A 57671-nucleotide genomic window follows, 5' to 3' on the forward strand; every position below is an offset into this window, starting at 1 on the left:
GGGGTACCAAGGGATTGCTCGCTATCATACCAACTGCTTTATTCCTAAGAAAAAGCCCAAGAAGGGCGATCTATCTGAGGCAGACCGAGACTTCAATCGAACGCTCAGTCGTGAGCGCATCTGTATTGAGCATGTCAATCGTCGCCTCAAGATTTTCAAGCTGCTAGCTCAGCGCTATCGCAACCGACGACGACGCTATGGGCTGCGATTCAATTTGATAGCGGCACTCTACAATTATGAACTCAACCTTGCCGAAGACTGGCAGCAAAATACAGCAATTTAGCACATAATCATTTTTGCAAGAGGTCTATTGAGGCGACCATCGTACTGTTGCCGCAGTCTTTCTGCCAGTGGCAAGGCATAGACAAAACAGCCAAGGCAATTGACTTGAAAGACTCGCAAGGGATTGAGCCGTTATACTTGAAAATCTCCCTGTAGTCCTTGGCCACGCCAAAAGCCGGGAGAATCCATGTACGATGGTCTAAATACCAGGATTCTTGGTAGCTAAGGTCCAGGTCAATAGCTTATTGGTAGGCCCGTTGGGCGGGGCTGCGAGTCCAGCAACTTTGACAACAAACTATCCTTACTCGAAGCTGCTGGCCTCGCCCCAAAGAACCCTGGAAAGTATGAACAGCACCGATTGGGGCTTTAGTCATAGCGAATGCCATTGTGCTCTAGCCAGCCATCCTCGTGCCAATCCCTAGGATCATCATGGGTCCAGTGCAGAATGCCACCGCGCTCATTCCATTCATATTCCCCCCGAAAACGGACCTCATCGCCTTCCCTCAACCCACTAATCCGTTGAGATACATCACTATCAATATTGTGACTCACCAGCAACGACTGCCCCGACCCTAGGCGCAGAATAAACTTCTGATGGCGGGACCCTTCCAAATCGTCCGGTAGCAGCTTCTCCACTCGACCCACCCCTTCCACAATCAAGTCTGACTCCCTATTGCGATAGGCCTGCATCAACGCATCATCATCTTTCGCCTCAGCTCGTCGAGCATCGTTATGGTGGGGGGCAGCATCCGCCATGGGCATAGACCAAGGAAACAACACAGACACTTTCATCACTGGCATAAGCAGTATAAAACCAGCTAGAAGAGGCATGACTAAAAAACTTTGAAATGCCTTCAGGACAGAGCTTTTGACCATATCAGTGGAGAACCGTATACGGTAATGTCGGTGTAATTTTACCCTATCCCATGGGGGCATTCACCACCTGCGCCCATTCTCGTTGTTTGCGATTATGAATTTGTCGGACAAGAGAGACACCCCATGAAAACATCTGCACAACAATCCATTATCGAAGGTCTACGCAACTGGTATCGCAACGCTATCCGCAATTCTAAATATCGTTGGATCGTTGTTTTTGGTAGCCTCCTCTATCTCGTTAGCCCGTTCGATATTTCACCTGATGTTTTGCCGATTATTGGCTGGCTCGATGATGGCATCATTGCCACCCTGCTAGTGACTGAGGTGTCCCAACTCCTCTTTGAACAGGTCAATGCCTCTAAGAAAAAGGCGAATAAAGAGACCACTCAAAAGGCCGACGCCACTGCTAATACCGCCACTGCAACCGAGCAGGTGGTTGATGTACAGGCGGTATCCGTAAGCTAATTCAATCTTCCCAGCAGGTTTGTTGCTTACATCTTTTGTTCAACGTTCAATTCAACATTCAACTCATTCAATAAGGTACAGAATCATGACTTATAACAACACCCAAGCCGTTAACGAAAACTTTGAGTCCATCAAGGCAGAAGGCGGTCGTCGCACCCAAAAGATTGCTCACATTCTCAAGTCTGCCTTTTCTGAGGCGGTCAATGAGGTGAAAGATGGTGCTAGCACTGTCAGCCCTCTGGCCAAAGATTTAGCGGGCAATGCGGTTCAAGTGGTCAAGCAAAAGGGCCAAGAAGCCTATGTGAATGCCAAGCAAGCAGCCAAGGAAACAGCCACCGATGAGCAGGACATCATCACCCAGTTTAAGCTGAAGCTCCAGGCTATTGTGGATGCTGTTAAGGCCACTCTGTTTGGCCGGGCAGCTGCAGAGGAGTCAGACGTGGTTGCCCTAATCAAAACAGAAACTGAGGTCCATACGCCTGAGGTCCAAGCCACAGAGGTCCATACCGTAGTGACGGTTGATGCCACTGCTGACGTTGCCTAGGTTGCCCTAGGGTTCTATTCCTTGATTGTTAGGTACGCTATGAACGCTGGTTTCCTGAGGAAACTGGCGTTTTTTTGTAGGTATGAGCTGAGGATTTGATCAATGGAGGAAAACGTTAAGAAAGCTACCCAACTGGACACTCCTATGCATTTTTCAGGGTATCTAGACAGGTTTTATCGGATCGTAGAGTTATGTAACCTAAGCACTTTGGGTTTTCGGAACAACACTGATATACTTCCAGCAATTCACTTTGAAGGATGAAAAAGTGTGTGTCTGCATACACTTTTTCCCAATGCTGGTGTAGCCAAGTCATATTGCCTACTCAGCTGAGCTTCAATGTGGAATTACCGACATCCAGGATTCTCTTTGTTAAGGACACCCATTATTATGGTTAGTAAACAAGCACGCTCCCAAGCAGTAAACTCTGCAGGCAGCTTCATGACTGATTTTCGTGACTTTCTGTTACGCGGTAATGTCGTTGATTTGGCCGTAGCCGTGATCATCGGTGGTGCCTTCGGTGCCGTGATCACCTCATTCATCGGTGACATAATTACCCCTCTGTTGCTGACCCCGGCGCTCAATGCAGCCGGCGTTGCAGACATTGCACAACTATCTGCCAATGGCATTAAGTACGGTCTTTTCTTATCCGCAATAATTAACTTTGTGGTGATTTCCTTTGTTATGTTCATGATCATTCGTTCATTTGAGCGGCTGAAGCGCACCGAAGAGGTAGATGCAGGCCCCACCACTGAAGAGAAGCTCAACGATACCCTAGGTCGTCTGACGGGTTTCCTAGAGCAGCGCATGTAAGCGCTTGAGTCCATAGCCTGTGGTTCTACGATTCCATAACATGGGTTGAACCGATACCCTGAATAATCAAACGGCAAGCTGGGATCATTTCCTAGCTTGTCGTTTTTGAATGTGACTGACCCACACCATGAAAGCCGATCTGGCAGTGACCTCCCCCATGACCTTATCTGGAACCTTACCCACTGCAACCCTGCTAATTTCATGTCCTGATCAGCAGGGGTTGGTAGCTAAAATTGCCAACTTTATCTATGCCAATGGGGGCAATGTTGTCCATGCCGACCAGCACCGAGATGAACCATCAGAGCTATTTTTGTCTCGTATTGAATGGCAGTTAAAGGGATTTAACCTGAAGCGAGAGCTGATTGGACCAGCCTTTGACTCCATTGCCAAACCCCTGGGTGCTAGTTGGCAGCTCCACTTCTCAGACGAGGTGACCCGCATGGCCATTTGGGTGAGTCAGCAAAACCACTGTCTACTGGATTTGCTGTGGCGGCACCAGGCGGGGGAGCTCGCGGCAGAGATTCCTCTGATTATGAGCAACCACGAAACCCTACGGCCCATTGCAGAGCAGTTTAATATTGCCTTTCATCATATTCCCATCACCAAGGCCACTAAACCAGAGCAGGAAGCTAAGCAGCTGGCTCTGCTCAAGGAGCATGCCATTGATTTGGTGGTGCTGGCAAAGTACATGCAAATTCTGAGCCCTGATTTTCTAGGTCAGTTTTCCCAGGTGATTAATATCCATCATTCATTTTTACCGGCGTTTGTGGGGGCCAACCCCTACCATCGGGCCTATGAGCGGGGGGTGAAAATCATCGGGGCCACGGGACATTATGTGACGTCAGACCTGGATGCTGGTCCGATCATTGAGCAAGATGTGGTGCATGTCAGCCATCGAGATCAGGTGAGTGATTTGATCCGTAAGGGTAAGGATGTGGAACGTTTAGTCCTTTCTCGGGCGGTAAGGCTGCATTTGCAAAACCGCGTATTGGTTTACGGCAATCGCACGGTGGTGTTTGCTTAGGGGGCGTTATTCAATCGTAAAGCGGTTATCGAGCAAGTCAGGGATACCCCGATTTGGTGTCCTAAAAAACAAGAATTTTATAAAATCCACAACTTAATCGCCCACTCTGCGAGAAGAACAAAGCTCTACATCCCCTAACCCCTTCTCTCAATCCTGAGAGAAGGGGGATCGGAGTCTGGCGCCCTGGCTGAGGTGAAGGCCTTCGAGAGCTAGAAAATGGGCAAATTATTTAATTTTCATTCCTAAGGGAAGTGGCCAAAGCTATTTGCCAGCGGCTGGGCCACCCCCTGTAACCCTATACTCCTGGGCGTTCAACAATTTCAAAATATAGCCATGGGATGCAGTTAGGTGCGACCGACGACACATGGGATTACCGTGCGATCGCAAAAGGCATCACTTTTTTTCAACACAGTCCAGTCACAATCCCAAAGGCTCAGCACTGCTCAATCTTTGACGTCCTGACCGATGCTTCAACAGCCTCTCACCATGGTTGCCATGCTCCTTGATTACTCCCTGAACAGATAGATCGGAGTTTGGCACCCCTTGTCTGACAAAGGTTTTAGGCTTATTATTGGCACCAAAGGTGGATCAAAATGGTCTTGATTTTGGACTTATCGCCAAAACTCAGCAACCGGTCACTTTTTTAGATCTGGATGAGGACTCAAACCGTTGACTTATATAGAGCACCAAATTTAGATCTATCTGCCCTGAAGGAGACTGATCCCCTGCAGCTTTACCAAATTTAATAGTGCGCCAACACAAATTGATTTAGGCTGAAGCTTCTAATGGTCAGCAGATCCAGCTCTCTGTGAAATACCAAATCATTCTACGAACCCAAGTTGGAGTTTTTGAGATTTTCGATAACAATTTAAGGTGGGCATGAATAGCAATCTAATTCTATCTAATCTTCTCAATCCTGCTATTCTCTTTTTCTTCCTTGGGATGTTGGCAGTTTTAGTACAATCCGATCTAGAAATACCTGCTCCTATCCCCAAACTATTTTCGCTCTATTTACTATTAGCCATTGGATTTAAAGGAGGTGTTGAACTATCGAAGAGCGGTTTAAATTCGGAAGTCCTGCTAACCATAATCGCCGCCATGACGATGGCTTGTCTGGTTCCTATTTACTGCTTTTTTATTCTGCGGTGGGGGCTTGACAACGATTATGATGCGGCTGCGATCGCAGCCACCTACGGTTCGATTAGCGCAGTCACGTTTATTACTGCCAGTTCTTTTTTACACGATCTAGGTATAGAGTTTCATGGATTTATGATCGCAGATCTAGCCCTCATGGAATCTCCTGCCATTATTGTGGGTTTGATTTTGGTCAATTTGTTTGCAGCTAATCGCGATCGCAAAGTATCTTGGCCAGAAGTTTTGAAAGAAGCCTTCTTAAATAGCTCTGTATTCCTACTGGTAGGCAGCTTGGCCATCGGCGTCTTGACAGGAGAGCATGGGGCTGAAATTCTTTCCCCCTTTACTGAAAAACTGTTTTACGGGGTGCTGACCTTTTTCCTCCTTGATATGGGCATAGTCGCAGCCAAGCGGATTAAGGATCTACAAAAAACAGGGGTATTCCTGATCGCCTTTTCGATCCTCGTTCCCTTATTTAATGCAGGCCTCGGGATTGCCTTAGCGCGGCTGATTGGTCTAGAAACGGGGGATGCCCTTCTATTTTCAGTGCTTTGCGCCAGTGCGTCGTATATCGCTGTCCCGGCCGCCATGCGGATGACAGTACCCGAGGCCAACCCCAGCCTCTATGTTTCGACAGCCTTAGCGGTCACATTCCCGTTCAATATAATTGTGGGAATTCCCCTCTATCTCTATGGAATTGAGTTGTTATGGAGTTGAACTCATGCATGAGGTAAAACGCATCGAAATTGTCGCCAACTCGTTTGAGTTAGGGAAATTACTACAAGCCCTAGAAAAATCCGGAGTTCACAGCCATAGTGTGATCCGTAATGTAGCAGGGAAACAATTTCATGCTGGCAAAGAAGATTTGGATATGACGATGCTAGACAATGTCTACATTGTTGCCTTCTTTGCGCCTGAGCTGCTTCAACCTGTGGTAGAGGCTATTCAACCATTACTCAATCGCTTTGGGGGCAATTGTCACATCACCGATGTCCTGGAAGTAAGCTCCATAAAAGGTGCTGATAAATTACAGTAGGAGGCAACGTGTTATGAAGACTGAGATCGATCGTCGTCAACTCTTACACCTGGGGATAATGAGTTCAATAGGACTCTTGTCGCAAGGGTTAATCAGGCCAACTTCTGCTGAAGCAGCAACCCTGACATCTGAGGATTTGCTGACGGATCCGGATACTGCCCTACAAGCCTTAATGGCAGGCAATCAACGTTTTTCGCAACATCATCCGACGTTTCCCCATCAGGCTCAGAGCCGGCTTCAGGAGGTTTCCCAAGCTCAACATCCGTTTGCAACGATCTTAAGCTGTGCAGATTCTCGGGTGCCGGTGGAGATTTTATTCGATCAAGGTGTTGGCGATATTTTTGACGTGCGTGTGGCCGGCAATATTGTCACACCGGAGGTCATGGGGAGCTTGGAATATGCCATCGAGTTACTAGAGACTCCGATACTCATGGTATTGGGCCATGAACGTTGTGGCGCTGTCACTGCTGCTGTACAAAATAAACCTTTGCCGGGGGATATAGGGACATTTGTTCAGGCGATTTTACCCGCAGTCGCGGCCTCTAAAGGGCAAGCTGGAGATCCGGTTGAAAATGCTGTGCAGCAAAATATTAAATATCAGTTAGAGCAACTTAAACGGTCGGAGCTAATTACTCATCGGCTGGAAGCTGGCACCTTAAAGCTTGTCGGTTCTCGCTATGATCTAGATACTGGAAAAGTTTCAATCATCACATAGGGAATCTTAGCGCTCTCACCCACACCCTTTAAGCTGAATAACTATGGGGCTGAAACGCTCCATGCAAGCTTGGTTGATTTTTTACAGCAGCATACTTGACTTTGAAATCGGTCAATTTTAAAGCGGCTCTTAAAGTGGGAAATTTCCCCAGAGTTAGCATTCAGGAGTCAGCATCCAGGCCCTTTCTAACTGCTGAACTCTGAGGGTATCAAACTTAAGCCGAAAAATCCTGGCTAGGTGGGGAATCAGGGGCCAGTGAAGCCCTGATTCCTGGCTCCTGACTTCTGAATACTATCCCTGGGAAAACGTCTCGCTTTGAGTTGGCACCCAACTCTGAATGCTTACCCAGTCTAGATTTCACCGCTTAAGTTGAATACCTCTATCCCTAGTTCAACAATTTCAAAATATGGGCCGTCACGGCCAAACTCTCTTCAAATAGGACATCTTCACCCCAGCGCTGTAGTTGCTGTTCTAGCAACAGATCAGACCGCTGGTCAGAAATTGCCGTCACCTCTTGGATATAACAGGACTGGGCACCACCGCCAGATTCCATGCGCATACAGCCTGCGGTTTCTGAACAGAGAATGGTGCAGCAGTTGGCCTCCGAATTTGTGGACGACATGCGTAACCCAGTCAAATCACCCAGGACTTCGCCCACATCCGCCACCGGAATAGCCGCTAGCTCAACATCAATCGATCGGCCCTCTTTGGCTTTTAGAGTGATGCGTCGCAGGTCATAGTCCCCCCCTTCCGACTTGTAGTCCTGAGGCTCCCAGCCTAGGCGACTCGCCAACCAGCCCAGATACAGCAAGGCCTGGGCGGCGTTGCCCTTTTCATAATCAATGCCCAGTTGGTCTAACTCCAAGAGGGCGATGCGTCGTTCCGGTGGGTCAAAGGATGCCGCAGATAGCTCCTGCCAGGGGGCCAGACGATACCAGTTGAGATCGGCCACTGGGGTGCCGCTTTCCACCAGTTGCTGAATTTTTAGCAGCTCTGACTCAGGATTGCCGTAGTAGCTAGAATCCAAAATGATGCAGTTGCTAATCTTGGCCATGGATTGAAACAAGAGCTGCTCAGGGTTGGGAGTGGCTTTCCACCAGACAAACTTGGGCAGATCGGCAATCACCAGGGACTGGACTAGGCCATCCACCCGATCTAATGCTTTCTTAGTCCCACGTAGGGTAATGTACTCGCAGCAGACTAGGCGGCTACTGTTGTTTTTTTGAATGGGGCAGTAGGCCGAAACCTGGGCGGTAACGCCGGTATCTTCATCGTCGAAGGTGGGACATAGGGTAATGACTCGACAAGGGTTTTGGGCGGCTAGGGCTTCGTTGAGACTAAACCCCCGCAGGTCAGCATTGTTATAGCGTCGCTGCTCCGGGGACAGGGCATGAAACTCCGTTCGCAGTCGTTGGAGAGTGGCTTGATCCACGCGACTGGTAACCCGCAGTCCGTAGGTTTGCTGGGCGGTTGCGATCGCACCTCTTGTCGCCTCCCCATGCTCCCCATCAATCGGGTTGGGATAAAACCCTAATGCCGCCAACAGCTGTTGAATCTCTTCTGGCTCATAGATAATTACACTAAATGTGGTCGCCCGCGTCGCCATGCCACCAGCGCCATCGCTGGCATAGTTATGCCAGATCTCCCTTAGCTCTGTTTCAATGTCGTCAACTGAAATATCCTTGGGCTTTTGTAGCGTAACGAGAGAAGTGACCATGGTTTTAACCGCGCAATTGGATAGAAAGGTTTATCAAAAAGGAAATTGAATTTAGAGTCTGCGCCAACGCCGACCGACTTTGTTCAGCAAAAACTCAGCTTCCACCGGTTCCCAAGTACCTGCCTCATACAGGGGAATCTGGGCCGGATCCGCCGGACTATCCCAGGCTTCTAACACCGGCGTCAGCACCCGCCAGGACTCTTCTACCTCATCCCCACGAGTAAACAGGGTTTGATCCCCCAGCATGGCATCCACCAACAAGCGAGCATAGGCATCGGTGCTGGGCTGGCCAAAGGCGGCATCATAGCGAAAGTCCATGTCCACGGAACGGGTACGCAGGGAGCTACCCGGTGTTTTGACCTCAAACCGCATGGAAATCCCCTCATCGGGCTGAATGCGCAGGGCCAAAATATTATCATTCATCTGCTGGGCCGCCGACTGGAACATTAGGTGGGGAACCTGCTTGAAGTGTATCGAGATTTCAGACACTTTCTTGGGCATCCGTTTACCCGTACGGAGATAAAACGGCACCCCCTGCCAGCGCCAGTTGTCCACCCGCATTTCAATGGCGGCAAAGGTATGGGTGGTGGAATCCGGCGGCGCACCTTCCTCTTCTCGATAACCAGGAACGGGCTTTCCTTTCATCCAGCCCTTGGTATATTGACCGCGAATGGCACAGCGATCCAAATTCAGGGGATCCGCCAGCCGCGTGGCCTGTAGCACCTTAACTTTCTCATCCCGCACACTGGAGGCCGCCAGAGAATTGGGCGGTTCCATCGCCGTTAGGCAAAACAGCTGCATCAGGTGGTTTTGCACCATGTCCCGCAGGGCTCCGGCGGACTCGTAGTAGCCAGCCCGACCTTCCAGACCTACGGTTTCAGCCACCGTAATCTGCACATGGTCCACAAATTGCCGGTTCCACAAGGGTTCAAAAATGGCATTGGCAAACCGAAAGACCAGCAGGTTTTGGACGGTTTCCTTACCTAAATAGTGGTCAATTCGGTAAACCTGTGACTCAGAGACCGCCCCCCTCACCTTTTTGTTCAAGGACTGGGCCGATCCTAAATCCCGACCAAAGGGTTTTTCGATAATAATGCGCTGCTTAGCTAGGTCCTCTAGCATGTTAGCGGCCCCCAGCTGCTGGGTGGCCTCGGCAAAAAAGCGAGGTGCCACGGACAGGTAAAACAATCGATTACCTCGAGTGCCCCGTTGTTCATCCAGTTCAGCTAAAAAGGCCTTGAGCTTTTGATAGCTTTCCGGCTCGTCAATATTACCGGAGCAGTAATACAGCCCAGCGGAAAAATTCTCCCACAGCATTTGGTTGTGGATGCCGCCACCGTAGTCCTCAATGCCTTTTTTCAAATGCTCTCGGAAAAATTCATGGCTCCACTCCCGACGGGCCACACCGACAATGGTCAGCTCCGGGGGCAGCCGCCGCTCTTGGCGCATTTTATAGAGGGAGGGTACCAGCTTTCGTTGGGTGAGATCCCCCGATGCGCCAAAGATCACGAGAATTTGAGGCTCTGGAATACGATCTTGCTGGAGACCAATGCGGAGGGGATTTTCTAGAAGAGAAACCATTTGAAGATAAGGGGGAAATGGAAAACGTTAGAGGCCCCTCTGATGGGGCCCCTGAGGGAGTAAGGAAGGGAGATGGGGGCCCCTCTGATGGGGGCCCTGGACAGGGAGCAAGGTAAGGTGGGGCAACCATAGTACAAGCATAGCGATGCCCCAACCGGGTTCTACAGAATGTTTTAGGCGGGGGACAGTTGCTTAACCTTGGTCACCAAGGAATCCATCAGCTTCTCAAAGGGCTGGATGAACTTATCGATGCCTTCGGTGAGGAGTTCGTCCATCACGGAATCCAGGTCCAGGCCAACGGTGGGCAGGGCGTTGATCACCGCATAGGCTTGGTCCACGTCGGTTTCGATCCGGCTACTGACATCGCAGTGATCGGCGCAGGCTTCAATGGTGTCGGGAGGGAGGGTGTTCACGGTGTCGGGACCGATCAGCTCATCCACATACATGACATCGCTGTAGGCGGGGTTTTTGGTGCTGGTGCTGGCCCACAGTAGGCGCTGTACCTTGGCCCCATTGGCCACCAATGTCTGCCAGCGCTCGCTTTGGATGATTTTTTTGTATTCTTGGTAAGCCAGCTTGGCGTTTGCGATCGCAACCTTACCCTTCAACCCAGCAATCTGCTCACGCTTACTAGCATCCGCTGCCGCCAGCTGGTCCAGGGCATCGTCCACCTTGCTATCGATGCGGCTGAGAAAGAAGCTCGCCACCGATGCCATTGCACTAATGTCATGCCCATCGGCCAGACGCCCTTCCAGGCCCCGAATATAGGCCCAAGCCGTATCGATGTAGCTTTGGATCGAGAACAGCAGGGTAACATTCACGTTGATCCCGTCCCGAATCGTCTGCTCCACCGCCTGCAGCCCCTCCGGTGTACCGGGGATCTTGATCATCAGGTTTGGTCGGTCAATAGCCGCCGCATAACGACGGGCCTCAGCCAAGGTGGTCTCAGCATCGTGGGCTAGATCGGGAGGGACTTCCAGACTTACATAGCCATCCAATTTATCAGACGCATCATAAATCGGTCTGAGCAGATCACAGGCCTGCCGAATGTCATCAAACACTAGGGACTCATAGATTTGCTCAACGGACTGGCCAGCGCGCACCCCCGCTTCAATATCTTGATCGTAGATTTCGTTACCTGCGATCGCCTTTTCAAAGATGGCTGGATTAGAGGTGATCCCATGGACATCACGGCTGTCAATCAGCTGGACCAACTCGCCAGAGACTAGCAAATCGCGACTAAGATTATCCATCCAAACACTCTGGCCGTAATCTTTTAGATGCAAAATTGGACTGTCAATTATCGTAGTCATGGGTGAGCTATCCTTTGTAGAACTTATCTGGTTTTGGGGTCTGGTTTTGGGGTCTGGTTTTCGAGATTTAAGGCTTTGCCGGGTTTGCCCAGCTGGAGCCACCTTCAGTTTGTGGAAGTCATTGGAAATCAGTGGGAGTCAGTCTCAACCCACAATTGTCATGGCCGCTTCACGCTCTCGAAATCGGTCTTGAATAAACGATTCCACTAACGCCACATCCTCCGTACTACCCAGAATCAAAGGTGTCCGCATGTGTAATCGATCGGGGATCACATCGACAATGTTCTGGCTACCCGTGGTGGCTCGTCCCCCCGCTTGCTCGGCCAAAAAAGCCAAGGGAGCCGACTCATAGAGCAAGCGCAATTTACCATCCGGTTTTTCCACGGTGCCTGGATATAAAAACACCCCGCCCTGGGTCAAAATGCGATGGAAGTCCCCCACTAAGGCACCGCTATAGCGGGCCGAATAGCCCTCATGGCGGTGGACATAGCGGATATAGTCCCGGATGGAATCATCCCACTGCCAAAAGTTACCTTCATTTACACTGTAAACAGGCCCATGACGAGGAATCGTAATGTTCTCTTCAGACAGGATAAATTCTCCTAGGCTGGGATCCAAGGTAAAGGCATGCACCCCCGTGCCGATGGTATAGACCAGTACCGTACTCGGGCCATAGAGAATATAGCCCGCCGCTAACTGCTCTCGTCCTGACTGGAGTAAGTCTTTACCCGTTTGACCTTCGTCATTTCCCTGCTGTTGGCGAATAGCAAAAATCGAACCCACATTCAGGTTAATATCCACATTGGACGAACCATCAATGGGATCGTAAAGCAGCGTATAACGACCAATGGGGCAGTTCTCTGGAATATAGAACGGCTCTTCCATCTCTTCAGACGCTAGGCGGCAGACTAAACCACTTTGCTTAAAAACAGAAATAAAGACGTCATTGGCATAGACGTCCATTTTCTTCACCGATTCCCCTTGAACATTTTCGCGCCCGGTAAATCCGAGGGCATCTTCCACTAAACCAGCCCGTGATAGACGTCGCGCAATCAGCTTCCCCGCCAGGGCAATGCGGCTCATTAAAGCGCTCAAATCTTGGGCATCTGGGCCAAAACTTTGCAACTGCTGCAATACATGGCGCGACAGCGTCATTGAGTCACGATCTAACGTGGCTTCGTGGGATGGTTGATAGGTTTCAACCATAGGATCCTCCATTACCTCTATTCGTTGAGGTGGGTGAGTGATAGAAGCATCGATCAGACACTTCTATATGCCATGTTAGAAACCCGATCTAAGAAATGAAATAAACTTTTAGATCAGCTATAGAAACAGCCTCAAATCCTGGGACCAGCAGAACTCACTAGATAAACATTAGATTAAGGACAGATAAATATTGGCTAAACTCAATGCCAGCTTTTAAGAGACGGTGATTGGTCGAATCCCTGGATTCCCTCTTGACACCTTCACCATCAGTATCACGAGTGCTGCGTTTACCTAGAACAAGGGTAAATCCTGTCGGCGGCATCCGCATTTTCACGGTCCCTTAATTTAGACCCATATCTGGCAAAAACCCGTGTCATTGGGGTTACGTTTCCTCCATTAGTTAGCTGTGATTAGAAAAGGGATGTTGTGATAATTGCAACGTACCTTTTATCGATCATTAGCAATCCATCATTATTCATACTATGGGGCATCTAGGTTGGCATCAGTTCAACAACCGTGTCCTGGCGTTAGTCAGCTGGCTGAGTGTTTTTACCCTCGGTGGTTTTCCGGCTTGGGGACAGATAACGTCTACGGAGAGCACCACCATTATCCAAAACGGTGAACAGTTGGAAATCACCGGTGGTGTCCAATCAGTGGATGGCATTAATCTCTTTCATCAGTTTGATTTGTTTAATGTAGCTCCGGGTGAAACCGTTACGTTTATTGCCCCAGACTCCATTGAAAATATCCTAGGGCGAGTCGGTGGTGGTCAGGCATCTATCATCGATGGTGGTTTAGCCGTATCTAATGACGCGAACCTATGGCTGATAAATCCAGCGGGCTTATTGTTTGGCCCCAATGTTCAGCTCAACTTGCAGGGAGATTTTAGCGCCGCCACAGCGGATGCCATCGGCTTTAATCAAGGCTGGTTTACGGAGGGCACCGACTATTACACATTGACCGGTGCCCCCAGCAGTTTTGCCTTTATATCTAGCCCTGGATATCTGGTTAACCTGGGGGATTTAGGGGTGGCCCCTGGCCAAAATCTTCGGTTGTTGGGGGGCAGCGTGCTGAATGTGGGCTCCTTAGTTGCCCCCGAAGGAACAATCACCGTGGCGGCGGTGACCGACGATAGTCGAGTGAATATTAGCCAAGCGGGGCAGCTCCTAACCCTAGAAACTGACGTCGTTATTGAAAGTGGTTTCCCTGGCATTAATCCAGTGGATTTACCCACTCTCCTCACGGGGGATGGGCCGGGCCATGGGGCTGAGTCGGCCTATGCCGACCGAATTACCGTAGCGGCGGATGGCTCCGTTAGCCTGACCCAAACGGACTGGGTTGAGGGGACGGAGATCGGTGCGATCGCACCCGGGGATACGGCTATTACTGGCACCGTGACCAGTGCCGGTGATAGCGGTGGCCAGATTGCAATATTAGGCGATCGGATTGCCCTGGTGGATGCCCAGATCAACGCCGATGGCATCTCCCAAGGGGGACAGATCTATATTGGCGGCAATTACCAGGGGGCAGGTCCCCTACCTAATGCCACCCGCACCGTGGTGAATTCAGGCACAACCCTGAGCGCTAATGGAATTCACCATGGGGATGGCGGCGAGATCATTATTTGGGCCGACCAGGCCACCGCCTTTAGGGGAGATATCCAAGCCCGGGGGGGAGAGCTAGGGGGCAATGGCGGCTTGATTGAAATTTCGGGTAAATCAACCTTGTCTTTTGACGGTACGTTTGACCTCAGTGCCCCCCAAGGAGACTTTGGCAGTATCTTGTTTGACCCAGATAACATTGAAGTTGTTAACGGTATTGGATTAGCTAACGGCGATGTCGAATTAATCCTACCGCCTTTTGGTACAGTGGTCGCCGCAGATGGGGACAACGGCTGGTTTACGATCTATGAAACGACGCTAGAACTCTGGAACGGTAATGCCAACATTCTACTCCAGGCAAACAATAATATTGTTATTCGTAATTTAGGGGGAGATAATGAGCTGCGGTTTCAACCGGGCAGTGGCTCGATTACGTTTACCGCCGATGCTGACAATGATGGTGTTGGTTCATTCGATGTAGAAAAGGCGGGGGACCTGATTAACACCTCAGGACGAGACATCACGATTTCCGGTCGGGCTATCGATATTGAGTTCCTAGATGCCGGCACTGGAGATGTTAGCCTTATTGCTCAAAACCTTATTCAAGTTCGAGAGACCCTAACGGCTGATGAAATTAGTCTTCAAGGAAATGGCATGGTTTTGGCAGGTGGCAATGATTCCATTAGTGGCAATACATTGTCTCTGCAGACCTGGAGTCCAGGGCAAAACATTGCTGTGGGTTCAAATATAGGGTCCGGAACATTAGACCTTTCAGAAACAGATATTCGGGCGCTTAAAGATGGATTTACCAGTATTTCCATCGGTCGGCCTGATGGTACAGGGACTATCATTCTCTATGATAGTGTGGCGGATGGAGGAGCTGCCGCATTTAAAGATCCAGTCACTATCCTTGGGGGAGATACCCTGCAGGGACCCGATCAGCTAACCACTTGGACTATCACTGGCAACAACCAGGGTAATCTAGATAGCATTTTTAGTAACGGGTTAACCTTTGAGAATATTGACAGAATCGTTGCTAGAAACAACACCAGCGATATACTCCAAGGGACAGGGGATGACGACACAATCACCCTATCCAGGGTTAATGGTGGAACCTTTAATGGCATTGATTTTGACGGCATTCAAAATATTCGCGGCCTTGGTGGTGACGACAGCTTTATCTTTGCCAATGGAGTCGCTGAACTATTTGGCTCTATTGATGGGGGCACCGGTAACAACACCCTTGATTTTAGCAACTACATTACAGATATTGTTGTCGACTTAGAAACAGGTAGTACATCTGGGACTGGCGGTATTAGCAATATTCAAAACATTATTGGTGGCTTTGGCAATAACACAATTCGGGGTACTGGTGGTGACGATATTATTATCCTCAATGGGATAGAAACAGGCTCCCTCAATGAGCTTATTTTTCAAGGTTTTGAGACGATTCTACCTGGTGATGGTGAGGATCGTTTTATCCTTAATGAAGGAGTGGCATGGACCCGCCTGGATGGTGGTGCCGGTACAGATACTGTAGATTATGGCTCTTATACAACAGGGGTTACCATTGATCTCCAAAACAACACAGCCAAAAATGTTACGCAACTTGCCAATATAGAAGACTTTCGCGGGGGCATGGGTGTTGATACCCTCCTGGGGACGAGTGGGGCAGATGCGATCGCAATTACCGGAAACAACAGCGGCACCCTAGGCAGTATTACCTTTTCAGGCATTGAAAACCTAGATGGTCAGGCCGGAAATGATCAGATTGAGATTACCAACACTGGTACCATCACCGGCAACATAGAGGGGGGAGGTGGAACCGACACCCTGGATTACAGCGCCTACACCAATGATGTCACCTTTAATTTCAAACAAAATAATGGTTCAGCAGTTAATAGCTTTACAGGCCTAGAATCCTTCATTGGCGGCGACGGTAATGATACCTTTATGCTGAACCCAGCAGGCACTGTTAACCGCATTAATTCTATTGAGGGGGGAGCTGGTAACAACACCCTGGTTGGGGATAATGTTGCCAGTGTCTGGAACTTGACCGGTACCAATACTGGCAATGGTCCGGGCGTCTCCAATTTTTCAAGTATTCAAAATTTGGTAGCTGGCGATCAATCAGATCAGGTAAACTTTTTGGCCAGTGACGCTCAATTTACGGGGATACTCAATGGTCGTGATGGGGGACTCACCCTCATGGGCGATAGCATTGGTATTGGTACAGCCGTTAGGGGCTTCAATGAGCTAATTTTTCAACCCATCTCAGCCGATAGAGATATTCATCTGGGTGGCCTTGGTTTAACACCCCATCTAGATATATCCACCGCGGAACTCTTAAACATCAGTAATGACTTTACTGCTATCACCATTGGGCATTCAGCAGGCACGGGCAACATCACCCTAGGGGCCGATGTCACATTACCCGTACCGACCACTATCCAAACTCCCAATGGCAATGGCTCCATCGATACCCAGGGATTTCACCTATCAGCTCCTGAGTTAACATTATTAGCGGCCCAGGACATCACCACGGCGGATCTCACTGCAATCAATGGTATCACCCTCAATAGTGGGGGCGCTGTCAACACTCAAAATATTCTTACTTCCCAGACTTTGGATGGCGGCAATGTTGTTATCAATGCTAATCGTATTGCTGCCCAACAGATTAATGCTGCCGGACTCACTAACAATGGGGGGGACATCACCCTGACGGCGGCAGATAGCGTTGAGGTTGCAGGCTCAATTCTCTCAACTGGTGATGTTGATGGCGGCAATGTTGTTGTTGACGCCAATCGTATTGCTATCCAAGAGATTAATGTTGCTGGATCAACTAATAATGGGGGGGACATCACCCTGACGGCGGCAGCTGACGTTGAGCTTGCAGGCCCCATCCAAGCAACAGGTAATGTTGATGGCGGCAATGTTGTTGCTGATGCTAATAATATTACCACTCAGCGGATTAATGTTGCCGGATTCACTAACAATGGAGGTGACGTCACTCTGACGGCGGCAGCTGATGTTGAGATTGCAGGCTCCATCCAAGCAACAGGCAATGTTGATGGCGGCAATGTTGTTGTTGATGCCAATAATATTACCACTCAGCAGATTAATGCTACCGGACTCACTAACAATGGGGGGGACATCACCCTGACGGCGGCAGCTGATGTTGAAGTTGCAGGCCCTATCCAAGCAGGGGGGCTGACTGATGGGGGTAATGTTGCTATTGACGCTAATCGTATTAGCACCCAAGAGATTAATGTCAACGGACTCACTAACAATGGGGGTGATGTTACCCTCAGCTCAGTTGAAGATATTGAAGTTGCATCCATTCGAGCAGAGGGTAATCTAGCTGGGGGCAGCGTCGATATTGCCAGCCAAGAATTTTTCCGGGCAACGGACAACTTCACCGCCCTAAATGGCTTAGCTGCCAGTATTTCTACCGCCGCAGTTAATGGCACAGGGTCGATCACCATTCGTCATGCAGGCAATGGATCCACCCCCTTTAATGTGGGTGATGACAATCTTCTGGGTAGTAATGCCGCCCTCACCAGCGGAGACTTTCAACTGACCCTTGGTAGCTCGTTCCTCAATAGCCATATCCTAGGCAACATTTCTATTTTGACTCAAGATATTATTCTGCCTGTGATAGCACCTCCGGTGGCTACTTTACCCTCTTCTCCAGTGATTACCACCCCAGAAAATATCTCTCTTACTATTAACCCAACCTTTCCCCTGTTGAACAGTCGCATTAAACCCTTGGAAGAATCAGCTGGGGACCAAGACTCCAGGGAGTCTAACAGTGTTTTGTTTGAGCGACTTGAAAGCTCATTTTCAGATCAATTTACGTCCCACCTAAATCTATATGAACGGGTGAGTGTGTCTTCCACAAGCTTAGCCTCAGCCCAACAAACCCTAAGTAATGTTGAAGCATCTACGGGGGTAAAACCGGGTGTTTTATATGTCTATTTCTTACCCCCAATCAACAAAGATACAGCCTCACCTGATGCGAATGGACTAGATCCTAATGATGAACTAGGTCTGTTATTGCTAACTCATAAAGGACAGGCTATCCGCCAAAAAGTTGAGGGAGTTACTCGGCGGGATGTGATGGCTGTTGCTGAAACCTTTTCCGCCCAGGTGACCAATGCCATATCGTCGTCGTCCCAATACTTACCCCCGGCGCAGCAACTTTACGATTGGTTCATTTCTCCGGTTGAAGCTGTGCTAACTCAGCAAGGGATTCAAAGTTTGGCCCTAGCCATGGATACGGGGCTGCGTACATTGCCGGTGGCGGCTCTCCACAATGGCGACGAGTTCTTAGTGGAACGCTATAGTCTGGGGGTAATTCCCAGCTTTAGTTTGACTGACTTTAATTCTGAGAACTTTTTGTACTCTGGGATAGGAAACACTCAAGTACTGGCCATGGGTGCGTCCCAATTTCCCTCCCAACAGGCCTTGCCAGCGGTGCCGGAAGAACTTGAAATCGTTACCAAAGCCTTTAGTAAAAGTGAGGTATTTTTGAATGAAGACTTTACCCTGAACAATCTTCAGACCCAAATTGCCCGCAATGAGTTTGGAGTGGTTCACCTAGCTAGCCATGGGGTATTTGAATCGGGGGCACCGCGTAATTCCTATATTCAATTATGGGATCAGCATCTCCAACTGGATCAGGTCCATACCCTCGGGCTGCAAGGGGCCAATATTGCCTTGATGGTGTTGAGTGCTTGTAATACCGCCCTGGGGGATCGAGAAGCGGAATATGGTTTTGCTGGCTTAGCGGTGAATGCTGGGGTGCAAACGTCTGTGGCGAGTCTATGGCCCATCAGTGATGAGGGCACCCTAGGGATGATGACTTACTTTTATGAGAGTTTGCTAGCTGAGCCGGTTCGAGCTCATGCCCTACGTCAGGCACAGCTGGCTATGCTGCGGGGTGAGCTACAGTTTTCAGAGGGAACGCTATATGGCCTGGAAGGGAGAGAGTTAGCCCATTTCCCAGAGCTTCAATATCACGGACGTTGGAATTTTGCCCATCCCTTTTATTGGTCTACCTATACCCTAGTGGGCAGCCCTTGGTAGGCACCATCAACCCTACGGCAATTAGGATTTGGCTGTCTGGCTATGTATTTGCCTGACAGGGCGACCTGAAATCTGTGAACCTACAGAGGAAAGATGGGGGAAAGATGGGATGCACAAAGTCGCAGGGGAGCATGACACATCCCCTACGGTAAATTCACTGTCAATTAAATCTATAGAGTCAAGGACTGGGGATTATTCTCGATCAGGTCCGCCAAATCCTTCAAGAAAGCAGCACCGTCAGCACCGTAGATGATGCGATGGTCACAGGTGATGTTGACCACCATCTGCTTCTTGATCCCAAACATGCCATTGGCATCGGCGACGACCGTGGGCTTAGCACCACCTATAGCTAGAATGGAGCCCGTGCCGGGGGGCAGAATAGCATCAAAACTATTGACGCCATACATACCCAGGTTGGACAGGGTGAAGGTGCCGGTGGTGTATTCCTCGGGCTTGAGCTGCTTGCTGCGGGAGCGGGCAACTAAATCATTCCAACTGCGGGATAGGGAGTAGATGTCCATTTGGTCTGCGCCGCGTAGGACGGGAGTAATTAGGCCACCATCAGGCATGGCAACGGCGACGGCGACGTTAATGCTGCCGTTGTACTGGATACCGGCATCCGTGTAGCTGGCGTTGACGATGGGATGCTTGGTGAGGGTGACGGCCACAGCCTTGGCAAGCAGACCGGTCATGGTCACCCCCTTAGGCTTAATTTGCTTGTAGAGGGCGTCTAAACCGTCGGTGGTGATGGTGTAGCTGGCGCGGAAGACGGGGACTGAGAGGCTGGCGTTCATGTTACGAACGACGGCCTGCTGCATGGTGTTGAAAGCTGTAACCTGGCCGGGCACCGGTGGTGGGGCGGTGGGCGCGGCTAGGATGGTGGGCGCGGCGACAGCCGGAGAGGGAATAGTGGCGGCAATGGGGGTAGGTGTCTGACCGGCGGCTGTTTCGACGTCCTGGGCAATGATGCGACCGTAGGGGCCGGAGCCAACAAGGGTTTTGATGTCTACTTTGAGTTGCTTGGCTAGTTTCTTAGCGCGGGGTGAGGCGATGAGGCGGCCACTGGGGGCTGCACTGCCATTTTGGGCTGCAGCAACCGGGGTAGCGGCGGCGGCAACGGGCTCGGGCTCGGCGGCGGCGGCAGGAGCAGGAGCACTCGCAGCAGCCCCTTGCTGTTTGGCGGCTTCGATTTCGGCTTCGGTTTCGGCGAGAAGTGCGATCGCACTTCCCACAGGAGCCACACCCCCCGCTTCTACCACAATGATGGCGAGGTACCCTTCGTAGAACGATTCGACGTCCATATCAGCCTTGTCGGACTCAACGACGACAACGGTTTCGCCTTTTTCTACCTTGTCACCAGGGGCTTTTGTCCAAGAAACAATTTTTCCCTCAGTCATGGTTGAGCTAAGGGCGGGCATGAACACTTCGCGAATCATTGGGAAATTCCGGGACGGGTTAACAACAAATGGGATAACGAACCGTAGCGGCGCGCCAGCATCTTATTCTAAAAGACTTTGTGCCATTGATTAAATGGGAAGTCAAATAAAAAACCAGCGGTAAATTTACCGCTGGTTGGATTGAAAATTTGATGGGGGCCATCTAGGGGGCATCTAATGGGAATGGTGGGCAGTGTCCAACCCTACATTTCGCCGCGAATTTCTTCGATCACACCGTCGCGCAGGAGGATTTCCACCTGCATTTTTTTCACCAGGTTATCGCCAGTGGCGGCTTTGAAGAAGCCGTCGATTTGGCCTTGGCTCACTTCTTTGTTGAGCTCTAGGGTCTGTACCTGCTGCAATTGCTGGAGAATCTGATTTTTTTGCTGGAGTAGTTTATTTTTGTCTTCGTTCAGTTTGGCTTGAACGGTGGCCATCTGATTTTGCACAGTGTCGTTGGCTTCTTGCTTTTGGAGTTCGCTCACCATGCGTTGGCCCTGCATTTCTAGCTGCTGCAGGCGACTGTCGACGCCGTTAATCTGCTTTTGTAGCTGGTTCTGGGCTTCTTCTTTCCAGAGGGGGGTAACGACAGCCTTGACGTTGATGACTCGCTTTAAGAGGAGTTGGGAAGTCGAAGGATCCATAGGATTATGAATAGGTAGCTTTAATGATCAATTTCACTAGGTATATTACCCTTTCAGGTATGAAAGGGAGCGATTGACAGATTTTATGTAGTTTTGGAGACTAGCATGCCACCTGGCAAACCTCATTCTGCATACCTCTGATTGGGTGCCTAATTGGGGTATCAACTGAAGCTGAAAAATCCTGACTAGGTGGGGAATCAGGGGCCAGAACCCAGAAGTCAGCGAGGCCCTGACTCCTGACTCCTGACTCCTGAATACTATTCTCTGGAAAACATCCCGCTTTGAGTTGGTACCCCCTAATTGCATTCATTCGGTCTAAGTAGGCTATGCCGACTAGGCTTCAGGTACCCAGGTCGCCTTTTTCCATCTACTGTACAAACAACTGATCAATTAGGTCCTGATAATGCTGTGTCACCACTGGACGCTTGATCTTCAGCGTCTGGGTAAGCATACCGTTTTCGATGGAAAAGGGCTCCCTCAGGAGGGTAAAGGGGCCGATGCGCTCATCGGGACGATAGCCAGGGCGGGCTTTGACTTCACGGGTAAGTTCTTGTTTAAATAGCGTTTGGATTTTGACATCGTCCAGGGCGGCGGTGTGGGCGTCGTCGAGGGTGATGCCTTGGCCGGTGGCCCACTGACTGAGGGCTTCAAGGTTGGGAACAATCAGGGCTCCGAGGACTTTTTGGTCCTGGCCGACGAGCATGATTTGGTCAATATAAGGGCTGCTGGCGCAGGCGTTTTCGATAGGCTGGGGTTCGATATTTTCGCCGTTGGTGAGGACGATGGTGTCCTTGGCTCGACCGGTGATGATCAGATCGCCTCTGGGGGTGATTTTGCCCAGATCGCCGGTGTCGAACCAACCGTCCGGGTCGATAGCTTTGGTGGTGGCGTCTGGATTTTTGTAGTAGCCCTGCATAACTTGGGGGCCTCGGATCAGGACGAGGCCTTGCTGGCCCTGGGGCAGGTCTTGGCGGCTGTCGAGGTCAACGATGCGGGTTTCGGTGCCGGGCAGGGCATTCCCATCGGCCCCCCGCAGGTTCTGCCAAGGACGGCGCACATGGGTGATGGGGGAGGTTTCGGTGAGGCCATAGCCACCGAGAATATCCACGCCGATGATTTCGTAGAAGTCTTCCAGGTGGTCGGCAATGGAACCACCGCCGCTGACGACAAAGTCGATTTGGCCGCCGGTGGCTTCGCGGACTTTTTTGTAGACCATGGTGTCGCCCAGCTTGTGGACGGGCCAGAGCACGGCAGCTTGGGTGCTGGCCATGGCTTTTTCCAGGGAGTTGGGGTTTTGGTCCAGGCTGAGGCCGTTGGCCATGCGCTTGGCGGTAATGTAGCGCTGGCTTTGGTGGAGAAAGAAGTTGATCAGCTTTTGTTTGCTGTCGGGCTGTTCGCGAAATTGCTTTTGGACGCCTTCGTAGATCGATTCCCACAGGCGGGGTACGCCCACCATATAGCGGGGTTTAAAGGCTTTGAGGTCTTTTTTGACGTGGCGGATGCTGGTGTAGATCTGGTGAACGCCCTGGGACAGGGTGAAGTATTCAAAGGTGCGTTCGTAGCAGTGCCAAATGGGCAAAATGCTCATGACTTTGGAGCCAGGGACCAACTTGACGACACTGCAGGCTCCGGATATTTGGGATAGCAGATTCCCGTGGCTGAGCATGACGCCCTTGGGTCGGCCGGAAGTACCGGAGGTATACATAAGAGTGGCTAGGGTGGTGCGATCGCAATCCACCGGCTTCACCTCCACCCCATGACCCAACTCCATAATCTGATTAAAATTCAGTAGCTTAGCCGTCGTCCCTAGCTGATCTACCTGGGGTGTTTCATCGGACAGCACAGCAATAAACCGCAGCTCCTTATCTCCTAGGCGATCGACTAGGTTAGTCAGGGTAGCCTGATCCTGCACAATCATCGCCACCGCATCACTGTTGTCGAGGATAAAGGCCAGCTCATCCTTATCCGCCTGGGAACCCCGCACTGCATCCACCGCACCCGCCGTCATAATCCCCTGATCCACCACCAGCCAGCGGGGCTGATTGTCAGAGAAAAGGGCAATTTTATCCTGGGGTTGAATGCCTAGGGTTTGTAACCCGGCAGCAAACTGCTTAATCTGCTGGGCCAGTTCCCCGTAAGTCAGACTGCGTTTGGGGGTGCCATGGGGATCTTCCAGGGCCGTTTGATCGGGAAATCGCCCCGCGACGATGGGCCAAATTTCAGCCACCGATTGGATATGGCTATAGTCAATGGACTGACTAAGGTTTTGTTGTTCCTGGGGGGCAAGGGTGGCGGCAGTTATAGCAGTCATAAAAGTGTCCTAAACCGATGTCTTAAAATACCGTGGGGGCTGGCGATAGATAGGGTGGAACCTAGAAAAACCAAAGGTTTCAGCTTGGATGTGAGGTCTTAATCAAACGGGCCACTCTGATCGGAGATCTCTGCTATCGAGCATCTCCATAAAACCCAAAACTCAAAATTAATCTACCGCTAATATTCTATCCCTGTGGATTTTATAGTTTCGTGGGTAAACCCTGCACTTGTGGTCCTACCTAGACCAGTCCGGCAACTGTCAAATCCCAGCTGCTGAACTTGGTCAGCCTTAACAATTAACGTTACGTTAAGTAACAAAACCTGTGTTCCTGAATCCATGCGTCCACTCTTTTCCGGTCCGCTGACGGTTGAATCCCTGGAGATTCCGATTCGGGATTTACCGCCAAGGCTAAAAGGTACGGTAGTTGTGCAGCTGTCAGATTTTCACTACGACGGGCAGCGATTATCAGAACAGATGTTGGCGGAGGCTATTGCCACCATCCTCAACCTCAACCCAGACTTGGTGGTTTTCACCGGCGATTTCATTACCCACGAACCTACTCCCATCCACCAACTGGCGGCTCAACTCCGACCCATCGCCCAGGCTTTTCCCACCTATGCCATCCTAGGCAACCACGATAACTACTGGCCCATGGCCCGACCGACCATCACCGCCGCCCTTACCAGCAGCAACATCCCCGTCCTTTGGAACCAAATTGCCTATCCCCTAGGCGATGACCTGGCCCTAGTCGGCCTAGCCGACTATTACCACCGGGACTTTAGCCCCCAGGTACTGGACCAGCTGCCCCCCCACCTGCCCCGCATTGTCCTTTCCCACAACCCAGACACCGCCGAGCATATGATCCCCTGGCGTGTCGATCTGCAGCTCTCAGGCCATACCCACGGTGGCCAAATCGTCATCCCCGGCCTGGGTAACATGGCCTCCCATTGGTTTAACTTCCGCAAACGCTTGCCTCGGGTATTGCGCAATAGCCGACTGCCCTACGTCAGTAATCGGTGTGCCAGTGCGGTCACCCATTGGGAATGGGCCATGGGGCTGCATCAAGTTGGGCAGAATACCCTCTACGTCAATCGAGGGTTAGGTACCTACGCTCCGGGTCGCTTGTTCTGTAATCCAGAAATTACGGTGATTACCTTGGTTTAGGTACAAACCTTAAAGAACCCATACATTCCCCCCACCGATCTCCCGTTTAACCAGGAACTCCTCTATCCTAGGTAAAACGATTTCTGAAACCTGCAGGTCCAATGCAAAATTTTCTGCCGATTACATATTTTGAGGGTCAGTTTTGTCCATTTGAGGAGGCCAAAATCTCCATTGCTACCCATGCGTTGCACTACGGTACGGCGGCTTTTGGTGGTTTGCGAGGCATTCCCGACCCTCAAAATGAAAATCGGGCCTTGCTATTTCGCTTAGACCGCCACTGTGCGCGGCTCAGCTCCAGTGCCCGCCTGCTAAATTTTGACCTGTCCGCAGACAAAATTCAGCATGTAATTACAGAATTTGTCAAACAGAACAGTCCCAAGACCTCCTTCTACATTCGGCCCTTTGTGTACACATCGGACCTGGGCATTGCCCCTCGACTGCACAATGTCAAAAAAGACTTTTTTGTCTATGGTCTAGAGCTGGGGGATTATCTTTCCCCCGAGGGCGTCACCTGTCGCATTAGTTCCTGGTATCGCCAAGAAGACCGTAGTCTGCCGTTACGAGGCAAAATCAGCGGGGCCTACATTACCTCCTCCCTAGCCAAAACCGAAGCCGTAGAGTCAGGCTTTGACGAAGCAATTTTGATGAACTCCCAGGGCAAGGTTAGCGAAGCCTCAGGGATGAACATATTCATCGTGCGCAACGGTAAACTGATTGCCCCAGGTTTTGAGCAGGACATCCTGGAGGGGATCACCCGCGATAGCGTACTACAGGTGGCTAAGGATTTGGGCATTGATGTGGTAGAACGTCCCGTGGACAAGTCGGAACTGCTGATTGCCGATGAGATCTTTTTGAGCGGTACAGCGGCAAAAGTGACACCGGTACGCCAGGTGGAAAACTATACGCTGTCAACGGTGCGGCCTGTGACCGATCGGATTCGCGATCAGCTCACTGCAATTACCGAAGGGCGGGATGAGCGTTACCAGGACTGGGTATTTGGGATAGACCTGGCTTAAGAGCAGTCAGTCAACAATGAGTCCTCTCAATACAGTCAGTACTCTCAGTACATTAGATGAAATATCTTAGATGGAATGGGTCTAGCTTTGTAGTTTTATACAAAGCTACATCGCGCTTTTGAAACAGTAAGTTGAAATTCAACTAGCTGTTGTTTCTTCGGGATACTGTATTCAGTTCGATGATTAAAGTGATCCAGGGCTCTAAACAGAATCAGGTAAATCTCTAGACGTTTGTCAAAAGCGATGTGTGTAGGTCTTGTTCCAGTTGTTTGGTCAGCTTACAGAATTCGGTGCGGGATTGATATACCGCGATTAGGGAAGAGACCGATAGGGTAATCAGACCTGATGCAATTGCTATGAACAATTATTCCGGCTGCATGGTTTTGCCTATATCTCGTCACCAGTATATGGGGCTAACAATACTGGAAGATCAACCGTTCTTCAACTCAAACCAATTATCACGCCTAAATTGAGCCATAAGAGTTTTCTGAGAACGTCTCAGCTCGAACCAGTGCTCACGGCTGAATCAATCATTCAGAGTTTTCTGAGAACGTCTCAGCAAACTCGTGTAAGTCTGTCATTGAGCTCTAATCAATTCCTAAGTCTGAAGCTATGGAGTCTCGATATAGTGTGGATGTAACGGAAAAACGTTAAACCCAGCGTTTTGTTTTTACTGTTGATCCATTCTATTTTTTGAGGTGATTACCATGGAAGATCAAACTAAGAATATCCAGTCTGACGAGCAAGTGTCCGACGAGAAGCTATCAGAAGTTTCTGGTGGCAATAGCGTCCACAATACTCGTTTGGAGCATTTAGATAACCAGTCTAAGAGTGTCAAGGATATCCAGGAGACCCGTTTAGAGCATTTGGATAACCAATCTAAATAACTATCGCTGGGCCTATTTTAGGGTGCTGCTGGGGTACTAACTCAAAGCGGGATGTTTTTCCAAGGATAGTATTCAGAAATCAGAAGCCAGGAGTCAGGGTCTCACTGACTTCTGGCTCCGGATTCCTCACCTAGCTAGAATTTCCCGGCTTACGGTGATGCCTTAGCTGGTTTGAACCACCAGCTAAGGCATCATGCTTGCTAAGGCTTCTATGAGGATACGGTTTTCTTCATCGGTACCCACTGAAATTCGTAGCTTGTCTTCTAACCTGGGTTGATTGAAGTAACGAATGAGAATTCCCCTCTCTTTTAGTGCTAGGTAAAGGGATTCGGCATTGTTTGTGCCGGGGGTGGCTAAGACAAAATTGCCATGGGACTCAAGGACTGAAAAACCTAGATGCTTTAAGTCTTGGGATAGCTTGGTGCGTGATGCTTTGACTTGGTTGGCACGGGCAATTTTATAGGGTTGATCCCGAATGGCGGCGGCGGCTAGGGCCATTGCGATCTCATCCACATTATAACTATCCTTCACCTTAAACAGCCCCTGCAATAGGGTCGGATTTGCCAGGCCAAACCCGATCCGCAAACCCGCCAACCCATAGCCTTTGGATAGGGTGCGCAAGACAATCACGTTTTCAAACTCTTGCACCAGGGATAGGGCAGAAAACTCAGCAAAATCCACATAAGCTTCATCAATGACAACCAGGCCAGCCACCTGTTGTGCCAGGGTACGCAAATCCCGTAACGGTACCATGTGGCCAGAAGGGCTATTGGGCGTTGCAATCAGGGTAATGGCGCCCTGGGCAGCCACCAGGTCCGCCATCGGCAATTGAAAGCTGTCAGGATAGGGCACCTCCACCACGGTGGCCGTTTGCATAGCTGCCAGTGTTTTATACAGCACATAGGAGGGAGCTGGATAAACAACTTTACGCCCTTGACCCTCAGCACAGGCCCGGATTAACAAATTTAAGAGATCGTCGCTGCCATTTCCCACAATGATCCAATCCTTAGGCACCTGTAAGGTATCGCTAATGGCTTGGCAAAACTCTTTGGCATAGGGATCGGGATACCGCCTGAGATTGTCAACCTCTAGGGATTGGAGTGCCGCTTTGACCTGGGGCGAAGGCGGATAGGGGTTTTCATTACTGTTGAGCTTGATGATCTGGCTGCCCCGAGGGGGCTGTTCACCAGGCACATAGCCCGTCATGGCATCAACCGCAGAACGAAAGTAACCCATAGCAAACCTAGAAATACATAAACCTAGAAATACATCACAAAGCAAGATCAGGGCAGCCACGCCCAGGAGAATCAGCCATGATCAACGGCTTGAATGCCAGGAACTAACATCATGGCGATATGTCATGATAAAACGAGCCGATCGGTCCAAGAGGACGGGTAAAGGAATGAAGATTTTTTACTATCGTCGTCGGGATGGTCAGCCCAACTTTGGTGACGAGCTTAACACTTGGCTGTGGCCCCAGTTCCTCCCAGACTTCTTTGATGACGATGGTACAACTCAGTTTATCGGCACCGGTACCCTCATTAACCACCGCCTACCCGAACGCACCACTGACGCAAAACGCCTGATTATCTTTAGCAGTGGTGCCGGTTATGAGAAAACATTACCCACCATTCCTTCCCACTGGCAGATCGCCTGCGTGCGGGGACCTCTGTCGGCTAAGCGTCTCCAACTCCCCCGCCAAAAAGCCATTACCGATGGCGGCATTTTAGTGCGACGTTGTTTTACCCCGACAGGTCAGAAAAACAATGCCTACGCCTTCATGCCCCACATTCACCATGCCAACTTTGCCAATGTTGCCTGGAAGACATTGTGCGCAGATATGGGCATTGGCTATATTGATCCCCGTTGGCCCGTTGAGCAAATTCTCCAGGCCATTAGTCAGACAGAGGTTCTATTGGCCGAAGCGATGCACGGGGCCATTGTGGCAGATGCTCTTAGAACAGCTTGGATTCCAGTGATCACCAGCCCTAGAATTCTCAGGTTTAAATGGCAGGACTGGTGTGCCTCCATCGGCGTGCCCTATCGACCCTGGCAGTTGTTACCGCTACCGGAGTATCCCAAATATGCGCGGGGTTTGCGGTCGTCACTCCAGGCTAGCTGGCTATGGACCCAATGGGGACGGCAGACTCTGGGGCAGCCCGTGACACTGTTGAGCCGATCGACCGCAGACAGCATGGCTCGTGTAATTAGCCATGGACAGCCCACATTAAGTAAAGACATTACCCTAGAACGATTAACCACCCAGTTGGAAGAATCATTAAGCGCTTTGAAACAGCCAGGGATTTAATCATGGATCGTAGGTTGGTCTAGGGAAGTTTTAAGAGTTTATAACTTCGATAAAAATCACCATGATTTGATTTTGCTTGGCTAGACTGGAACAAAACCAGATTTTTATTACATCCATGGCGCTGATCGCTTTTTCCCAACATGTTCGATGTCGGTTGTCCATGGCTATGTTCTTGTCCTTGGGATTCTGGCATGCCCCAGCCCAGGCGGCGACCTTGAGGTTAGAGAACCTGACCTTTAGTGAAAGGGCGGGGGACTTTACCATTACAGGGGGCGAAAGAACTGCAGATGCCCTCCGGGTCTTTCAAGATGTGACCGGGCCCAATGTAGACCTGTTTATGTCCATTCAAGGACTATTGAGCGCCGACTTAATCGGGTTTAGGTTTGAATCCGTGCTCACCAATCGCACCAATACCCCCTGGGTGTTCTTTGACCATGAGCTACAGGAACAATTTGGGGTGGTCAGTCCGGAGGAAGATGGTCTGTCCTTTGCCCAAGGCTTTAGGTCGGAAAGACCGGTGTCCAATCGATTTTCCAGCGTTGATGAAGTCACCGATGTGCGAGACTTTGTCAATTTTTCTAGGGGGGTGGTAAATCCAAATGAGACGGTTACCTTTCGTTATTTCATTTTGGATAATGCCCCCAATGATCTGTTTTTCCTGAGGCAGCGGCCTAATTTTGCCTCAGGTGGTGTGGGCTTGGTCACGGTACCGCCGGTTACCCCTCCCCCGGTTGTCACTCCACCCGACCCGCCCGACCCAGTAGTTACCCCCCCACCCGTTACACCCCCTGCCCCCGTAACTGAGGTAGAGGAGGTTCCTGACCCAGTGGTGGTACCAGATCCCGTCCCAGCGCCTGTTGCGACAGTTCCAGAGCCCAACGTATTGGTGGGTTTACTGGGGTTGCTGGGGGTGAGATTATGGCGACGACGAGGGCGTTCTATAGATGCCTAGGGTGAGAGATGCCTAAGGTGAGCAGATGACTTTCCCCAGAGCTAGAGGTAAATAATGCTGACATTTGGGCGAGAACTTTGTGGCGACTTGGCTACGGCTGAATCGCGAGAATGGCTGGTGGCCAATGGCATTGGTGGCTATGGAGCGGGCACCGTGGCCGGGACATTGACTCGGCGCTACCACGGTTTGTTGGTGGCGGCTCTGCAGCCACCCCTGGGGCGGACGTTATTGGTGACTAAACTGGAGGAAACCCTATATCGGGAAAGGTATTGGGACAAACCCTATGACCTGACTACTAACCGCTGGATAGACGGCAGCGTTGGGCCTAAAGGGTATCGATTGATGGAGAGTTTTCGGCTGGAGGGTACCACCCCGGTATGGACCTTTGCCCTGGGGGATACCCGTTTGGAAAAGCGGATCTGGATGGAACCGGGGGCCAACACCACCTATGTGCGATATAAATTGCTGGGGAGTGAGGGCCTGGGGACCGTGGAATTGTCCTTGCGGGCCTTGGTGAACTACCGAGACTACCATGGCAACACCCAGGGAGACGGTTGGCAGATGGAGACGGGGCGGGTGCCCCAGGGGGTTTCTGTCCATGGGTTTGCTGGGGCTGTGCCCTATTATCTGTTGAGCGATCGCGGGGAATTTGACCTCCACCATGATTGGTATCAGGGGTTTAGTCTCCCCCTGGAGCGCTATCGAGGCTTGAACGACCGAGACGATCATCTGTGTGCTGCTAGTTTAGCGGTGGCATTAGCACCGGGGGAATCCCTGCTGTTGGCGGCCAGTACGGTGCCCGATCCATGCCTCGATGGGGAGCAAGCCCTGGCCCGACGGGTGGCCTATGAACAACAGCTTTTGGTACAGGGGATGGCGAGGACAACAGCTTTTTCTGGAAAATTTGAGCCGCCGCTGGATCAAATGCCGCTGATGCCTGCTACGGAACCATTACAACAGCTGATTTTGGCGGCGGATCAGTTTATTGTGGATCGCCCCCTGGTGGGGGCACCGGAGGGTAAAACGGTGATTGCCGGATACCCGTGGTTTGGGGACTGGGGCCGGGATACGATGATCAGTTTGTCAGGGCTCACCCTAGGGGCTGGGCGTCCCACCATTGCTCGTACCATTATTCGTACCTTTGCCCGCTATTTGGATCAGGGGATGTTGCCCAATCTGTTTCCCGATGCAGGGGAAACCCCTGAGTACAACACGGTGGATGCAATCCTCTGGTACTTTGAGGCGATTCGGGCCTATTACGAAGCGACCCAGGATGAGACTCTGCTGGAGGAGATTTGGCCTGAGCTGACGGCGGTGATCGATTGGCACCAGCGGGGCACTCGCTACAACATTCACCTGGACAGTGATGGGTTGATCTATGCCGGGGAACCTGGGGTACAGCTCACCTGGATGGATGCGAAAGTGGGGGATTGGGTGGTTACCCCTCGCATCGGTAAACCCGTCGAAATCAGTGCCCTTTGGTACAATGCCCTGCGCTGTATGGAACAGTTTGCGGGGGTGTTTGGGAAACCGGCCCAGGATTATAAAACCTTGGCCCAGCATACGCTGACGGGGTTTCAACGGTTTTGGCAGGGGGCCTACTGCTACGACGTGTTGGATGGGCCGGACGGGGATGATGGGGCGTTGCGGCCCAATCAAATTTTTGCGGTGTCGTTAGCGTTTGCTGGGGGAGATTCGGAGGGTGCCCTCCTAAGGCGGGCGCAACAGCGTGCCGTGGTGGAGATTTGCGGGCGGGAACTGTTAACCTCCCATGGGTTGCGATCGCTAGCTCCATCCCATCCCCAATACATCGGTACCTATGGCGGCAGTCCGCTCCAGCGGGACGGTGCCTATCACCAGGGCACCACCTGGGGTTGGCTCCTGGGACCCTATGCTGAGGCCCATTATCGGGTACACCAGGATGCAGCTCAGGCTCGAGCCTTACTGACGCCCCTGGTGCAACATCTCCACGGTGGGTGTGTGGGGACCCTGGGGGAGATCTTTGATGGGGATGCCCCCATGGCCCCTAAGGGGTGTTTTGCCCAGGCGTGGACCGTGGCGGAGGTGTTGAGAGTGTGGCGGTTGTTGGCGTCCTAGTTTTTTTCTAGATTTTTTTTCTAGATTTCTTGGCGGCCTTAACTCTTTAGCCCCCACTCTTTAAACTAAGCTAAACGCCCATTACCCCCTCCCCCATGCACAGCCAAATTAAAGCCATCACAGAAAAAATTACCCCGCGTCTAATCGACATTCGCCGTCACCTCCATGCCTACCCAGAACTCAGCGGCCAGGAATATAAAACCGCCGCCTACGTTGCTGGGGTGATGTCGTCCTACGGATTACATGCGCAGGAAATGGTGGGTAAAACTGGGGTAGTGGTGAATCTGGAGGGCCAGGGCACCCGATCTGACATATTGGCCGTGCGCACGGATATGGACGCTCTGCCCATCCCGGAACAGGTGGATCTGCCCTTTGCCTCTAAAAATCAGGGCATTATGCACGCCTGTGGCCACGATGTGCACACCACGGTCGGACTGGGCACCGCTATGGTATTGGCGGAACTGACGGAACACCAACCCTTTGCGGGCACCACCCGGTTTTTGTTTCAGCCTGCCGAGGAAACGGTGCAGGGGGCCAAATGGATGATCGCCGATAATGTACTGAAGGACGTGGCGGCCATTTTTGGGGTGCATGTGTTTCCCACTATTCCGGCAGGGAAGGTGGGTCTGCGGCGGGGGGCGCTGACGGCGGCGGCGGATGATTTGGAAATTGTGATTCTGGGGGAGTCGGGCCACGGTGCCCGCCCCCATGAAGCGATTGATGCGATTTGGGTAGCCTCCCAGGTGATCACGACCCTGCAGCAGTCCATCAGTCGACGGCTCAATCCCCTGCACCCGGCTGTGGTGTCCATTGGCAAAATCTCTGGGGGAAAAGCGGCCAATGTCATTGCTGACCGGGTGGTGATGCAGGGCACGGTGCGATCGCTACAGCCCGATACCTATGAAAAGCTACCCACCTGGATCGAGGACATTGTGGCGGGGGTGTGTGCCATGCACGGCGCTAAGTATGAACTCAACTATCAGCGTCGAGTGGCCTCGGTGATCAATACGGATTACTTAGTGGAAATTGTGGCCCATGCGGCCCAGAGTATCTTGGGGGATGACGGCATCGAGTGGATCGCTGAACCCTCAATGGGTTCAGAGGATTTTGCCATCTATACCGAGCGGGTGCCGGGGAATATGTTTCGCCTGGGGGTGGGGTTTGCGGACCGACCGAACCATCCCCTGCACCATCCTAAGTTTGAAGTGGATGAGGCTGCGATCGCAACCGGCGTCCTCACCATGGCCACCAGCGTTTACGAATACTGGCAACAGGTGCAGGGTTAAACGGATGAGCTTACCCCTCCAATGCCGACTGTGCTTTCTGGAGTGATTTCAACGCCCCATCGATCAATGTTTGCCGCTCATGTAACGGCAGATCGGCCCCATTCGATAAACTCAACAGCTTTGTTTCCACATCAAACATCAGATCCGTCAGCCGCTCTGTGGCCCTGGGTCTTACTACCCCAGGTTGGGCCGACGATGAGCCATTCCCAATCTGATGCAGCGTTTGCTGCATGCTTTCAATAATGCCGTACATCTCAATCGGGTCAAACAGCTTCAGCAAGCTAGTCTGAGTCACAATACCCAAACCACTACCCCAGTTCCAAGACACCACCAAACGACGCACCCGACGAGTTTGCATTTCCTGGTGCGCTGTCCACAACGAATCCGTCGGCTCCAATAAAAACAGTGGCGCACTCATCACATCCTGGGCTGTCAATCGCCGTAGATCTAACTCTAGGGCCTGAAACTGAACCAGGTCCCGCTCCGTAACAATGCCCATGGGAGTAAACGCCTGCAGTTCATCACTAGGCGTCTGCTGGGACTCCACTTCCACGATCACCACACAGCTCACCCGATGGGTTGCCATCTGCCGAGCTAGCTCGATCACCGACGTATCAGGCCCGGCATGAATCACATTGCTCGACATCACATCCGCCACCCGCCGCATCTTGAGCAAGTTCGCCGGACGCAACACCCGCCGGATACTCCCCGGAGTCACAATCCCCACCAGGCGATCCTGCTCATCCACAATGGGCAAATGTCGAATCCGATAACGGCGAAACAAAAATAAAACCGCAAAAATATCTTGAAAGGCAGATTGCTGTAGGGTTTTAACCGGCGATGTCATCACATCCGCCACGGTCAGCGGTCCCAGATCAACGTTATCCGCCATCAACCTGACAATGTCGCGCTCGGTGAAAATGCCAACAATCTCCTCATCCTCAACCACCAAGGCACAGCTTGCCTGGCGACTCTGGGCATCGGGGACCTCGGTTAAACCACAGTTACTCCACACCGCCCCAATCGCTCCAATTGCCCGACTCAACGGCCAGTCAGGAGTCACCTTCAGCACCTGACGATCAATCGCATCCGCCATCATCGGAGTGACGGCCTGCAAAGCATCCGCACTCGCTCCAGGATCCGCCTCGTGATCAGCATCCGTAATCCCTGCAAAATCTACCCCGTGATCATCAGCACCACTAGGCCCAGACGTCGATGCTAAATTCAAAGCCTTGTTAAAGGTCATGGGGGATGTAACAAATAAATAGCATCAAACCCATTCAAATATAGACGTTGGCCAGCCTTTAGATATATAGTCAGAAATGTAACAGCATATATACCTCAAACTGTGACCACATAAGCATTCCGGAGGCTTTAGGTTATGCCTGATCTGATGGGTTCAATGGGGGAGCAGGCTCAGGCATGTTGGTCATTCTAGTTTTTTTCCCATAAAGCCGGTCTAGAACACGCTTAACAGATATTCGTTGCCAGTCTCGACCTCGCTTAGTTTTATAGCCTTGGGTATTCATCCAATTAGCTATTTGCTGCAGCGATTTCCCAGACTTATGATGACGGCGAATCAGCTCAATAATTTGCTGTTCCTGATCATCAGTGACCAAGTTGCCATCAACTGATTTTTCTCCAAACGCAGGAGAGCCATAGCCAGCATAGCCCCCTTGGGCTGCTTTACTAAGCCTTCCTAGTTCTAGTCTTTCCCAAATAGAGTTTTTTGAAAAGTCAGCAGACATGGGCAATTCAGATAACGGCAACAAATGTCAACACATAGGGAACCCAACGGTTCCAGCATATCGGGATTTGGGGTTAGGTGTTGCTAGTAGCCTAGCAAATTTAACCGGCAGTCTGGACTTCCCCCTATTCGAGTTGAAAAAAATAGCTGTATTTTCACATAAAGGAGACTATTCTGTGGCTACTTATTAAAGTGACGCTAGGGGATGAAGCGGGCCCACAGCAGGTCATAGATGTAACCGATGGCCAATAATTTTTGACACCGAGCAGGGTGATGATGGTCTGCCCCAACACTCCTACAGTGCTGGAGGCCGATACCCCCATCGCCCCATGACCGATGCCATAGACTGGCCCCCGATCTTATGCCTTCAGCACTAGATAACCGCCAACTCCAACCATCAGGCCACCCACAGCTTTTTGTGACGTTTTTTGCAGTTTTCTGCGTTCCAAAAAGAGTGCAGCCTTGGCGGAGAAAACTGCATAGAGAACCTTCACGCCACCGACTGCCAAAACGATGACGGCAATGATAGTAACCAGATCCAACACTTCCAATGCAGATAGCTCGACAAACATCGGAAACAGGCTAGCGTAGAAAAAGATTGCTTTGACATCGCCAAGGGTCAAAACAAAGCCTGAGATAAAGCTCGTTGCCAGCCCACGTTTACTGTTGTCTCTACTATTCGTCATGGCGACAAGTCCGCCCTGGGAGCGCCACAGTGAGATCCCAAGCCCTATGAGGTAAAGACCGCCAACTACTTTGAGCACCATGAACAATCCCCCCATGGCTTCTGCAACAACGGACAGCCCCAGGATGGCTAGGGCCACAAAGACCAGATCCCCCAACACTATGCCCGCAGCCACAGCCATCCCGTTGGCAATGCCCAAAGTCGCTGCACGCGTAACAACCAAGGCCACACTGGCACTCGGCAAAGCGGCTAAGGCCGTCATCATGGCAAAAAGCATCGCTACGTCTACAAGGCTCATCTCAACAGATTCCTTACTGATATTTCGACATCCACAATAACAATACTCCAGACAGAATTAGGAGACTAGAATCTCGTAGTCAAAAAGGCTTGAAAAGTTGGGTTCTGATTTAATCCAAGTCTCGTCCAAGTCTAATTGGATACGATTCATCGGGTATCAACTTAAACCAAAAAATCCTGGCTAGGTAGGAAATCAGGGGCCAGAAGTCAGTGAGGCCCTGATTCCTGACTCCTGACTGCTGCATACTATCCTTGGAAAAACGTCCCGCCTTGAGTTGGTACCCGATTCATCCCTATCATTATCGAGGAAAGATTGATAAAATCACCCTACTGCCGTCAGAGCAGGGGCCTATGGTTTATACGGTCACTTTTCCGAACGTTCAGTGATCCAGCCAAATTGGCATCACACAGCCCTGACTTAGGGCGACAGGCAGTCTACCCCCGATTCCACCCTCGATCAACATCAGGAGATGATCCCATGGCCCAACTAGCAATTAACAAATTCTGTCCTCGCTCGGGCAAAGATGTCCAAGCTGATTCGTTAACCACCTACAAAGGTCATGTGGTGGGTTTTTGCAACCCAGGTTGCAGCGGTGACTTTACGGCAAATCCTGAGAATTGCCCCAAGGATAGGGCCTATTTTGACACGTTACTAAAGGAATATGAATTGGTCGTAGACTTCGATGTCGTAGACTCCGATTAAGTTGCCCTCCTGGCCGATTTATCTCATACCCAGCAACCATGAGCATCGAGACACCCTCCGCCAGGTGTTTGCCAGCCAGACCGATCTACAGGGCGTTATTTAATGGATGGTTGACAAACATAGGCATCGCCAAATAGGCATATTTATGCGGGCAATTTATCCAGGCATATTTATCCAGGAGCCCCTGCCCACCCTAAAACTCTACTGTAGAAACAGCTTATACAAAGCATCGCGCCGATCTAAAGTCAAATAAGGCTGACGTAATCCCAACCACTGTTGCCATAACGTTTGGTGTTGCTGCTGAAAATACTGATTTAAGCTAGGTATTTTTTTTGCCCAGTGAGATCCCAACACATCCACCAAAAATGACCGTAGAACAGTTTCGTCTTGCAGTTTTCCCAACAAGTCCTGCATCTGTCTGAAAGCACCTACCTGATTTGTATACTCCTCTCCATAAAACTCGCTAAATAGTGCCATCTGATAGCGCACTCCTTTAATGCATTTGCGTAGATCGTGGACCTGCCCTAACATTGTTGGGTCGGCATCATCGACAACTAACCAGCCGGGATGCTGTAATAACTGCCCCATCATCGGCAACTGTAGATCAGGCAGTGCTACACACAACGGCAAACGGCTCAATGGTCTGTATTGAGGTCGCTTCAACCACTGCCCGACAGCTTTTACGAAGCGCTTGTAGGCCCTGCCGCGCAAGTAGCTATCCATTCGAACAACATACTTTTTTTGCTGTTTTTTTAGGGCTTTACTCAAAGTACAAAATGCTTCTTTTTCTGATTTTTTTAGATTGACATCGTCAGCATATCGAGATAGCCAATCTTGCAACACATCTAGATCGCGGACACGGCCCAAGACTTTGCCCAATTGTTTGAGGGCTCGATCATTCATCTCATTGGGTAAGACAATAACTGTCTCAAAAGCTTTGCAGGCTGTCCGTAAACGGCGTAATCCCACCCGCATCTGATGCAAAAATTCAGGATCATCATGGGCAAGTACCCCCTTTTCTTGTTTGAAAATATGATTGACATACTTTTGCATTGCCTGGTGGGCATAGTCCCCAACAATGTCTGGCCTCTTTTTATCTGGCCTCTTTTTGGTGAGTGGAGGAGAAACAGTCAGTACAAGTTGGGGCGACATCGCGATATGTCCTCTCCTGCAAATGGCCAATCTGATCGTAACATATTAGATTAGATTAGATTAGATTAGATTTTTACATGATGCTTTCTATGGTACAATTACCAGCCTTGCTTCATTGCTTTAGGCCCGGGCAGATGTACGCAGATGTACGACGAAGCCACCCCAGTACCTACTTTACTGGACAGTGCGAAGTTTTTCTCCTCTTGGTCAGGCTCTTTCTTGTAGAAACCAAACTCAATCCAAATACCCTGGCCTACAAAGGATACACCTGAATAGGAAATCTTTGAAAGAATGAACTGGTTGCCAATTCAAGGCTGGTAGACAACGATTTTTAGTAAAACTATGACCTTTTGGCTGCTAGTTAATCTAGCTAAAAATAGGCCAATCTGCCAATCCTCACGAGGAATCAACGCTTCCCTGACCTATCTTAGGGTTTATCCACAACAAGAACTTCGCACTGTCCAGCTACTTTAGTAAACCCAATTAATAGGGTAGATCATTGGCAGACCAATCAGGCCCAGCCTCTGCCGCCAGGGGAAGTTGCCTAGACTCCGTCTGATAGAGATTGCCCCCATGCTCAGACTCCCGTTTACGGGGAGACTGTTTCCGACGACGAGAAATATTCTCCTCTGTAGTCTCTTCTGCAATCACTTCATAGAGCAAAGCTGTTTTGTTCCCATCTCCTTTGCGCAACACCCGTCCCAACCGCTGAATATATTCTCGGGTGGACCCACTGCCGGAGAGCAAAATGGCCACACGGGCGTCGGGGACATCCACCCCTTCATTCAGCACATGGGAAACAACAATGGCTTTATAGTCCCCTGTGCGAAAGCTTTGTAGCACCGCCCGCCGCTCTTTGACCGGTGTTTGGTGGGTGATGGCGGGAATCAAAAAGTCTTGGGAAATTTTATAGACCGTGGCGTTGTCATTGGTGAAAATAATCGTGCGCTCGGGGTAATGTTTGGCCAACAGCTCCTCTAATATTTTTAATTTTCCCGCCGTCCCCAGGGCAATGTTTTTGGCTTCTCGGTGGGCCAACATCGCCCGCCGTCCTGCCTGAGAACGGGCACTGGCTCCCACAAAGCGTTGCCAACCTTCGGGACTGCCGAGCCAAATGCCGGACTGTTGCAAAAAGTCATTGCGTCGCTGGATTAGGTCGGCGTAGCGACGGCGTTCCAGCTCCGAAAGGGAGACTTTTAGCTGCACGACCTGATAGGGAGCCAGAGCCAGCCCTGACAGCTCCGCCGCTGTTTTGTGGTAAACCACTGGCCCTAACAGCTGATCGAGATCAGCATGGCGGCCATCGGCCCGATCCGGGGTGGCGGTTAGGCCCAGACGGTAGGGTGCGATCGCATATTCCGCAATCACCCGATTAAAGTCACTGGGCAGATGGTGGCACTCATCGCACACCAGTAGCCCATAGCGGTTACCCAGGTTTTCCGCATGGATGGCCGCACTGTCGTAGGTGGCCACTAAAATATCCGTGCGATCGCGACTCCCACCACCCAATAGGCCAATATCCGCATCGGGAAATGCCGTCTCCAAATGAGCGTACCACTGGTGCATCAAATCCAAAGTGGGCACTGTGATTAGCGTACTACGGGGAATCGCCTGCAACGCCAGCTGAGCCAGATAGGTTTTGCCCGCCGCCGTGGGCAAAACCACCACCCCCTGCCAGCCATTGCGTTGCCAAGCCCCCAGGGCGTCCCGTTGGTGGGCATAGGGCTCCAACGTCAGCTGGGGAGAAAGCTCAAGGGGTTTAAACTCAGACGCCTGATCATTAACGGCAATCTTTTCCTGGCGCAATGCCTCCATCAAGGGGCGATAGCAATGGGCCGGAATCCGAAATCGTTCAATCCGGTCATCCCAAACCGCATGAGCAATCCATGCCTTACCCCGGGGAGGTGGATGCAAAATTAAAGTGCCACGATCAAACCGCAGGGTGGATGTACGCGCCATGGAATTAACAGCGGGCGTTACCCATGGGGCAACGGTGGGTTGGTCAATAACTATACCAAACTCAACAACTCATCATGATTAATCCTTAAGACAATATAAGGTCTATCCCTAGGAATACAGGGCCCGTATTCATACGGAGGTGGTTTATGGCCATCTGGTGACAATTAGAGATAACCATCCGAGGAATTATCTAGTTTTGTCTGGAATGGATGGCCCTGCCCCTGTGGATACTCGTAGCACTCTACTTAGGAGACTCATCAAATGGATATGTCAATGATTATAGGATTGGCGATTGCTGGCTCCATAGTTATGCTCAGCGGCAATAAGGACAAAAAGCCACCTGAGCCTACCCTCGGCAGTACTGAGTTTGTGGTGCGAGTGGGTGATGGCAATGTTGCCGTAACGCCTAAGTCGTAAACGCTCAGACCTCAGCAATTTTCTGTTCTTGTTGCTCTAAAAACCATTGTTCTGCCCAGGCCAAAGCCTCATCCGCACAGGTGAGTTCTCCACTGGCTTGGGCATTTTCAATGGCATTGAGTAACTGACCAATCTGAGGTCCCGAACGCAGGTTCAGCTGAGCCATGAGATCCTTGCCGCTAACTAAGGGGACAGGATGGGCCATGGGGTCTTTAGGGTTCTGATAGCGTTCCACCATGGCAGCGACGGCATCGATGGGAATCCCCATAGACAACGCCACTAAAGACACGGCGGGAAAACTACTACTCGCCGCTTTAAACATAAAAAACTGATCGGACCTTGACAGGTCTCCAGCTTGAGCCGCCATTTGGTCTAAATAGGGCTGGGTTTGGAGCACTCTAAAGATGGCCTGCCCTTCGTTACGGCTGTACTTTAATCGCGTCAGCCAGCGGTTGGCTTCGTCTTCATCCAACGGCAGTAGCCGAGATAGACGAGCGGCTTTGATCCAGCTGCGGTAGTGGCCCGCTGGCACCGGATCTTTCCAGCTGTGGAGTAAGTCCGCATACCCCGGTATGTTGGGCAAATTCACCAGGGCCCGGTCTAGGGCCGCCAGCTGCTCAGTGTGTTCGACCCTGAGGTGGGGTAACCAAGCATCCAACAGACCGTCCTGCCAGGCCATGCGAAAACAGGTCGCACCGTTGGTCTGGCTCAAAAGGGCGTCTAGCTCATGGCGAATCCGCTCAGCTGCAATGTTTTGCAACAGGGGAGCCAGTTCCCGAATGGTGCGGCGGGTGGCGCCATCAATGGCAAACCCCAGCTGGGCGGCCTGGCGATAGGCCCGCAGCAGCCGTAGGGGATCTTCCGCCAGGTTCTCGCGGCTGACCATGCGTAGGATTTGCTGCCGCAGATCGGCGATGCCGTTAAGCGGGTCAATCAGCCGATCACTCTGGGGATGGTAGGCGATGGCATTGATGGTGAAGTCCCGGCGCTGCAGGTCCGTTTCTAACGTGGGTCCCACCTGTTGGGCAAAGTCGATGGTGGCCTGGTCAAATACGGCCCGAGCGATTTGATTGTCAGCATCCAGCACCACAAATCCGACCTGATAGCGGCGGGCAATGGCACTTGCGATCGCGACCGCCCCATCGGGCAGCACAAAATCTAAATCCAAATAATCCGCTTGACGATCCAACAAAGCATCCCGCACCGACCCTCCCACCACGCAGGCCGTTTCCGGCAGCAATCGACTGTCAAAGGGCCAACTGGTCGGAATCAGGGCAGATGCCATAGAGGACACAAAATTCAACGATGCAGCTCCAAAAGTGATGCGGCTTACAATTCTCCTATATTGCGTCGCCCGTAAGCACGGATTTCGCGCCTATTTCTAGGCTTTCCTTAGGTCTTCCCCAGAACTAACGGGGCAACCGCACAATTTGAAACAAATTCCTCTGTCCATATTTTAGCTGCGCTAAAGTAGTTGCACAGTGCATCCCCAGTCCATCCCGACAGGGGGAACCAGCTTAAAGACTGGGGTTATGACCCTCTCCTTGCAAGTTTATCCGATGCCCTGACTATTCGTTCCCTGACTGGTAATTCAGACCTCATTACACCTTTCCCTTCCCATGTGTATTTGTATCAATTGCCATTACGTCGACCGCTGCATTACCTACCATGCGGTTGAAGCCAACCATCAGCAGCCTCACCTGAGTGAGACCCCAGATTTTGAGCCGCAAAGCCCCACCATCAATGCCAACATCAGCCCCCCCGTGGTCACCGTAGAAGGGGATCGGATCGTGCAATCGGGGGACTTTGGCTTTGAATATGATGTGGTCGGCTGCGACAGCTTTCAGCAGGAAATGGGCAAATGGGCCAGGTTGCGTCCCGGTGAAGCACTGCCGACATGATCAATGGGGAATGGACCAGGAGGCAAGGGTTCCGGCGATTAGGCACGGCCCACCATGCGCATGAATCATCGTGAATCTTATGAAATTGTTAAACACCTGGGTAAAGGCCCCAGCGGCAACACTGTTCTGGCTCGCCTAATCCATCCAAACGGTCCCCAAACCACTGTTGTCATCAAGCAAATTGCTCAGCCCCAAGAACCGTTGACTGACCTCACCCAACGGCTAAAAGCCCTGGGCCAACATCCCCAACTACCGGCATTGCTAGATAGCTGGCAATCCCCCGATGGCCAGTTTCTAGTTTTTGAACACATCACCGCCCCCCCAGTCTCCCAAACCGAACCTCCCCCCTGGCCCCCAGCCCAGGTGGAGACATTGCTGCTGTCCCTCCTACCCGTCCTAGAACATATCCACAGTTTTCGTCTCGTCCACGGCGATATCCGCCCCGCCAATATTCGCCAAGGGCCCCAGCCCCTGCTGGTTGACCTGCGCATCACCCAGCGTCTAGAAAAACAGAGCCGACCGAACAGTCAGGGCCCAGGGCTGCTGACCACTGGTGGTGACGCGGCCTATGCGGCCCCTGAACAAGCCCTGGGACGGTTGGTCTACGCTAGCGATCTCTACAGTCTTGGTTTAGTGGCGATCCATCTCCTCACCGGACTCGCCCCCTTCGATCTGTACTCAGTAGTCGATAATCGCTGGATTTGGCCCGATTTAGTCACCCAGGCCCCAGCTAAAAATCTCAGTCACGTTCTGCACAAACTCCTAGAACGTTCCTTAGAAAATCGCTATGTCACTGCCCGCCAAGCCCTGACGGACCTGAAGAAATCCCCCACGGTCTCCCTCCTAGACAAAGCCATCGCTTTCCTGCCCACCGGGCCAGCTCTTTCCATCCCCCTACCGATCAAGGCCCTTGCCTCCTCTGCCCCTCAGTTAACTGAGCGACAGCTGGCTGCGGGGCAGTCAAAGCCCGCCCCCCAAATTCCCTGGTATCCCCTGTACCAGCTCACCCCCGGTATCGCCACCGCCCTAGCGCTGCAGGGCAAAAAATTGGCCATGGGCACGAGTACCGGCCATGTATGGTTGTGCGATCTAGACACTGGGGACGAAATTTACGCCTTCAAGGGCCGTCGCCATCGCGATCGCATCACCGCCCTCACCTTCCATCCCCAGGGCCACACCATCTACAGCGCCTGTAGCGATGGCACCGTCAAACTGTGGGATTTAACCCGTGGCAACCTGAAACAAACCCTGAGTCAGCCCGGCTGGCAGCCGACGGACTTAGCCATTGCCCCCCCCTATCTAATCGTTAGCGACGGCAGTGGCCAAATCACCCTGTGGGATCTAGAGCAGCTCACCATCTGCCACAGCTTTAATCAACACCAGGATTGGGTGAGTGCCATTGCCACCCAAGGGGATCGACTAGCCAGTATTAGTCGCGATCGCACCCTACGCCTCTGGTCTCTGCCAGAAAAACGTCTGCTCGACACATTAACCATTAGCTCGAGCCAAGGACTAGCCCTGCATCCCAGCGGCCACTATGCAATTGTAGGCAATGACCAGGGCCAGGTAGAGGTGTGGACCGTGGGCCAGTCGGCCCAGTCCACTCCCCATCAGCCCGACCTACTGTGTGCTGGACCGGACGGCATTACGGCGTTGGCCTTAAGTCCAGATGCCCGTCTCTTGGCGGTGGGCACCGATGGCAATACATTGCGAGTCTATGAGGGAGCTAGCGGTCAGTGTGTTTCAGAGCTGGCCCAGGGCTGGGGAGTGGTGGCGCTCGCCTTTGATGGTCATACCCTGGTCAGCAGCAGCCAGGATGAAACCGTCACTATTTGGCAAAGAGGCAACCCTGGGAAAGCAACCCCTATGACATGATCAAAGGCATGATCAAAAACAGATTTGTCTTAGTTGTTCACTGTTGCCATGACCTATGCTCCCCCAGCGCCACTGACTCCTGGTGATGTACTCTATGCCATTGCCCCCAGTGGGACCCTACGAGAGACCCAAAAGTTTGAGGCGGGGTTGCAGGTTTGGTGCGATCGCGGCTACCCAGTCGAACTCAGCCCCACCTATGACAAACGCTGGGGATATCTAGCTGGCAAAGATGACCAGCGTCGCCAGCAGCTGCTCGAAGCCCTGACAAATCCTAAATACAAGGGGATTCTCTGCGTGCGCGGAGGCTATGGCGGCACCCGCCTCTTGGAAAACTGGCAGTGGCCCCAGGACACTAACAACACCATTAACAAATGGCTGATCGGTTTTTCCGATATCACCAGTTTGCTGTGGAGTGGTCAGCTCAGCGGCGGCGTTCACGGCCCCCTCCTCACCACCATCAGTCAGGAACCCGACTGGTCCCTCAACCGGCTATTTCACTGGCTAGAACACCACACCCTAGAACCCCTCACGGGCGATAGCTGGGTCAGCGGCACCGCCACCGGCAGACTGCTCCCCGCCAACCTCACCGTGGCCACCTGCCTCCTGGGCACCCCCCACGAACCCGATTTCACCGGGGCGATCCTCGCCTTCGAAGACGTCACCGAAGCCCCCTACCGACTGGACCGCATGCTCACCCACTGGCGCATGCTGGGCAAATTTGACTCGGTGGCAGGTATCGCCCTCGGTCGCTTTAGCCAGTGTGAGCCCCCCGCCAATGCACCGAGCTTTAGCGCCTTGGAAGTGCTGCAGGAACGCCTGGGGGATCTGGGTGTTCCCATCGTGGCTCACCTTCCCTTTGGCCACGATGGCGAGAATGGAGCTTTACCCTTTGGTATCCCAGCAAAAATAGAGGCCGGACCCCATGGCCCCGGCCTCCTATCGTTTCCTCATCATTCCCGGTAACCAAATACCCCCAGGGTTCTGCCCCTAGGCCTGGACCATTTCCGTTTCGCCTTCACCTGCGGTCACCATTGCCGTTTCCATTTCGGCCATCACCGTTTCCGACAGGGCCGGAATGGAATCATCCCCCGTAATCAATCGGGCTCCTCGCTGGTAGGTAAAGTAATTGAAACCCCACTGGAGCAGCACCAGGAGCTTATTATCAAACTCGATCAGGAAGTAAATATGGACAAAGATCCAGATAAACCAGGCGGGAAAACCAGATAGCTTCATAAAGTTGAGGTCGGCCACCGCCTCATTGCGACCAATCACCGCCATGCTGCCCTTATCTTTGTAGTTAAAGGTAGGCACCGTCCGCTTCGCCAGCTTTGCCCTGATCGCCTGAGCCAAGTAGCTACCCATCTGCATCGCTACCGCAGCGGTGCCCGGCAGGGGCGTACCCCCATCACCCTGATGGGCAAAGTGGGCCAAATCACCGGCAATGTATAGGTTGGGATAGTTGGGCACACTCATATCCGCCTCCACCATGACTCGACCAATGCGGTCCGTTTCAGCCCCGGTTTTATCAGCAATCGTCTGACCCAGGGGGGAGGCCTTAATGCCAGCGGCCCAAAGTACGGTACAGGCCTGCATATCGGTCACCACACCCTTGTGCTTAATGGAAACCGTATCGCCGTCAATGTTAGTGACAAGAGACTGGGTGCGGACTTCCACCCCCAGCTTTTCCAACGAAGCCTTAGCAGCAACTGATAGATCTGCGGGATAGGGGGGCAACACCCGATCCATCCCCTCGAGCAAAATAATCTTGGTTTCCTGGGGGTCAATATTCGTAAAGTCGTCCTTAATGGTCTCGTAGGCCAGTTCAGCTAGCGCTCCGGCCAGCTCCACACCGGTTGGCCCCGCACCCACCACCAAAAACGTCAGCAGGGCCTGACGACGTTCAGGATCAGTTTCTTTCTCCGCCGCTTCAAAGGCCAAGAAAATACGCCGCCGCACCTCTAGGGCATCTTCAATGGTTTTCATGCCGGGGGCAATGTCAGCCCATTGGTCATTCCCAAAGTAGTGGTGACTCGAGCCCGTGGCCAAAATCAGGCTGTCGTAGCCAATTACCTCATTCCGCTTGAGGGTCACCTTCTGGGCATCAGGGTCAATGTCCACCACCTCCCCCATCAGCACCTTGACATTCTTCTGGCGACTCAGAATGGCCCGTAGTGGGGAAGAAATATCCCCCGCCGAGAGCCCACCGGTAGCCACTTGATACAGCAGCGGCTGGAACAGGTGGAAGTTACGCTTATCGATCAGCGTGACCCTGACCGGAGCCTTATCCAATGTTTTCGCAGCATATAGGCCCGCAAAGCCACCGCCAACAATCACGACATGGTGCAATGTCTTTTGTTTAGCTGTTGTCTTTTGGGCTATGGGAGCCTGACCAGAAAGAACTGCTGTCATAGTATTACAAACTATTACGTATGATGAATAATTCTATATCGTCTATTTCTGGGTTGAGCGTCTAAATAAGGAACTTCATCAAAGTTTATTTACATGAAAACCCATTAAACCATCGACAAATCAAGAGATTTCACCCTCTTAATTGTTCCCCTTGACTTGACAAAAGTCCGTAGGGGCCTAACTAGATCATCTTAGAAACATAAAAGTGAACACGTCTATATGTGTTTCGTGATATGTCATGGAATTGCCATAGTGGACCCCAAAGAGTGGCCCCTAATCAAGACAACTTCGGGCACATTCCCAGATAGATCCTTGGCCTAAAGCATTAAGACAGCCTTTGCTTAGTAACCTTTGTAACTCGGTTTATGAAACAGTAATATGGGCGCTTATGGCAGATCGGTCTGAGCTGATTGATCTGAATCGTTGGGGCCTTGTTGTCTGGGCAGATTACCTGGGCAGGTTGTCCGGGCAGATTGTCCGGGAAAAAGTTGATTTTGCGGGGTTGGGAAGGGCAGAACTATGGCTTTAATCGTTCAAAAGTACGGCGGCACATCGGTGGGTAGCGTTGAGCGTATTCAAACCGTGGCCGAACGCGTACAGGCAACCGTGCAGGCAGGCAACTCGGTGGTGGTCGTGGTGTCCGCCATGGGCAAAACCACCGATGATCTGGTCAAACTTGCCAATGAGATTTCTAGCCAGCCTAGCCGTCGCGAAATGGACATGTTGCTCTCTACCGGTGAGCAGATTTCCATTGCCCTCTTGACCATGGCCCTGCAGGAACGGGGACAGGCGGCCGTATCCATGACCGGTGCCCAGGTGGGCATTGTCACCGAAGCTCGTCATAGCCATGCCCGCATTTTGAGAATTGAGACCGAGCGGGTCAAGCGCTATTTGGATCAGGGCCAGGTGGTGGTGGTGGCCGGTTTTCAAGGCATTAGTGATGCGCCGGATTTGGAAATTACCACCCTCGGTCGCGGGGGTTCGGACACCTCGGCGGTGGCCCTGGCCGCCTCACTCCAGGCCAATACTTGTGAAATTTATACCGATGTGCCGGGAATTTTAACCACGGACCCGCGCCTGGTCCCATCGGCCCAGCTGATGACCGACATCACCTGTGATGAAATGCTGGAGTTGGCTAGCCTGGGGGCCAAGGTACTGCACCCACGGGCGGTGGAAATTGCCCGCAACTATGGTGTGACCCTGGTGGTGCGCTCTAGCTGGACCGATGAGCCGGGCACTCGAGTCACCTCGCCGAGCCGCCTGCCCCGACCCTTGGATGGTCTGGAGCTAGCCCATCCGGTGGATGCCATTGAGTTTGATACGGAGCAGGCCAAAATAGCCCTGCTCGGGGTGCCGGATCGGCCTGGGATTGCGGCCCAGCTGTTTGGCAAATTGGCCGGACAACAGCTGAATGTGGATCTGATTATTCAATCCATCAACGAGGGCAATTTTAACGATATTGCTTTTACCGTCGAACAGGACACCCTGGAGCAGGCAACTAGCTTAGCGGCGGGCCTAATACCGTTACTGGAAGGGGCCTCTAAAAACGGCGCCTCGGCCCTAACGCCGAACCAAGGCTCGTTGGCAGATCCGGTGGCCTTGGTGAGCGACACCCAAATTGCCAAGGTCAGCATTGCTGGGGCTGGCATGATTGGTCGACCGGGGGTGGCGGCCAAGATGTTTTCCACCCTGGCGGCGGCGGGGGTGAATATTCAAATGATTGCCACCTCAGAGGTGAAAGTGAGCTGCACCATTGCCGTGGAGGATTGCGATCGCACCATTTTCGCCCTTTGCCAAGCCTTTGACCTCAACCAGTCCCCCGCCCGCCTAGAGGCCCCTGCTGCCCGCTATGGTCCTGCCGTGCGCGGCGTGGCCCTGGACTGCGATCAGGCCCGCCTGGCCCTGCGCCAGGTGCCCGACCAGCCCGGCATGGCCGCCAAAATATTCCAAGTATTGGCCGATCGCGGCATCAGCGTGGACATGATCATCCAGGCCCAGCGCTGCCGCCTATACCAAGGCATTCCCACCCGCGACATCGCCTTTACCGTGGCCCAGGCTGATGCCGACATGGCCCGGGGGGTGCTCCAATCCCTAGCCACCGAATTTGGTAGCAGCGAAATCATCGTCGATACCGCCATCGCCAAGATCAGCGCCGTCGGCATTGGCATGATCACCGAGCCCGGCACCGCCGCCAAAATGTTCCAAGCCTTGGCCGACCGCAACATTAATATTCAAATGATTGCCACTTCGGAAATCAAAATCAGCTGCGTCGTCGCAGAAGATCAAGGCATCGAGGCCCTGAAGGCGGTCCACACGGCCTTTGGGTTGGCAGGCAGTCACGAAATTGAAGTGCCAGCCTAGGGGTCCGTCAAAATAAATCCGTCTAAGGAATCAATGCTGCCCCATTACAAGGCCAAGCAGGTCTCGGTCAATCGTCGTCGTCACTATGAAGTGAATGGCCAGCGATTGCCAGGGGTCACCACCATTTTGTCAGCCACCAAACCCTGGGAAGACAAGGAACGGCTGTGGCGCTGGCGGGAGCGGGTGGGCACCGAGGAAGCCAATCGGATTACGGCCAAGTCCTCCCGAGCGGGGACCAAAATCCACCGGGTGATCAAGGCCTATCTCCGGCAAGAGGAATGGGCCTTACCCGAGGGCACCGCAGGGTTTTGGGCCTCCATTGAGCCGGTGCTGCAGGGCATCGAGGAGGTGCTCTTAGTGGAAGGGGCCGTCTGGCATCCCCTCAAGTTTGCCGGTTTTCCCGATGCCCTGATGGTGTACGACGGTCAGCTGGTGGTCTGCGATTGGAAAACCGCCCGTCATCCTAAACAGGTGGAATGGATGGGGGATTATTTTTTACAGGTGGCCGCCTACTGTTGGGCCGTTAACTGGGTATATCGAGACCATGACATTAAAGTGGAGCGGGCCATGGTGGCCATTGCCCTCGAGGACACCCCGGCCCAGCTGTTTACCCTCACCCCGGACAAATTGGACCAGTACTGGGGGCAATTCCAGCAGCGACTACGCCAGTACTATCGGCTGAAATTGCCCTAATCCATAGCATTTCTACGTATTTCCCTTAACACTCCTTTAATTACGTAGAGAGAAAACTTTGATATACTTCGAACAAATTTGCTACGAGTAAATACGGAGCTTTTTCCCGTAGCTATCGCTTCTAAGGAGCCCTGTCATGGCCTATCTGATTCCATTTATCATTACCTGGTTGATCACCACCATCGCCCTAGTGATCATTACCTACCTGCCCACGGGTGTAGAGTCTGACAGCTTTGGTAAAACCGCCATTACGGCCCTAGTCTTTGGTGTACTGAACGGCATCATCGGGATTATTGCCGGCTTGCCTGTTTTAGGTGGCTTAGTCTGGTTAGTCACCCTGGGTGGTCTATTGCTGAACCTAATTTTGTTTGGCGTGTCCGCCAAGCTGGTGGAAGGGTTTCGCCTCCGCTGGGGGATTTGGAGTGCGATTATCGGTGCCTTTCTACTGTCGATCATCACCTCCATCCTGAATGTCATTATCTAGCGTTTCCATGACTGCCGTTGCTGGCCACAACAGTCGTTACGTTTGCCATTAGCTGAATGAAGTCGAAATATTGAACTAAAGGAGCTGCCAAGATTGGGCGCTCCTTTTTTATTGCTTGTATTGCCTGCAGTTCATGGCTCACCCGTAGAACCTTTAAAACCCAAAGCCGATGGGCAACCACAAAACTTCATACTCAGTTAACGCATCGCTCAATGGCTACCCCAGGTAAATTCAAAGAATTTTGTAGTTATCTATACTATGATTAAGACATTTACTGTTGGAATAATGGGTCAGTGATTTTGCCCGTTATTGAATTTTGATCTGCTTAGGGCGAAGGCTGATGATACCCGTCCACCCAAGTGTCACCCTGCCTTCTTGACTAGGCGTATGGCTTAGGAGATAAGACTGCATGGCTGAGCTTGAGAAGATGCGGCGGTATGATGCTGTTGCGATCGCAGATCATTACCGTTTCCGTCTTTTGACCGTATGGTGGCGAGCCCTATCCGTGGCACTGATGCTAGGTAGCTTTGTCATCGGACTATTGCTAGATCGGGCCTTCGGGCGCAAAGACATTAACGAAGCCCGGCGGGCCAGCCAGCTCCGCCAAATATTGACCGATTTAGGTCCCACCTTCATTAAAGTGGGTCAGGCTCTGTCCACCCGTCCCGACCTCGTCAATCCCAAGTTTTTAAACGAACTGATCAAGCTTCAGGATCAGCTCCCCCCGTTCGATAACCACGTGGCCGAGCGCATTATTGAAAAAGAGCTAGGCCGGACCTCCGACGAAGTTTACAGCCATATCTCCCCTGAGCCCGTAGCCGCAGCCAGCCTAGGTCAGGTCTACAAAGCCCGGCTTTACACCGGTGAGCAAGTGGCCGTGAAGGTTCAGCGCCCCGGTCTGGTCCCCATTATCTGTCGAGACCTGTACCTCATGCGCTGGGCAGCAGGCTGGATTGCCCCTTGGCTACCCCTTAACCTGGGCCACGACCTCACCCTGATTGTGGATGAGTTCGGCGGCAAACTATTCGAGGAAATTGACTATCTCAACGAAGGGCGCAATGCCGAAGCCTTTGCCGCTAACTTTTCCGATGACCCCAGGGTCAAGGTGCCATCCATTTACTGGCGCCACACCAACACCCGTGTGCTCACCATGGAGTGGATTGATGGCATCAAGCTCACTGACATTGAGCGCGTTAAAGCCGCCGGTCTAGACTCCGACGAGTTAGTCGGCATCGGAGTATCCTCCGGGCTGCGACAGCTGTTGGAGTTCGGCTTTTTCCATGCCGACCCCCACCCCGGCAACCTTTTTGCCATGGCCGATGGCTCCATGGCCTACATCGACTTTGGCATGATGGATCAGCTGGGTCAGACCATGAAGGAAACCCTAGTGGATTCAGTCGTACATCTGATTAATCAGGAGTATGACAAACTAGCCGATGACTTTGTCAAACTGGGTTTTCTCACCCCCGATGTGGATGTGCGGCCCATTGTGCCCGCCCTGCAGTCGGTCTTTGACGGGGCCATTGGGGCCAGCGTAGGAGACTTTAACTTCAAAAGCATCACCGACCGATTCTCAGAGGTGATGTACGAATATCCCTTTCGGGTGCCGGCCAAGTTTGCCCTGATCATTCGCTCCCTGGTTACCCAGGAAGGGTTAGCCCTCACCCTTAATCCAGATTTCAAAATTGTTGAGATTGCCTATCCCTATGTGGCCCGACGGCTGCTGATGGGAGAAACCGAATCCCTGCGTCGCCGGTTAATCGATGTGCTGTTCAAGGATGGTCGTTTCCAGTGGCAGCGGCTGGAAAATATGATCCGCATTGCCCAAGGCGATCAGGGCTTTAACCTGATTCCAACGGCGGGTCTGGGCATGCAGTTTTTAATCTCCGAGGATGGCCAATATCTGCGGCAGCAAATCCTAGGGGCCTTAACGGAAGATAACCGCCTCCATACGGAGGAAGTGGCCCGTCTGTGGGATCTGGTCAAGCATGACCTACAACCCAATCAAATCCTTGATGCCGCCTGGAGTGCTCTGGCGGACTTTTCCCGCACGCAAGCAGCAGCCCTAGTCCCGAGTGGGTTAACGGCAGTTTTGTCGGGCAATGGGCGATAGTTGCCCCAGGTTCGTCAGGTGCCATTACCCCCATTGCACACCCTGAGTCTGGCTCGATGGGGTCAGCTCTGTCAGGCCTTCAACATTCACGATCAGACGGCCATAGAGCAGGAATTTAACCGCATAGCGACGGCCTATGGCCAGCCTCAACGGGCTTATCACACGGCCCAACATATCAATGAGTGTTTAGCCTGGTTAGATTGGACAAAGGCAGAGATTTCTGCCGAGTTTGCGGGGCATTTAGTCTTGGAAATGGCCCTGTGGTACCACGATGTGGTCTATCAAACCCAAGGGTCTGACCCAGAAGAACGGAGTAATGAACGGCAGAGTGCCGACCAAGCGGTGAGCTTTCTCCAAGCCCATCTGCCCAGCCACCCTGGAAAGCACGGCCAGATCCACCGGGTCGAAGCGCTGATTATGGCCACTGTTCATTTGGCAGATCAGGGTGCAGAGCATTGCCCAGACTCTGGGGTCAAGCAAACAGTTGAGTATCCATTGGACCTAGCCCCCTGGATGATGGACATTGACCTGGCGATTTTGGGCGCAGACCCCCAACGATTTAACCAATATGAGACCCAGATCCGCCAAGAATATGCCTGGGTGCCCGAGGCTATATACCGAACTAAAAGACAGCAGGTCCTAAAGCAGTTTTTGGCTCGGCCTGTGATTTACCACACCCCCAAATTTCAACAACAATTTGAGTCCCAAGCCCGCAGGAACTTGGGGGATTTAGGGTGAGGTGTTGACCTGGTTCCCAGGCTCTGCCTGGTGAACTGCGCTGTGGCTCTGCCACCTGTGCCAAGGTTGATTTTATTGCTGAGGGACCGGGCGACGTTGCGGGGGCAGGAGCCGATTACGCTATCGGATCTTAGCGAACCATCACCCGATGTGGTGGTTGCCAAGTATCGTCAGGATGATTATTTGGCAGGGCATCCTGGTGTGGAGGATTGTTGGGTGGTGATGGAGATTTCTGACTCGACGCTGGGTTATGACCGCAGTAAGAAGCTGTCGCTCTATGCTGAGTCGGGGGTTGGCCACTATTGGATTTTTAATTTGGTAAACCGGCAGTTAGAGGTTTACCGTGAACCGTATGAGGATAGTCAGGGGGACTATGGCTATCGGCAAAAGCTGACGTATTTGCCTACGGAAACGGTGGAGCTGCCGCTGGGTGATTGTGTTTTGGAGTTGGATGGAATCTCTCCTTAGGAAAGCAAAATCAATTAAATCCATAGTTTTCACAGCTAGCCACAGAGGGCTTCGACTCCGCTCAGCCCTCTGTGGCTAGCCTGGACTAAAGCGTTGAATATATTGATTGGGAGAACGGGGTCAAAACCCTGGCTGCCTGACACATCTATGCCCAACCCCTGATTCATCAGGACTGCCGGATACATGCACTATGCCAGATCAAGGCTTTCAGCCGGTGAGATACCCTGAAATTGGGGTTACCAGCAAAAGTGAAATGATAACGGTATATCAATGGTTTGAGATACTTGTGTCAGGCAGTCAGGTCCTGAACGTCATTCCCTAATGATGTCTAACCCTCTCAAAGGAAGCGCCTCGTGCGGACCCGCATGCGAGGTGCTGTGGGGGCGGGGGAAAGGAACCCCTTGCTACCCGATTTAGACGTCTGAGGCAGCAATACGCTTCCCTACAGAAGTCTTAGTCAATTTTATTGCTATCTAAGATTAATCGATTGACCTTAATTCCCTTAAAGTTTATCCTAAGGTTAGTAGATTGATTTTAGTCTGATGCTGGAAATCGCAAAGACAGATATTTTATCCCGTCTTCAGTTTGATAATCCTTGGTGGGAAGAAGGGGGCGAAGAGAAGGTCGTCTATGAAGATACACCTCGGCGCAAATACTTTGAGACTTTTTCTCAAAACATTCTAGATACAAGCGTACGCCGAGCAATTGTTTTGATGGGACCGAGACGGGTTGGTAAGACCGTCATGGTTTATCACAGTATTCGTACGCTCTTGGATTCTGGCATTAGCGCAGAAAATATCCTGTATGTATCTCTTGAAACTCCAATTTATACTGGGCTTTCATTAGAGCGTATGCTCAGTTATTTTCAAGAATTATTCAATCACAAACGTGATTCAAAGCTATTTATTTTTTTTGATGAGATTCAGTATTTACGTGAGTGGGAAATTCATCTTAAATCTCTGGTTGATTCTTTTCCTAATTACCGTTTTGTGGCTACTGGTTCTGCGGCTGCCGCTTTGCGATTAAAGAGTAATGAATCGGGGTCTGGTCGATTCAGTGACTATATCTTACCTCCATTAACCTTTGCTGAGTACTTGATGTTTATTGGAAGAGAAGATGAGTTAATAGAGACTAACCGGACTAACCAATATGATTCTGAAAGTTCTGGGTATCTCTCTCAAAAATATGTGTATCTGTCGCGAGATATTGAGGAATTAAATAAAGAGTTTGTTAACTACCTCAACTTTGGTGGATATCCTGAAGCTGTTTTTTCCGAGACAATTCGACAAAATCCTGGTCAGTATATTAAAAGTGACATCATTGACAAAGTCTTGCTGCGAGATTTGCCAAGTCTTTATGGTATCAGTGACATTCAAGAACTCAACAGGCTTTTTACGACCTTGGCATATAACTCGGGTAATGAAGTGAGCCTAGAAGGATTATCAAAATCCTCTGGTGTGGCTAAGAATACTATCAAGCGTTATCTCGAATATCTAGAAGCAGCATTTTTAATTCGTCGTGTAGAGAGAATTGATCAAAATTCAAAAAGGTTCAAAAGAGCAGTTTGCTTCAAAGTTTATTTAACTAATCCATCAATGCGAGCGGCATTATTCGGACAACTTGAAATGGACTCTAAGGCGATGGGAGCCATGACTGAAACTGCCATTTTTAGCCAATGGCAACACAGTAAAATGATCGAACTTTACTACGCACGTTGGAAATCGGGAGAAATCGACATCGTTCATTTAGAAAGAGCACATCAGGTACCCTCTTGGATTGTCGAAGTTAAGTGGAGCGATCGCCCTCACAATTCACACTCTGAACTCGACAACTGCATAAAATTTGTGCAGAAAAATTCAGGTGTATCTCAGCCAATTTTAATTACCAGTAAAACTATCAGTGATGATAATTTTTTGTATAAGAACATAAGATTTCAATTCGAACCAGCTAGCTTATATGCCTATATTCTTGGTGCGAATATATTGCAGAGAAATGATGTCAGAGTGCTACAACAGCGTATTGGTTTATTACCTCCTGAATAGAAGTCTGACAGTTTCATCACACCGCTTTCAGTAAAGACGTCTCAGAGGCTGTTTTAAAGGGTAGAGGGGTGTATAGAATTACGCTAGCCTCCTGGGGAGCACGTCATCCGCCAGTGGATGACGTGCTCCCTCGATAATTGACCTCGCCGTACCCCCAACTTAATGCCATTTAGGAGAACCCAGTACGTTGGGTTCTAGGGCGGCGTGCCGACCCTAGCCATGGGGATTTGGGGAACTCGGAGGGCCCCCAAGCAACATCTTTAAACTTCCCACCCACAGTCCAAGCTACGTTTCCTAAACTATAGCCGAGGTAGCACCGTAGACTGTTCTTCAATACATCAGCATTCCAAGAGTTACCCAACCAGTTAAAAATTCTCAAGGATAAAGTACCTCAATCATCAGCACTCGCTGAACAATGGCAAAGCTTTGGTGATGAACTTGAAACAATTTATCTCAAGGCCTTAGAACTAACTGTTGAAGATATCTCATTATTAGAAGATGAATGGAATTGGTTAAGTGATTATCTCTATGCCAACGACCTCTTGCTCCGCTGCCAACGTTCATCTATCGGCATTTCACGCAAAGCTTGGGAAACCCTCAAAGAACGGCTGTTAACGGTTGACTAACTTCACTGCCCCAACCGCTTCCGCACCCCGCACACCTGCCCCAACTGCTTCATCCTCATCCCAGCCACCAGAGTCGTACCCCCAAAGCTCTACAGGCTCTTATTGCGCGTAACCATCTCAGGAAACCGCACAATGCTAAACGCCATCAAACCGGCCACCACAATCGGCATCACCACCCCATTATGCGGTATTGTCACCGCCATTCGCCGAAGCAAAGCCACCATGGCCAACATCCGCCAACACCTGTTCTTTGTCTTTATCTACGACATTATTGACATTCCTGTTGCTGCCGGTATCCTCTATCCCCTATTTGGCTGACTGCTAAACCCCATGATTGCCGGGGCGGCCATGGCCTTTAGTTCTGTGTCTGTAGTCACCAATATACTACGGCTGAAAAAATTTAACCCCAAGGGGGCACAAGCATGAACCCCAGACAGTATCTACTAAGCAGCCTGTTTATCCTGAGCCTTGTTGTCACCATGGCCACCACTGCAACCGCCCATGCATGAAACTTTGTAAGCATTCAGGGGGTCTGAGTTGTGAGATATATCAATCAACATTGGATCTGCTAGAGTAAACGCATGCAAAACAAGGCTCTCCCATCGATTTCCGAGGTCAGCAAAGCGGATGGGGAAAAGACACCGGCCAGCGTAAAGGCGTTGGTCCTCAGTCTGGTGTCAAGAGTCGAGAATGAAGTACGCAAAGAAAAGCTGCAGCGCAATATCCAGAACTCATCCCAGCCGCCATCCGAGGACAAACCAAAGGGATTTAAGGCGAAGAAACCTCGCAGTCGTCGGCCGCGAGGGGGGCAACCGGGACAGGCAGGGAACGCCCCCAAGCTATATCCACCCGAAGCACGTGAACACATCGAAAACTATTATCCAAGCCAATGACATCACTATTATCCAAGCCAATAACATCACTTAAGTCAAAGCAATTTTTGCTTCCTAAACTTCCGTGGCTGATGCTGGTGGGCGGTATGGTGTTCACCCTGGGGTTGCAGCTCTATGCCCGGAACGGGGTGTTTTTTAGTGGCGATGGTGGCCTTAAGGCTTTGCTAACCCAGCAGTTTGCCACAGGCGACTGGCATTTTGCTCTGCGTCTGTCCGCGCCGGATTGGGTGGTTGGGCTATGGCAGCAGGGGCTATACCCCTTTACGCCACCCTATGTCTATGAACGCGCCGGACAGCACTTTATTACCTTTCCGTTTCCATTTTCAGCACTGACGGCTCCTTTTTATAGGGTTCTAGGCTACAAAGGTCTCTATGTTGTTCCTTTACTGGCCCTATGGCTGATCTGGATTCGCTTTGTTCAGATTGGCGAACAGCTGAGGTGGAGAGCCGATGTCCTGGCCATCTCCTTGGGGGTAGTTATTTTTGCCTCTCCCCTGACGCTATATGGAGCGATGTACTGGGAGCATACCTTAGCCGTTTGTCTAGTTTTTTGGGGCATGACGTTGGTGCTCTGGCCAGGGGATACTACAGTCTCTGGCCCCCAGGCCCTGG

General features: G+C 51.5%; 47 protein-coding genes and 1 pseudogene (1 of these 48 running past the window's edge). 32 read left to right on the forward strand and 16 right to left on the reverse strand.

Annotated features, from left to right (window positions below):
- Positions 1-283: transposase family protein (locus tag VB741_RS00870; RefSeq protein WP_323363243.1), on the forward strand; the 283-nt coding region annotated here is incomplete at its 5' end.
- Positions 284-648: 365 nt separating this feature from the next.
- Here VB741_RS00870 and VB741_RS00875 read toward each other — a convergent pair.
- A complete protein-coding gene (locus VB741_RS00875) occupies positions 649-1074 on the reverse strand; it encodes a DUF3465 domain-containing protein (protein ID WP_323363368.1) in 426 nt (141 codons plus the stop codon).
- A gap of 207 nt (positions 1075-1281) precedes the next feature.
- Between VB741_RS00875 and VB741_RS00880 the strand changes: the two genes are divergently transcribed.
- The 7 genes from VB741_RS00880 to VB741_RS00910 all read left to right on the forward strand — a co-directional run bounded on the left by VB741_RS00880 (position 1282) and on the right by VB741_RS00910 (position 6886).
- On the forward strand, positions 1282-1623 hold the full coding sequence (locus VB741_RS00880) for a YkvA family protein (protein ID WP_323363244.1): 342 nt from the start codon (positions 1282-1284) through the stop codon (positions 1621-1623).
- Positions 1624-1708: 85 nt separating this feature from the next.
- Positions 1709-2167, forward strand: a complete 459-nt coding sequence (locus VB741_RS00885) for a hypothetical protein (RefSeq protein WP_323363245.1) — start codon at positions 1709-1711, stop codon at positions 2165-2167.
- Between the two features lie 438 nt (positions 2168-2605).
- Entirely contained in the window at positions 2606-2977 is a 372-nt protein-coding gene (gene mscL / locus VB741_RS00890) for a large conductance mechanosensitive channel protein MscL (protein WP_323363246.1), read from the forward strand.
- 157 nt (positions 2978-3134) lie between these two features.
- Complete coding sequence (gene purU, locus VB741_RS00895; RefSeq protein ID WP_323363247.1) at positions 3135-4001, forward strand: formyltetrahydrofolate deformylase; 867 nt, start codon at positions 3135-3137, stop codon at positions 3999-4001.
- An 879-nt stretch (positions 4002-4880) separates the two neighbouring features.
- On the forward strand, positions 4881-5852 hold the full coding sequence (locus VB741_RS00900) for a sodium-dependent bicarbonate transport family permease (protein WP_323363248.1): 972 nt from the start codon (positions 4881-4883) through the stop codon (positions 5850-5852).
- A gap of 4 nt (positions 5853-5856) precedes the next feature.
- The gene (locus VB741_RS00905; RefSeq protein WP_323363249.1) at positions 5857-6171 is read left to right on the forward strand and encodes a P-II family nitrogen regulator; all 315 of its coding nucleotides are present in this window, start codon (positions 5857-5859) and stop codon (positions 6169-6171) included.
- Between the two features lie 13 nt (positions 6172-6184).
- Positions 6185-6886, forward strand: coding sequence for a carbonic anhydrase (locus tag VB741_RS00910; protein WP_323363250.1), 702 nt, complete (start codon positions 6185-6187; stop codon positions 6884-6886).
- Positions 6887-7271: 385 nt separating this feature from the next.
- On the opposite strand, the gene opcA is transcribed toward VB741_RS00910, so the two are convergent.
- The 4 genes from opcA to fbp all read right to left on the reverse strand — a co-directional run bounded on the left by opcA (position 7272) and on the right by fbp (position 12703).
- On the reverse strand, positions 7272-8603 hold the full coding sequence (opcA, locus tag VB741_RS00915; RefSeq protein ID WP_323363251.1) for a glucose-6-phosphate dehydrogenase assembly protein OpcA: 1332 nt from the start codon (positions 8601-8603) through the stop codon (positions 7272-7274).
- A 51-nt stretch (positions 8604-8654) separates the two neighbouring features.
- A complete protein-coding gene (zwf, locus tag VB741_RS00920) occupies positions 8655-10184 on the reverse strand; it encodes a glucose-6-phosphate dehydrogenase (protein WP_323363252.1) in 1530 nt (509 codons plus the stop codon).
- A 173-nt stretch (positions 10185-10357) separates the two neighbouring features.
- On the reverse strand, positions 10358-11497 hold the full coding sequence (gene tal / locus VB741_RS00925) for a transaldolase (protein WP_323363253.1): 1140 nt from the start codon (positions 11495-11497) through the stop codon (positions 10358-10360).
- A gap of 144 nt (positions 11498-11641) precedes the next feature.
- A complete protein-coding gene (gene fbp, locus VB741_RS00930) occupies positions 11642-12703 on the reverse strand; it encodes a class 1 fructose-bisphosphatase (RefSeq protein WP_323363254.1) in 1062 nt (353 codons plus the stop codon).
- 482 nt (positions 12704-13185) lie between these two features.
- Here fbp and VB741_RS00935 point away from each other — a divergent pair, with 482 nt between their 5' ends.
- Positions 13186-19392, forward strand: a complete 6207-nt coding sequence (locus VB741_RS00935; RefSeq protein WP_323363255.1) for a CHAT domain-containing protein — start codon at positions 13186-13188, stop codon at positions 19390-19392.
- Positions 19393-19562: 170 nt separating this feature from the next.
- On the opposite strand, the gene VB741_RS00940 is transcribed toward VB741_RS00935, so the two are convergent.
- The 3 genes from VB741_RS00940 to VB741_RS00950 form a co-directional block, all read right to left on the reverse strand.
- Complete coding sequence (locus tag VB741_RS00940) at positions 19563-20828, reverse strand: dihydrolipoamide acetyltransferase family protein (protein WP_323363256.1); 1266 nt, start codon at positions 20826-20828, stop codon at positions 19563-19565.
- A gap of 203 nt (positions 20829-21031) precedes the next feature.
- A complete protein-coding gene (locus VB741_RS00945) occupies positions 21032-21472 on the reverse strand; it encodes a YlqD family protein (protein ID WP_323363257.1) in 441 nt (146 codons plus the stop codon).
- A gap of 367 nt (positions 21473-21839) precedes the next feature.
- The gene (locus VB741_RS00950; protein WP_323363258.1) at positions 21840-23783 is read right to left on the reverse strand and encodes an AMP-dependent synthetase/ligase; all 1944 of its coding nucleotides are present in this window, start codon (positions 23781-23783) and stop codon (positions 21840-21842) included.
- A 339-nt stretch (positions 23784-24122) separates the two neighbouring features.
- On the opposite strand from VB741_RS00950, the gene VB741_RS00955 reads away from it, so the two are divergent.
- The 3 genes from VB741_RS00955 (at position 24123) to VB741_RS00965 (ending at position 26853) form a co-directional block, all read left to right on the forward strand.
- Positions 24123-24950, forward strand: coding sequence for a metallophosphoesterase (locus VB741_RS00955; RefSeq protein WP_323363259.1), 828 nt, complete (start codon positions 24123-24125; stop codon positions 24948-24950).
- A gap of 101 nt (positions 24951-25051) precedes the next feature.
- Positions 25052-25966 carry a branched-chain amino acid transaminase gene (locus tag VB741_RS00960; protein WP_323363260.1) on the forward strand — a complete coding sequence of 305 codons (915 nt, stop codon included), beginning with the start codon at positions 25052-25054 and terminating at the stop codon, positions 25964-25966.
- A 707-nt stretch (positions 25967-26673) separates the two neighbouring features.
- Complete coding sequence (locus tag VB741_RS00965) at positions 26674-26853, forward strand: hypothetical protein (protein WP_323363261.1); 180 nt, start codon at positions 26674-26676, stop codon at positions 26851-26853.
- 183 nt (positions 26854-27036) lie between these two features.
- On the opposite strand, the gene hisC is transcribed toward VB741_RS00965, so the two are convergent.
- A complete protein-coding gene (hisC, locus tag VB741_RS00970) occupies positions 27037-28089 on the reverse strand; it encodes a histidinol-phosphate transaminase (RefSeq protein ID WP_323363262.1) in 1053 nt (350 codons plus the stop codon).
- A gap of 166 nt (positions 28090-28255) precedes the next feature.
- Between hisC and VB741_RS00975 the strand changes: the two genes are divergently transcribed.
- The 4 genes from VB741_RS00975 (at position 28256) to VB741_RS00990 (ending at position 33496) form a co-directional block, all read left to right on the forward strand.
- Positions 28256-29161, forward strand: a complete 906-nt coding sequence (locus VB741_RS00975; protein ID WP_323363263.1) for a polysaccharide pyruvyl transferase family protein — start codon at positions 28256-28258, stop codon at positions 29159-29161.
- 115 nt (positions 29162-29276) lie between these two features.
- Positions 29277-30113 (forward strand): hypothetical protein, encoded by an 837-nt coding sequence (locus tag VB741_RS00980; RefSeq protein WP_323363264.1) that lies wholly within the window; start codon positions 29277-29279, stop codon positions 30111-30113.
- A 54-nt stretch (positions 30114-30167) separates the two neighbouring features.
- Positions 30168-32210, forward strand: coding sequence for an amylo-alpha-1,6-glucosidase (locus VB741_RS00985; protein ID WP_323363265.1), 2043 nt, complete (start codon positions 30168-30170; stop codon positions 32208-32210).
- Positions 32211-32305: 95 nt separating this feature from the next.
- Positions 32306-33496 (forward strand): M20 family metallopeptidase, encoded by a 1191-nt coding sequence (locus tag VB741_RS00990; protein ID WP_323363266.1) that lies wholly within the window; start codon positions 32306-32308, stop codon positions 33494-33496.
- Positions 33497-33506: 10 nt separating this feature from the next.
- On the opposite strand, the gene VB741_RS00995 is transcribed toward VB741_RS00990, so the two are convergent.
- The 3 genes from VB741_RS00995 to VB741_RS01005 all read right to left on the reverse strand — a co-directional run bounded on the left by VB741_RS00995 (position 33507) and on the right by VB741_RS01005 (position 36205).
- Complete coding sequence (locus VB741_RS00995; RefSeq protein WP_442786264.1) at positions 33507-34595, reverse strand: CBS domain-containing protein; 1089 nt, start codon at positions 34593-34595, stop codon at positions 33507-33509.
- A 280-nt stretch (positions 34596-34875) separates the two neighbouring features.
- On the reverse strand, positions 34876-35244 hold the full coding sequence (locus VB741_RS01000) for a recombinase family protein (protein ID WP_323363268.1): 369 nt from the start codon (positions 35242-35244) through the stop codon (positions 34876-34878).
- 358 nt (positions 35245-35602) lie between these two features.
- Positions 35603-36205 (reverse strand): LysE family translocator, encoded by a 603-nt coding sequence (locus VB741_RS01005; RefSeq protein WP_323363269.1) that lies wholly within the window; start codon positions 36203-36205, stop codon positions 35603-35605.
- A gap of 498 nt (positions 36206-36703) precedes the next feature.
- On the opposite strand from VB741_RS01005, the gene VB741_RS01010 reads away from it, so the two are divergent.
- Positions 36704-36928 (forward strand): YHS domain-containing protein, encoded by a 225-nt coding sequence (locus VB741_RS01010; RefSeq protein ID WP_323363270.1) that lies wholly within the window; start codon positions 36704-36706, stop codon positions 36926-36928.
- A gap of 201 nt (positions 36929-37129) precedes the next feature.
- Here VB741_RS01010 and VB741_RS01015 read toward each other — a convergent pair whose 3' ends face one another.
- Both VB741_RS01015 and VB741_RS01020 read right to left on the reverse strand, forming a co-directional pair.
- Positions 37130-38080, reverse strand: a complete 951-nt coding sequence (locus VB741_RS01015; protein WP_323363271.1) for a CHAD domain-containing protein — start codon at positions 38078-38080, stop codon at positions 37130-37132.
- 483 nt (positions 38081-38563) lie between these two features.
- Positions 38564-40039: a DEAD/DEAH box helicase gene (locus VB741_RS01020; RefSeq protein ID WP_323363272.1), complete on the reverse strand. Its 1476-nt coding sequence runs from the start codon at positions 40037-40039 to the stop codon at positions 38564-38566.
- A gap of 267 nt (positions 40040-40306) precedes the next feature.
- Between VB741_RS01020 and VB741_RS01025 the strand changes: the two genes are divergently transcribed.
- Entirely contained in the window at positions 40307-40456 is a 150-nt protein-coding gene (locus VB741_RS01025; protein WP_323363273.1) for a hypothetical protein, read from the forward strand.
- 4 nt (positions 40457-40460) lie between these two features.
- On the opposite strand, the gene VB741_RS01030 is transcribed toward VB741_RS01025, so the two are convergent.
- A complete protein-coding gene (locus VB741_RS01030) occupies positions 40461-41741 on the reverse strand; it encodes a CCA tRNA nucleotidyltransferase (protein WP_323363274.1) in 1281 nt (426 codons plus the stop codon).
- A gap of 334 nt (positions 41742-42075) precedes the next feature.
- Here VB741_RS01030 and VB741_RS01035 point away from each other — a divergent pair, with 334 nt between their 5' ends.
- Genes VB741_RS01035 through VB741_RS01045 form a run of 3 tightly spaced genes read left to right on the forward strand, consistent with a single transcriptional unit; the run spans position 42076 to position 45195 of the window.
- Positions 42076-42357 carry a Ycf34 family protein gene (locus VB741_RS01035; protein WP_323363275.1) on the forward strand — a complete coding sequence of 94 codons (282 nt, stop codon included), beginning with the start codon at positions 42076-42078 and terminating at the stop codon, positions 42355-42357.
- Positions 42358-42411: 54 nt separating this feature from the next.
- Positions 42412-44232, forward strand: a complete 1821-nt coding sequence (locus VB741_RS01040; protein WP_323363276.1) for a WD40 repeat domain-containing serine/threonine-protein kinase — start codon at positions 42412-42414, stop codon at positions 44230-44232.
- A 48-nt stretch (positions 44233-44280) separates the two neighbouring features.
- Positions 44281-45195, forward strand: coding sequence for a S66 peptidase family protein (locus VB741_RS01045; RefSeq protein ID WP_323363277.1), 915 nt, complete (start codon positions 44281-44283; stop codon positions 45193-45195).
- Positions 45196-45219: 24 nt separating this feature from the next.
- Here VB741_RS01045 and VB741_RS01050 read toward each other — a convergent pair whose 3' ends face one another.
- Positions 45220-46641 carry an NAD(P)/FAD-dependent oxidoreductase gene (locus VB741_RS01050; RefSeq protein WP_323363278.1) on the reverse strand — a complete coding sequence of 474 codons (1422 nt, stop codon included), beginning with the start codon at positions 46639-46641 and terminating at the stop codon, positions 45220-45222.
- A 519-nt stretch (positions 46642-47160) separates the two neighbouring features.
- Between VB741_RS01050 and VB741_RS01055 the strand changes: the two genes are divergently transcribed.
- From VB741_RS01055 to VB741_RS01100, 11 genes and pseudogenes are all read left to right on the forward strand, one after another.
- The gene (locus VB741_RS01055) at positions 47161-49002 is read left to right on the forward strand and encodes an aspartate kinase (protein WP_323363279.1); all 1842 of its coding nucleotides are present in this window, start codon (positions 47161-47163) and stop codon (positions 49000-49002) included.
- Between the two features lie 33 nt (positions 49003-49035).
- Entirely contained in the window at positions 49036-49695 is a 660-nt protein-coding gene (locus tag VB741_RS01060) for a PD-(D/E)XK nuclease family protein (RefSeq protein ID WP_323363280.1), read from the forward strand.
- 136 nt (positions 49696-49831) lie between these two features.
- Complete coding sequence (locus tag VB741_RS01065; RefSeq protein WP_323363281.1) at positions 49832-50179, forward strand: phage holin family protein; 348 nt, start codon at positions 49832-49834, stop codon at positions 50177-50179.
- A 409-nt stretch (positions 50180-50588) separates the two neighbouring features.
- Entirely contained in the window at positions 50589-52292 is a 1704-nt protein-coding gene (locus tag VB741_RS01070) for an ABC1 kinase family protein (protein ID WP_323363282.1), read from the forward strand.
- Positions 52293-53030, forward strand: a complete 738-nt coding sequence (locus tag VB741_RS01075) for an HD domain-containing protein (protein ID WP_323363283.1) — start codon at positions 52293-52295, stop codon at positions 53028-53030.
- A gap of 42 nt (positions 53031-53072) precedes the next feature.
- Positions 53073-53498 (forward strand): Uma2 family endonuclease, encoded by a 426-nt coding sequence (locus VB741_RS01080; RefSeq protein WP_323363284.1) that lies wholly within the window; start codon positions 53073-53075, stop codon positions 53496-53498.
- Between the two features lie 542 nt (positions 53499-54040).
- A complete protein-coding gene (locus VB741_RS01085) occupies positions 54041-55540 on the forward strand; it encodes an ATP-binding protein (protein WP_323363285.1) in 1500 nt (499 codons plus the stop codon).
- Positions 55541-55863: 323 nt separating this feature from the next.
- A complete protein-coding gene (locus VB741_RS26210; protein ID WP_442786265.1) occupies positions 55864-56166 on the forward strand; it encodes an NACHT C-terminal helical domain 2-containing protein in 303 nt (100 codons plus the stop codon).
- Between the two features lie 168 nt (positions 56167-56334).
- Positions 56335-56592 (forward strand): annotated as a pseudogene (locus tag VB741_RS26215) (cation-transporting ATPase PacS); the annotation flags it as partial.
- A gap of 155 nt (positions 56593-56747) precedes the next feature.
- Positions 56748-57059 (forward strand): DUF6444 domain-containing protein, encoded by a 312-nt coding sequence (locus tag VB741_RS01095; RefSeq protein ID WP_323363286.1) that lies wholly within the window; start codon positions 56748-56750, stop codon positions 57057-57059.
- Between the two features lie 47 nt (positions 57060-57106).
- On the forward strand, positions 57107-57671 hold the beginning of the coding sequence (locus VB741_RS01100) for an LA_3751/LA_3752 family putative glycosyltransferase (RefSeq protein ID WP_323363287.1). Its footprint extends 1049 nt past the window's final position; the window shows 565 of its 1614 coding nt (coding positions 1-565); its start codon is at positions 57107-57109; its stop codon lies off the right edge, out of view.

This window comes from Leptothoe sp. PORK10 BA2, assembly GCF_034932105.1.
Classification (GTDB): Bacteria; Cyanobacteriota; Cyanobacteriia; order Phormidesmidales; family Phormidesmidaceae; genus Leptothoe.

What these genes read in the sequence shown, in the direction of transcription:
- VB741_RS00950 (WP_323363258.1), bottom strand. Translation starts at nt 23,783, where the DNA reads ATGACTGCTATAACTGCCGCCACCCTTGCCCCCCAGGAACAACAAAAC.
- VB741_RS01030 (WP_323363274.1), bottom strand. Translation starts at nt 41,741, where the DNA reads ATGGCATCTGCCCTGATTCCGACCAGTTGGCCCTTTGACAGTCGATTG.
- VB741_RS00985 (WP_323363265.1), top strand. Translation starts at nt 30,168, where the DNA reads ATGCTGACATTTGGGCGAGAACTTTGTGGCGACTTGGCTACGGCTGAA.
- VB741_RS00960 (WP_323363260.1), top strand. Translation starts at nt 25,052, where the DNA reads ATGCAAAATTTTCTGCCGATTACATATTTTGAGGGTCAGTTTTGTCCA.
- VB741_RS00880 (WP_323363244.1), top strand. Translation starts at nt 1,282, where the DNA reads ATGAAAACATCTGCACAACAATCCATTATCGAAGGTCTACGCAACTGG.
- VB741_RS01060 (WP_323363280.1), top strand. Translation starts at nt 49,036, where the DNA reads ATGCTGCCCCATTACAAGGCCAAGCAGGTCTCGGTCAATCGTCGTCGT.
- VB741_RS00980 (WP_323363264.1), top strand. Translation starts at nt 29,277, where the DNA reads ATGGCGCTGATCGCTTTTTCCCAACATGTTCGATGTCGGTTGTCCATG.
- opcA (WP_323363251.1), bottom strand. Translation starts at nt 8,603, where the DNA reads ATGGTCACTTCTCTCGTTACGCTACAAAAGCCCAAGGATATTTCAGTT.
- mscL (WP_323363246.1), top strand. Translation starts at nt 2,606, where the DNA reads ATGACTGATTTTCGTGACTTTCTGTTACGCGGTAATGTCGTTGATTTG.
- VB741_RS00935 (WP_323363255.1), top strand. Translation starts at nt 13,186, where the DNA reads ATGGGGCATCTAGGTTGGCATCAGTTCAACAACCGTGTCCTGGCGTTA.
- VB741_RS01035 (WP_323363275.1), top strand. Translation starts at nt 42,076, where the DNA reads ATGTGTATTTGTATCAATTGCCATTACGTCGACCGCTGCATTACCTAC.
- VB741_RS00945 (WP_323363257.1), bottom strand. Translation starts at nt 21,472, where the DNA reads ATGGATCCTTCGACTTCCCAACTCCTCTTAAAGCGAGTCATCAACGTC.
- VB741_RS01050 (WP_323363278.1), bottom strand. Translation starts at nt 46,641, where the DNA reads ATGACAGCAGTTCTTTCTGGTCAGGCTCCCATAGCCCAAAAGACAACA.
- VB741_RS00910 (WP_323363250.1), top strand. Translation starts at nt 6,185, where the DNA reads ATGAAGACTGAGATCGATCGTCGTCAACTCTTACACCTGGGGATAATG.
- VB741_RS00955 (WP_323363259.1), top strand. Translation starts at nt 24,123, where the DNA reads ATGCGTCCACTCTTTTCCGGTCCGCTGACGGTTGAATCCCTGGAGATT.
- VB741_RS00990 (WP_323363266.1), top strand. Translation starts at nt 32,306, where the DNA reads ATGCACAGCCAAATTAAAGCCATCACAGAAAAAATTACCCCGCGTCTA.
- VB741_RS00900 (WP_323363248.1), top strand. Translation starts at nt 4,881, where the DNA reads ATGAATAGCAATCTAATTCTATCTAATCTTCTCAATCCTGCTATTCTC.
- VB741_RS01040 (WP_323363276.1), top strand. Translation starts at nt 42,412, where the DNA reads ATGCGCATGAATCATCGTGAATCTTATGAAATTGTTAAACACCTGGGT.
- VB741_RS01065 (WP_323363281.1), top strand. Translation starts at nt 49,832, where the DNA reads ATGGCCTATCTGATTCCATTTATCATTACCTGGTTGATCACCACCATC.
- VB741_RS00905 (WP_323363249.1), top strand. Translation starts at nt 5,857, where the DNA reads ATGCATGAGGTAAAACGCATCGAAATTGTCGCCAACTCGTTTGAGTTA.
- tal (WP_323363253.1), bottom strand. Translation starts at nt 11,497, where the DNA reads ATGACTACGATAATTGACAGTCCAATTTTGCATCTAAAAGATTACGGC.
- VB741_RS00965 (WP_323363261.1), top strand. Translation starts at nt 26,674, where the DNA reads ATGGAAGATCAAACTAAGAATATCCAGTCTGACGAGCAAGTGTCCGAC.
- purU (WP_323363247.1), top strand. Translation starts at nt 3,135, where the DNA reads ATGACCTTATCTGGAACCTTACCCACTGCAACCCTGCTAATTTCATGT.
- VB741_RS00885 (WP_323363245.1), top strand. Translation starts at nt 1,709, where the DNA reads ATGACTTATAACAACACCCAAGCCGTTAACGAAAACTTTGAGTCCATC.
- VB741_RS01025 (WP_323363273.1), top strand. Translation starts at nt 40,307, where the DNA reads ATGTCAATGATTATAGGATTGGCGATTGCTGGCTCCATAGTTATGCTC.
- VB741_RS01020 (WP_323363272.1), bottom strand. Translation starts at nt 40,039, where the DNA reads ATGGCGCGTACATCCACCCTGCGGTTTGATCGTGGCACTTTAATTTTG.
- VB741_RS01010 (WP_323363270.1), top strand. Translation starts at nt 36,704, where the DNA reads ATGGCCCAACTAGCAATTAACAAATTCTGTCCTCGCTCGGGCAAAGAT.
- VB741_RS01005 (WP_323363269.1), bottom strand. Translation starts at nt 36,205, where the DNA reads ATGCTTTTTGCCATGATGACGGCCTTAGCCGCTTTGCCGAGTGCCAGT.
- VB741_RS01095 (WP_323363286.1), top strand. Translation starts at nt 56,748, where the DNA reads ATGCAAAACAAGGCTCTCCCATCGATTTCCGAGGTCAGCAAAGCGGAT.
- VB741_RS01055 (WP_323363279.1), top strand. Translation starts at nt 47,161, where the DNA reads ATGGCTTTAATCGTTCAAAAGTACGGCGGCACATCGGTGGGTAGCGTT.
- VB741_RS00875 (WP_323363368.1), bottom strand. Translation starts at nt 1,074, where the DNA reads ATGAAAGTGTCTGTGTTGTTTCCTTGGTCTATGCCCATGGCGGATGCT.
- VB741_RS00940 (WP_323363256.1), bottom strand. Translation starts at nt 20,828, where the DNA reads ATGATTCGCGAAGTGTTCATGCCCGCCCTTAGCTCAACCATGACTGAG.
- VB741_RS00975 (WP_323363263.1), top strand. Translation starts at nt 28,256, where the DNA reads ATGAAGATTTTTTACTATCGTCGTCGGGATGGTCAGCCCAACTTTGGT.
- VB741_RS01070 (WP_323363282.1), top strand. Translation starts at nt 50,589, where the DNA reads ATGGCTGAGCTTGAGAAGATGCGGCGGTATGATGCTGTTGCGATCGCA.
- fbp (WP_323363254.1), bottom strand. Translation starts at nt 12,703, where the DNA reads ATGGTTGAAACCTATCAACCATCCCACGAAGCCACGTTAGATCGTGAC.
- VB741_RS01000 (WP_323363268.1), bottom strand. Translation starts at nt 35,244, where the DNA reads ATGTCTGCTGACTTTTCAAAAAACTCTATTTGGGAAAGACTAGAACTA.
- VB741_RS01045 (WP_323363277.1), top strand. Translation starts at nt 44,281, where the DNA reads ATGACCTATGCTCCCCCAGCGCCACTGACTCCTGGTGATGTACTCTAT.
- VB741_RS01015 (WP_323363271.1), bottom strand. Translation starts at nt 38,080, where the DNA reads ATGTCGCCCCAACTTGTACTGACTGTTTCTCCTCCACTCACCAAAAAG.
- hisC (WP_323363262.1), bottom strand. Translation starts at nt 28,089, where the DNA reads ATGGGTTACTTTCGTTCTGCGGTTGATGCCATGACGGGCTATGTGCCT.
- VB741_RS00995 (WP_442786264.1), bottom strand. Translation starts at nt 34,595, where the DNA reads ATGATGGCGGATGCGATTGATCGTCAGGTGCTGAAGGTGACTCCTGAC.
- zwf (WP_323363252.1), bottom strand. Translation starts at nt 10,184, where the DNA reads ATGGTTTCTCTTCTAGAAAATCCCCTCCGCATTGGTCTCCAGCAAGAT.
- VB741_RS01085 (WP_323363285.1), top strand. Translation starts at nt 54,041, where the DNA reads ATGCTGGAAATCGCAAAGACAGATATTTTATCCCGTCTTCAGTTTGAT.